Consider the following 54,395-nt stretch of genomic DNA (forward strand, 5'->3'; position numbering starts at 1 on the left):
CCCTCGCGGCCCGGCGAATATCGACATCCTTCTTCATCAGGCACGGACGCTGATCATGCTCGACATTCTCCAGGGCACGCCCCTTTGGGTGTACGCCGTTTATCTGTGGATCTGCTGGTACGGGATCAAGGCCATCCGCGGCAGCCGCGAGAACCAACGCTCGCTGATGATCCTGCCGGTGGTGCTGGTGATCTGGTCACTGATGTCCATTGAACACTCGACACTCTCGATCGGCACCTGGCTGGGCGGTGCGGCCGTGGGCAGTCTGTTGGCAATGGCACTGTTCACCGCCAAGGGTGCAAGCCTCGATGGCGGCACGCTGGTGCTGCCCGGCACCTGGAAAATCCTGCTGATCTCCCAACTGTTCTTCGCCGTGAAGTATTACCTCGGTTACCAGCAGGCCGTTCATCCTTTGCTGTCGAGCACAGCGCCGATGCTGGCCCTGGCGGGCGGGGCAGCGGGTTTTACCGTTGGGCTGTTTTGCGGGCGGGCGATCAAGCTGCGGCGGGCGTTGGCGTCATTCAGCCGCGATGAGGGCATTGTGCTGCCTTGACCTGATCCCCCTCCCCGCTGAAAATGCGCGACGCTTTTCCCGTCTCCCCGTTTACTGAAGTAGTGAAATTTCAATGTCTGATTCCCGTACCGAAGAATCCGTAGTCGCCTTGCAATCCAAAGCTGAATACGAAAACGCCATCAATCTTTCACAGCACGTGCCGGCGGCCAAGACCATCAGCGAGATGGTGCTGGACGCGTTCCACACCTCCAAGGAAAGCGACCAGATCCGCGAACTGCGCGTGGCCATCCGCCAGGCCCATGACGCTTTCGACGACGACAAGGCCTACGACCTGATGGGCGAGCTCAAGCAGCTCAAGGACGCCGAAGCCGCCGACAACGCCGCCCTCGAAGACCTCAACACCAAGTTCTCCATCAGCCGCATCCTGTCCAGCTTCAAGGACGACCCGCAGTTCCAGGAGCTGGTCTACGGCCTGGCCCTCAAGGTGCTGAACCAGACCCACCAGGCCATCAGCAACCCGAGCGCCGGCAAAGGCAAGGCTTCCCGCCCGAAGAAGGAAGCGGAAGTGTTCGCCATCAGCAAGGACGGCATCAGCGTCACCCTGCCGATGCGTTCGCCGCGCTCCAAGCCGAACGTCGACCGCGAGGCGTTTGAGTTCCTCGGTTTCAGCTTTGTGGGTGAAGGTGACGAGGCGGAACTGGAAGTTGAAACCTTTGTGGATAACTCGGGCGCCGAGCAGCCACTGACGCGTAAAAGCATCATCACCGCGCTGCAGCAGCAGACCGCGTTTGAGGGCTACAGCATCGCCCAGCAGTAACTCGATCTGAATGTGGGAGCGGGCTTGTGTGGGAGCTGGCTTGCCTGCGATAGCATCACCTCGTTGCACCTGACACTGCGAGGTGCCTGCATCGCGGGCAAGCCCAGCTCCCACATTGACCCTGCGCCACCGCAAATTCAGCCTACGACCTGAGCCGCAAACACCTCGCGAAACCGCTGCATCTCCTCAGCGTTGCCCACGGTGACCCGCACCCACTGCGGCCAGTTTTTCCACACGCGCCCAATCTTCACGCCCTGTTCGCCCAGCCGCTCGATGACCTGCTCCGCCGGACGGCGCACGTCAATCATGAAGCAGTTGCTGTGAGACACCGTGCAGGTGAATCCCCGGTTTTTGAGCCAGGCCACTGTCTCATCCCGCAACCGTGTATTCAGCGCCTTGCGCGCAGGCACCAGCTGCGCATCCGCGAGGCTCGCACGGCCGGCGAGCAAGCTGGCCGCGGCCGGCACGTTATCCCCGCCAAACACCGCCAGTTGTTCCAGCAACGCCGGATGACCGATGGCCAGCCCCAGGCGCGCGCCGGCCAGGCCGTAAATTTTCGAGAATGTACGCAGCACCAGCAAGTCGTCATGGTCCTTGACCCAGGCCACGCAACTGGGCGCATCGCTGAAGTCGATGTAGGCCTCGTCCACCAGCAAAATGCTGCCTTTGGGTTTGTTCGCCAGGGCCTGCTCAATGGCCTTGGCCGGCGTGAGGGTGCCGGTGGGATTGTTCGGGTTGCAGAGGTAGATCAGGCCGGGCTGGCGGTCAACGGCGAGCATCGCGGGAAGGTCGTGGGCATGGTCGGCGGCAAGGTCCACTTCATGCACCCTGGCCTTGCGTGACTCGGCGGCCTGGCGCGGCACTTCGTAGGAAGGCGTGGCCATCACCAGGCTGCGGGTTTCGCTGGTAAACGCCAGCACCGCGTAACGCAACGCGGCCATGGAGCCGGCGAACACCGCCACCTGTTCGTCGGAAATCCCCTGCTGCTGGGCAAATTGTTCGACCAGCGCGTACATGTCCGGATACGGGTAGCGCCCCGAAACGGCAATGCCGCGCTGCATCGCCTGCCGCGCGGCCGGCGATGGGCCGTAGGGGCTTTCGTTGTAGTTGAGCAGTACCTCGGACGACGCAGCGGCAGGGCTTGCCTCTGCCCAGTCCAGGCGCCCCAGCAACGGCAAGGCCGCGCCCAGTGCGATCAGGGAACGACGACTCACGTTGACCATGAAGACCTCTGTCGGCTCGCAGCTTCAGGTGCGGGATTCGCCCCCGTTCCTACAATGGGGTATGACGAGGAAAACATCCGGTAATTTACCCGGCCAACAAAAAGCCCCGCGCTTCATACCGAAGGCGGGGCTTTTGCGTTTCTACCTACTTGGAATGAAAGCGCCGGTTCAGCGCAATCCGCTTGGCCTCCACTTCCCGCAGGTGTTTGTGATGCCGCCGCCACAGCAACAGCACGATGATCAGCACCAACACCACCAAACCACCGCCCCACAGCAGGTACGGCATGGCGGTGATCAACAATGGCGCATCCCCACCCCGACGCAGGCTGGTCACTTCTGCGGAACTGACGCTCAGCGCCGGGTTGCCGAAGGTGTGCAGGCTGTAGTTGGCAATGGCGGCGATTTGCGCGTCGTTCAGGTCGCCGCCCAGGGCCGGCATGCTTACGGCGCCGTCGGCCCCTTTGCGGTCGATGCCCGCGATGATCGCCATCACCAGGTTGTTGGCCTGGTTGCCGTTGAGCGCGGTGTTGAGGCTCAGGGACGGGTAGAACTTGTCTGCACTGCCCTGGCCATCGCGGCCATGGCAGCTGGAGCAGGCCGAGTTGTAGAGGCGCGCGCCATCCATGCCGGTGGCATCGGCCAGTGAGGCCTGGTCGCCCTGGCCGGTTTCCAGGGTGCTCATGTCCACCGGCGTGACTTTACGCACCACCCGCTCGGTCTGCCCGGGATCGCGGATCGGCGGCACGGTGTGCAGGTAGGCAGCCATGGCATGCAGGTCGCTGTCGCTGAGGTAGCGGAAGCTGTTTTCCACCGCTTCGGCCATGCCGCCTGCGGCCTGGGCCTTGTCGGCGAGGTGGCCGTTTTTCAGGAAGTTGACCAGGTCGTCGTCGCTCCAGTCCCCCACGCCGCTGACCTTGTCGGAGGTGATGTTGGGCGCAACCCAGCCTCCCAGTTTCGCACCGCCCAGGTACTGGCTGTTGTCCTCGGCCATCAAGGCGTTACGCGGGGTGTGGCAGGCGCCGCAGTGGGCGAGGTTGTCCACCAGGTACTGGCCACGGCGGGTCTGTTCGGTGGCGCCAGGCTTGGGCACAAAACCCTGGCTGTCGAGGAACACCAGGTTCCAGCCGAACATCAGTTGGCGGATGTTGAACGGGAACGCCAGGTGGGTTTCCGGCACCGGCTGGTCCACGGCTTTGACGCCCTGTTGCAGGTACACGTACAAGGCGTGGATGTCGTCATCGCTCATGCCCTGGTACGAGGTGTAAGGCATCGCCGGGTACAGGTGCTGGCCCTTGGCATTGATGCCTTTGCGCAAGGCGTCGGCCAGTTGCTGCTCGGTGTAGCCGCCAATGCCGTAGGCCTTGGACGGGGTGATGTTGCTCGAGATGATCTTGCCCATGGGCGAGTCGATCACATACCCACCGGCCAGCGGCGCGCCGCCGTTTTCAGCCGTACGGTGACAGGCTTCGCAGTCGCCGGCACGGGCCACATAGGCGCCTTTCTGGATCAGCGCGGCGGTGTCTTCAGCGGCAAACACCGGCAACGCGGTGAGCAGCAAGGCCAGCAACGGCAATTTAAGCAATCCCATGGCCTAGACCTCCCGCGCAATGATGTCGGCCATACGGATACTCAGCGCCACGCCGGCCAGGGTCGGGTTGATGGTGCCGGAGGCCGGGATCACCCCGGTGGTGGCGAGGAACAGGTTGGCGTGGTCGTGGGTGCGGCACTCGTGGTTGACCACCGAGTCCTTGGGGTTGGCGCCCATGATCACGGTGCCCATCAGGTGGTCGCGGTTCTGGTAGCCGGTGTTGTCTTCCACCACCGTGCCGCCCATCAGTTGCACGAAGTGCGCATAGTCTTCGGTGACGCCGGCCTTGGCCGCCTTCACGTAATCGCCCACCTCGTAGTTGACCACCAGCATCGGGATGCCCAGGGCGTCCTTGCGGGTACGGCTCGGGCGCACGGTGTTGGTCGCCAGCGGCAGGGTTTCATACACGGTGGACACGTCGACCCAACGCGCCGCATCGTGGCGGATGCGCTCGTCCAGCTCCTTGCCGTACACGCCCTGGGCGATCAGCCGCTTGGCCACGGCGATGTTGGGCACGTTGTTGGAGATCGAGTGTTTGACCGAAGCCCGTTCCTTGCGGAACTCACCGTCACGGCGGTTGAAAATCCCGCCCTGCTGCACCGCCCCGCGCCCCGGCCACAACGGTTCGTCGGCGATAAATTGCAGGCCCTGGCCGGTGTGGTCCATCAGGTTGCGACCGACCTGGTCGGAGGAGTTGGCCACCTCGGAAATCAGCAGCAACTTGGGGGTTTCCAGGCCATGGGCGGCGACGATGAAGTACTTGGCGGTGAGCCGCACATCGGCGCCGGTAGAGCTGCGGTAATGGATCGCGACGATCTTGCCGTCCGCGCCTTTTTCCAGCTTGTAGGCGGTGGCGTCGGTGATCAGCTTGGCGCCGGCCTGTTCGGCGTGGCGGGCGTGCACATCGCCGCTGTACATCGCGCCGATGGGGCACACCGGCATGCAGTTGTTGTTGCCGCTGCATGCCGGGCGCCCGTCGTAGGGTTCGGTGGCGCGGCCGTTGGGCTCATGGATAAAGTGATACCCGGCCGGGGCCATGCGTTCGCGCAGGCGCTGGAACAGGTAGGTATCGCCTTCCGGCGCCATCGGATAGGGGCTTGAGCGCGGCGGGAAAGCGCCGCCGCCCTGCCCGCTCTGGTCCTGGGTGTCGCTGCCGCAGACACCGAGGGCAATTTCCGCGCGCACGTAATAGGGTTCCAGCTCGCTGTATTCCAGCGGCCAGTCGCGACCTACGCCGTACAGGGTCTTGAGCTTCATATCGTTGGGCAAGTAACGCCAGCACGCCGCCGCCCAGTGCCAGGTGGTGCCGCCCACCAGTTTCAACATGCCGGGGCGGAACTCGAAAGAACCGGTGTTCTCGATGTATTGCTCATCATAAGAATGATGGGCCCACGGCTCATTCGGATACGGTGAGTTGTAATTGCCCTTGTTCGACGAATTACGGAAGTTCTCGACTATCTTCCAGCGAGGAATATGTTCACCCGCTTCCAGAATAATCACCGACTTGCCGTGTTTGGCCAATTCAAATGCTGCGTTACTGCCTAATGCGCCGGAGCCAACCACAATGACATCGGCGTCAAAATCCTGATTCATAAAAGTGCCTTGTCTTAGTCGTTGGCCAGCGTGGCCGGAGGATTAACCCAGTAATTGGTTTTTCCCCGGGAGTACGTCGGGATCACCGTGGCATCCGCGGTCGGCGCGTAGGCCAGGGCGCCGGTGAAGGTCACCAGCCGCGTGCCGTCGGTGGCGCGCAGGGACACCGGCGTGCCGGTGTAGCCCAGGTACCAGGCCGAGACGATTTTCTGCGTCGTGTCCTTGACCACCGGGTCGCGGTAGAACGGGCTGCCGGACAACTGGCTGACGCTGCGCAGGTGATGCTGGCCAACCTTGCTCCACAAGGCTTTGATCTTCTCGGGGAACGCAGGGTCGTTCTGCGTGCACTGGGCCAGGATGCGCAAGGACAAGGCGGCATCCACACTCGTGCGTTCGAGGAGGAACATCGACAATTGGCGGAACGATTCAATGTCGTCAGTGGCGGCGCTGCTGACGTTCTGCGCCAGCGCAACACCGGCCCACAGCGGGGCGAACAGGCCGGCACCGGTCAAGGCTGCGCCTGAATAAAGGAGTTTTCTTCGGGTTATCACGGGATATCTCCTCATGAGTCGAACAACTATTAGCGCATCGGCCAAGTTCGACTTCACTGCAAAAGGCTGAGTACTTCGTTCACGGAGGTTGAACGGACTTTAAGAGCCCTTTTTATAACTGCCAGGAGAACGCCAAGCTGTCGTGCAGCTTGTTAATTATGGATATGAGCAATAGCGCGACCGTCTATAACAGCCGCTTAAACACCGTACAGCAATTGATCCCGTAATAACATGAAACATCCGTTTGGATGTTTGCTCAGTTATGCAGGTAACTCGCCAGGGGATATTTCGCGCACAAGGTTTGGGCCTGTAAATACAGGGATTTCAGTACGGCAGCGTCGAGGGTGTACTTGTGCTCGCCCAAGGGCGTGACCGCGTCGAGTACCCGGCACACCAGGTCGACCACCTCGCGGCATCCCTCGGCATCGATGTGGCGTTGCGCCAGGGAAACGCTGCCGATGCACAAGCCGTTGGCGACGAACGACGGGCGCGTCTCCCCCGGCGCGCGATGTTTGTCCACGAGGATGCCGCATTCCTCCAGCGCCGCCTGGGCGATGGCGCCGGTGATGCCCCCGCGCAAGCGAATCAGCACCGAGTGGTTTTCACTGCGCCCGCCCACCACCTCGTAGTCTCCCGCCTGAAATGCACTGGCGAGTTCATCAGCGGTGGTGCGAACCCGTGCCATCCAGGCGTCGAATTCCGCCGACATGGCGTAGCCGAACGCCGCCGCTTTCGCCGCAATCATGTTGAAAGCCGGCGCGCCCTGCATCCGTGGGAACACCGCCTGGTCGAGCAGGCGACTGAAGGTGGTCTTCAGGCCGGGCACCTTGGTTTCGGCATCCCGGCCCGAAAGAATCAGGCCGCCACGAGGGCCACCCAGCTGCCGGTGGGTGCACAGCGTGGTGACGTGGGCCAGGTCGATCGGGCTTGGATGGCGCCCGGTGGCGACCAGGCCGGCGATGGTCGAGATGTCCGCCAGCAGGATCGACCCGGCTTCGTCGGCAATGGCGCGCAACCGTTCGAAATCAATGAAGTGTGAATAGGCCGTCGCACCGCAGATGATCACCCGCGGGCGATGGGCCAGGGCCAGGGTGCGTACCTCTTCGTAGTCGATCACGCCCTTGGACGTGGTGCCGTATCTGAGTGCTTTGTAGTACGCGCCGGTGAACGCCACTGGGCTGCCATGGCTCAAGTGCCCGCCGTGATCCGTGGCCATGCCGAGCACGGTGTCTCCCGGCTCCAGCAAAGCAGCCAGCACCTGGTAATGGGCGGTTGATGCCGAGTGTGATTGCACACCGGCGTACTGCGCACCGAACAGCTGACAGGCGCGGCGAACAGCCAGGGATTCGACCCGGTCGGCATTCTCGCAGCCGGCGTGATGACGCCAGCCAAGGGCACCCTCGGCGGTCACGTTGACCAGCACCGAGGCGGACGCCGCCAGGATATGCGGCTTCACCGCGCAGGACGAAGCAGACAGTGACAGGGTTTGGTGTTGGCGCGTGACCTCCGCATCCAGCAGCCCTGCCAGCTCCGCGTCTTCTGCCCGCAAATCCGCCAACCCTCGTTGCAACAGGCCGGCGTGGTGGGTAAGTGGCTGCGTGTTGACTGTCATAGTCCTGTGTTCCTTCCCTGAAAATCACGAACGCCTTTCCGTTGGGCGCAGGGCAATTAAGCAGAAAAATGAACATTTTCCAAATTAAATGATTCTTTTTGGCCGGGTACAGGGGGACAAGGCCCATGTGCCGGGGCTGAATGCTGGCCAATCGCCAAAAAACTGATCACGGTCTTTATTCTTGTAGCGGGCGCGTGCAACACTTCGCGCCGCGGCGAAGCACGCAACCCCGGCCAAAATGGACGCTCGGGGTAAAACATAGGGAAGTGGTGGGCATTTGATCCATAGAAAAGAACGCACCGAGTATTTGAAGAGCAATATCAAATACCTGATCAAAAGCCGCGGAGAGACGCAGCTGTCGCTGTGCAACGCGGCCGGCCTGACCAGAACCACGATCTACAACATCCTGGAAGGCAAGGTCGTCAACGTACAGCAGTCCACCATCCGCAAGATCTCGGATTTCTTTGGCGTCTCCTATGAAGAAATCGAGACCCTCGACTTTGAAGAAAAAGAGATCATCGACAGCAGTATTTCCCCCCAGGGAAACATGAACCCCGCTGCCGTGCCGATCATCAAGCAAAGCCAGGTCATGGCCAACATGGACAAGCGCATTGGCGAACTCGCCACGCTGTACCCGCTGACCTACTACTTCGGCACCTCCTACAACTTGATCGCTGTTCTACTGGAACATGAAATCAGCGGCGTCAACGAGCCCGGGGATTTGTTGATCGTGCAGAAAGGCTCGTCGAGCGACGACAAGGAAAAGTTGGTGTACGACTGCGTCAGCAAACAACTATTCATCACGGATGAAGCGTGTGTGAGCTCGGATCGTATCTGTGTGGTGGGAGATATCATCGAGGAGCGCTTCAATGACCACGTATGAACACGAAGTCGAGAACAGCAAATACAAACTGCTGGGGTTCGAAAATGACAAGAGCCTGGCGGTGATCATGGTGATCGCCACGGGCAAGATCATTCGGGTAAAGCTGAGCGAAGTGCTGAACAGCGAAATCATGGACAATTTAAACAAAATGGAAGTCAAGAACATGTACAAGAAGTTCTATTCACAGGGCGGGGCGCTCACCGCGTACGAGCTCAACGACCGCAATGAGAACTCATGGATGATTTATATCATCCTGAACCTGCTGCTCTTCACGTTCTATATCTTTACCAGCATCGCCGCGACCAAACCGATTTACCTGGAGTCGCTGGGCATTATCGTCACCCCCGGCACGTTTCTGTACCCGCTGACATTCCTGATCGTGGACTTGCTCAACGAGCAGTTCGGCCTCCGGCTGGCGCGAAGGGCGATCCTGTTTGCGTTTGCCAGCAACGCGATGATCATCATCCTGCTCTACGGCTCGACCTTCCTCCCCGGCTTGCCCGGCTGGAAGCTCGACGGGCCTTACAACGACGTGATCATCCAGGTGTCGTCGGTGTTGATCGCCTCCTCGGTCTCGTTCCTGGTGTCGGAGAACATAAACTCGTACCTGCTGTGCAAGATCAAGGAGCTGACCAACTCCAGGTACCTGTTCCTGCGGATTTTCCTGAGTACGTTTTTCGCAGTGATTATCGACAGTTTCCTGTTCTGCTTCATCGCGTTCTACGGTGCGATGCAGACCAGCGACATCCTGAACATGATCTACGTGCAGATCGCGATCAAAGTCTGCTTTGCCTTCTTCAATATCCTGCCGGCCTACGGTGCCCGCTCGTTGTTCAAGCGCTACATCACAGGCGATAACCAGGCTGCGCAGCAAGCCAACTGATCGATGAACGTTCCCGTGCTCAGCACGGGAACGCTCCGCATCAACCCAGCTTGCCTTTCAGGCTCTGCATGACGGCAGCCTTGTTTTCCAGGTAGTCGTTCAGGCCCCGCGCACGAAGGTTGCAGGCATCGCAATTGCCACAACCGGTGCCGATAATGCCGTTGTAGCAGGTCAGGGTCTGGTTGCGGATCAGGTCCAGCTGGTGGTGATAGTCCGCCAGGGCCCAGGTCTCGGCCTTGTTCAGCCACATCAGCGGCGTCTCCAGGCGCACATCGTATTCCATGCCCAATTGCAGCGCTTTATTCAGCGCCTTGACGAACTCGTCCCGGCAATCCGGGTAGCCCGAGAAGTCGGTTTCACACACGCCGGTGATCACGGTTTCTGCCTTGACCTGATAGGCGTAGATCGCCGCCAGGGTCAAAAACAGAATGTTCCGGCCTGGTACGAAGGTGCTTGGCAAACTTTCGCCCGAGCTGTTCACCGTAGGCACCGGGATGTTGTCGCGGGTCAGGCTGCTGATGGCCAACTCGTTCAACAGCGACACATCCATCACCTTGTGAACGGTGGCGCCCAATTGCTTGGCGAGCTTCTGTGCAACTTCAATTTCCGCCACATGCCGCTGGCCATAATCGAAGGTAATGCAGTGCACCTCGTCATACAGCGGCAGTGCCTGGATCAGGCAGGTTGTCGAGTCCTGCCCACCACTGAAGACGATAACGGCTTTTTTACTCATCATTCTGCTTCCTGCATTTATCACATGTGTAGGAGCAAGGGGGACGCCTAGTTCTTGCTCGCGAAAAACGTCAATGATAACGCAGCGTATCTGGTTTAACGCGGCGCCCTCTGGTTTTTCGCGAGCAAGCTCGCTCCTACAAAAAAGCCCCGCGCTTCTCACGAAGGCGGGGCTTTTTTTACTTCATCCACTCAGTGGGCGTACGTCAGCAGCAACTCTTTCGGCACCTGGAAATCCAGGGACATCATCACGCTCAAGGCGGTGATGGTGAAGATCGAGAAGACGAACAGCTTGCGTGCCCAGACGGTGTCATCCACCGCCTTGTAGCCGGTCCAGGCCATGTACAACCAGTACATGCCCATGGCGGCGGCGACGGCGAGGTAGCTCATGCCGGCGTAGCCACTGAAGGTCAACATCAAGGTCGCCACGAGGAAGGCCAGGATGTAGAGCAGGATGTGTTTCTTGGCGACCTTGATGCCACGCTTGACCGGCAGGACCGGAATCGAGGCAGCCAGGTAGTCATTGAAGCGGAAGATCGCGATGGCATAGGAGTGCGGCATCTGCCACAGGCTGAACATCACCAGCAGCACCAGCGCGGCCATGTCGAAGCTATTGGTCACAGCCACATAACCAATCACCGGCGGCATCGCCCCCGACAGACTGCCCACCAGCGTGCCGTGAACCGACTTGCGCTTGAGGTACAGGCTGTAGAAGCCGACGTAGATGACAAAGCCGATCACGGCAAACAGCGCCGCCAGCGGGTTGGCCACCTTGTACAACAACACTACGCCGGCGATACCCAGGATGGTTGCGAAGATCAGTGCCAGTTTCAGGGAGATGAGGCCCTGCACCAGCACACGATTCTTGGTGCGTTCCATCTTGATGTCGATATCGCGGTCGATGCAGTTGTTGAATACACAACCGGAAGCTACCACCAGGGACGTGCCGATCATCGCAGCCAGGAAAATGGCCAGATCGACATGCCCCTTGGAGGCCAGGAAGAAACCGCCTGCCACAGAAAGCACGTTACCGAAAATGATCCCCGGTTTGGTGATTTGGATAAAGTGCTTAAGCGACATCGGGTCTTACCTCACTTCGCCATCATGAACGTATGGATGCTGAACATGATCCATACCGACAGGCCAACCAGCAGGAGGATCACCAAGCCTGCGAACACGAACGCAATCACGTTATCGCGCTGAGCCTTGGAGCGGTCCAGGTGCAGGAAGTACACCAGGTGAACCAGCACCTGAATCACCGCGAACGCCAGGACGATCATCAAGGTGATCGACTTCGGCAAGGTTGGGTACATCACCAGGCCGAACGGGATCAGCGTCAGGATGACCGACAGGATGAAGCCGATGGCGTACGACTTGACGCTGCCGTGGCTGTCATCGTGGCTGTCATGGGAATGTGCATTAGCCATTACAGAGTCCCCATCAGGTAGACAACGGTGAAGACGCAGATCCAGACCACGTCCAGGAAGTGCCAGAACAGGCTCAGGCAGCTCAGGCGAGTCTTGTTGGTGTTGGTCAGGCCATGTTTGTTGACCTGATACATCATGGTCGCCATCCAGATCAGACCGGCGGATACGTGCAGACCGTGGGTGCCTACCAGCGTGAAGAACGCCGACAGGAAGCCGCTACGGTGCGGGCCGTAACCTTCGGAGATCAGCAGGTGGAACTCGTTGACCTCCATGCCGATGAAGCCCAGGCCGAACAGGAAGGTCAGTGCCAACCAGCTCAGGACGCCTTTCTTGCTGCCCTTGTAGAAGGCCAGCATGGCGAAGCCGTAGGTGATCGAGCTGAACAACAGCAAGGCGGTTTCGCCGAGCACGTAAGGCAGTTCGAAGATGTCGTGGCCCGACGGGCCACCCGCTACGTTGTTTACCAGTACCGCGTACACCGCGAAGATCGACGCAAACAAGATGCAGTCGGTCATCAGGTAGAGCCAGAAACCGAATACGGTCATTGGCCCCGAGTCGTGGTGATGGTCATCGTGCCCATGGTCATCGACATGGGCGTGTCCAGCATTGGTCACTAAGTTCGACATGGTTTAAGCCTGTTCCAACGAGGTTTCAACACGGTTGGCCGGGATCTTCTTCTCGGCAACCAGGCGAGCGTGTTGCTCGGCTTCGATGCGTTCGATCACGTCGACCGGCACCATGTAGCCTTGGTCATCACGGGCAGCGTGAACGATGAAGTAGCCGATGGTGCCCACCAGGCTCACGATGGCCAGCCACCAGATGTGCCAGATCATTGCGAAACCGAATACGGTCAACAGCGCACCCATCACAACGCCGGTAGCGGTGTTGTTAGGCATGTGGATCGGTTCGTAACGCGCAGGCTTCTGGTACGCAGTACCGTCTTCCTTGGCTTCGGTGAACGGATCGATGCTGTCAGCCTTAGGCAGTACGGCAAAGTTGTAGAACGGCGGTGGCGACGAGGTCGACCATTCCAGGGTGTGTGCATTCCATGGGTCGCCGGATTCGCACATGTTCTGCTTGCGATCACGCACGCTGACATACAGCTGGATCAGCTGGCAGGCGATGCCCACGGCAATCATCACTGCACCGACCATGGCGACGTACAGGTACGGCACCCACTCAGGGTTGGTCGTGGCGTTCAGACGACGGGTCATGCCCATGAAGCCCAAAGCGTAGAGCGGCATGAACGCGACGAAGAAGCCCGAGATCCAGAACCAGAATGCAGCCTTGCCCCAGCCTTCGTGCAGCTTGAAGCCGAACGCTTTCGGGAAGTAGAAGCTGAAGCCTGCGATGTAGCCGAATACTGCGCCGCCGATGATCACGTTGTGGAAGTGAGCAATTACGAACAGGCTGTTGTGCAGTACGAAGTCAGCACCCGGGATGGCCAGCAGTACGCCGGTCATGCCGCCGATCGCGAAGGTCACCATGAAGCCCAGGGTCCACAGAACCTGGCTGGTGATACGCAGACGACCGTGATAGATGGTGAATAGCCAGTTAAATAGCTTCACCCCCGTCGGGATGGAAATCAGCATCGTCGCCAGTCCGAAGAACGCGTTGACGCTGGCCCCCGAACCCATGGTGAAGAAGTGGTGCAGCCAAACCATGAAGCCCAGTACCGAGATCGCGCCCGAGGCGTAGATCATCGAGTGGTGACCGAACAGGCGCTTGCCCGAGAAGGTCGAGATCACTTCAGAGAAGATACCGAACGCTGGCAGGATCAGGATGTACACCTCAGGGTGACCCCATGCCCAGAACAGGTTCACGTACATCATTGGATTGCCACCAAGTTCGTTGGTGAAAATGTGGAAATCCAGGTAACGGTCAAGCGACAGCAACGCCATGGTTGCAGCCAGGATCGGGAACGATGCAACGATCAGTACGTTGGCCCAGGTGCAGGTCCAAGTGAAGATCGGCATGTCCATCAGCTTCATGCCAGGGGCGCGCATTTTCAAGACGGTGGCCAGGAAGTTGACCCCCGTCAATGTCGTCCCGAGTCCTGATAACTGTAGCGCCCAGATGTAGTAATCCACACCCACGCCCGGACTGTAGGCCAGGCCCGACAGCGGCGGATACGCAACCCAACCGGTCTTGGCGAATTCGCCGACGCCCAGGGACAGGTTGATCAGCACCACGCCGGATACCAGCAGCCAGAAGCTCAAGGAGTTCAGGAACGGGAACGCAACGTCACGCGCACCGATCTGCAGCGGCAAGGCAAGGTTCATCAGGCCGGTGAAGAAAGGCATCGCCATGAAGATGATCATGATCACACCGTGGGCGGTGAAGATCTGGTCATAGTGTTCAGGAGGCAGGTAGCCAGGCGAACCCTCGGTGGCCATGGCCAACTGGGTACGCATCATGATGGCGTCGGCAAAACCACGCAGCAGCATGACCATGGCAACGATGACGTACATGACGCCGATTTTCTTGTGGTCGACCGAAGTCAGCCACTCGGTCCACAGGTAGGTCCACTTTTTGAAGTAAGTGATACCTGCAAACAGTGCCAGACCACCCAGCGCGATCATGGCGATGGTCACCATCACGATCGGCTCGTGGAACGGGACCGCATCCCAACTTAATTTACCAAACATCGTTTACTCCTCTGCCCCAGCAGTTGAATGCGCGCCCGTGTCAGAACCTTCAACCGCGGCCACTTCTTTCTTCTCGTGCTCGATCGGCTTGCCTGGCTTCATACCTTCGTACTTGTCGACGATTTTCTGAAACAGGTCCGGCTCGTACGTGGAGTACAGGGCGACAGGGTTGTTTTGGCTCGGTTTGGCAAGAGCGTCGTATTCAGCTTGATCAAGCTGTTTAGGTGCGGCCTTGACTTCGGCTACCCAGGCGTTGAAATCTTCCTGGCTTGTCGAGATCGCTTTGAATTTCATGCCGGTGAAGCCAGCACCGCTGTAGTTGGCGGAGATGCCTTCCATTTCAGCTTTCTCGTTCGCAATCAGGTGCAGACGGGTCTGCATGCCTGCCATCGCGTAGATCTGGCCGCCCAGCGCAGGGATGAAGAACGAGTTCATCACGGCATCGGAGGTGATCCGGAAGTTCAGCGGGGTGTTCTCCGGGAACCGGATCTGGTTCACAGTGGCGATACCCAGGTCCGGGTAGATGAACAGCCACTTCCAGTCCAGCGCGACCACTTCGATGTTGATCGGCTTGACGTCGGAGTCCAGCGGACGGTACGGGTCCAGCTCGTGGGTCGACTTATAGGTGATGTAACCCAGGGCGATGATGATGAGGATCGGAACCAGCCACACCGCGATTTCAATCTTGGTGGAGTGCGACCACTTCGGCGCGTAGGTGGCGCTGGTGTTCGACGCGCGGTATTTCCAGGCGAAGGCGAACGTCATGATGATCACGGGCACTACAACCAACAGCATCAGCAGAGTGGCGGTGATAATCAGGTTTCGTTGATCCAGACCGACCTGACCTTTGGGGTCGAGCAAGGTCCACTTGCAGCCTCCCAGCATTAACAGCATGCCGAGCAGCGGCAAAAAGCCTAGTAATCGGGGGTACCTGTTTTTACTCATCTCACGACCTCTAAAGCAGCTTGCGCAATGCAGTTGGGTTTTGATCGCCAACACTTCACCCTGCCAAGGGTTGGCATTTCTCTTCGATTGAATAAGGGCCTGCCCGTCGCACCTTGCGCGAATCGACACGTCCCGGGCTAGCGGTGAGTTCTTATTCGAATTCGTTGGTCAAAGGCCTTGTTACAGACCAATTCCATTTGGTGCGGATAGTTGAAAGGCTGCCGGCACCTGGGGTCGCATGAAACGTTACATCCGCTTCTCGACCGCCCTAGTTTGCTCAGGGGTGAGCAGCACCGGACATTCAGTGCGGGCGATTGTAGTTAGCTAGCGATGTATAAACCATGTCTTATCCAGAAATAATTTTTATCGTTTCCAGCAATAATCCTTCACCATTATTGCAAAGGTCCGCGATCGTATCGCGTTTGATTCTCGACAAAAACCACAAAAAATGCCGTGTTATTGGGCAATCTGCCACATCCCCTACGGGCTGTAAGGGCATCAAAAACGGATCCAAGTGCCCTGAAAACAAGGCATTCGTACGTCAGCCAATGTCGCCGACCTCGCGCCACTCGCGGCGTCGCCCAGACCACGAACTGACAGCCATAAAACGCCGCTTCTTGCAAATTTACGCCGCGTTTACGGGCGTCAGAAACGTCCCGCGACAGTGTCCGTGTGACAACATGTCGCATGCTGCGCGCACCCAAACTTGCCCCGCGTCACGGTCCCTTCACAAAATGCCTACAAACAAAAACGCCCCGGCCTTCTTTATAGGAAGGCCGGGGCGTTGACGGGCTACAGCTTAGGCTTTGCCCTGGCGATTACGGTAGATGCCCAGTGGCACCAGGATCACCGTGAGCACAAAGGCCACCAGCGCCCACTGGGCCAGGGACAGGCCAAGCACGGGCGGGTACGGCGTCTCGCAGAAGCCGTCGACCTGGAACCCCAGCGGAAACACCGAAGCCAGCGGCAGGCCATCGACAATCGGTTGCAGCACATCGATGCCGCAGCTGACCTTCGGAAAGAACTGGATGTACACGTGATAGCCGGCAGCGGCGACGCCACCCAGGGCACTGAGGGTCACCAGCGCTTCAAATACCGTGACACTGCGGGTGGTGCGCATGGCGGCACCGATGAAGGCGAAGATCGCGATCAGCAGCAAGGCATAACGTTGCAGGATGCACAGCGGGCATGGCGCCTCGCCCAACACCACCTGCATGTACAGCGCCCCGCCGATCAGCGCCAGGCAAATGATGCCCAGCAGTACCAGAAAGCGTCGCTCCCTGCCCAAACGCAATTCGTCGATCATCCCCGTTTCCCTTTAGCCAATTGTGGTTGTGCCAATGGCCGCAAGTTTACACGCGGACGGTGAAAGTTGAGCAGTTGGCGTGAGGAGGTTTAAACAGGGAGGGTTAACAGCGGATTAATCGGGGAAATGTTGTGACTGTACTGACGCCATCGCGGGCAAGCCCGGCTCCCACATTTGACTGAGTTGCCCAAGCAAACACTGTCCCATGTGGGAGCCGGGCTTGCCCGCGATGGAGCCGACCCGGTGTATCGATTAAATCCTATTCCAGCGCCGACGCCGGCCCAAAGAACTCATACCGGCTCTGCTTCTCCGGCACACCCAGGGCCTTCAGGTGGCGCTTGATCGCCGCCATAAAGCCTTTAGGCCCCAGGAAGTACGCATCCACATCGCGCTCCTCGGGCAACCACGCCGCCAGTTGCTCCTGGCTCAGCATGCCCACCTTGTCCGCCGCGGGGCTCACGCCATCATCTTCGGCGTAGCAATAGAAGCGCTTGAGTTGCGGATGCTGCGCAGCCAGGCCATCTACCCACTCGCGGAACGCATGCACCCCGCCGTTGCGCGCGCAGTGGATAAAGTGAATCGGCCGCTCAGTGGCCAGGGCCGCCTCAAGCATCGGCAGGGTTGGCGTGATACCCACGCCGCCGCTGATCAACACCAATGGCTTGTCGCTGGCCGCCAGGGTGAACTCACCCGATGGCGGGAACAGGTCGATGGTCGCGCCTACCGGGAACTGGTCATGCAGGTAGTTGGACACCCGGCCACCGGTTTCGCGCTTGACGCTGATGCGGTACTGGCCCGAATCGCCACGCGCCGACAGGGAATAGTTGCGGCGCACTTCCTCGCCCTCCAGCACCAGTTTCATGCCGATGTACTGGCCAGGCTCGGCGGCCAGGATCGGGCCGTTATCCACAGGCGCAAAGTAAAACGAGATGATTTCCGCGCTCTCCTCCACCCGCTTGACCAGGGTGAACGCGCGCGCACCGCGCCAGCCACCCGGTGCCTCTGCCTTCTCTTTATAGATAGCCGCCTCGGCACCGATCAGGATGTCGGCCAGTTGGCCATAGGCGGCGCCCCAGGCGCTCATCACTTCAGGGGTGGCGATTTCGCTGCCCAGCACTTCGGAAATCGCCCGCAGCAGGCAGGTACCTACAATCGGGTAGTGCTCCGGCAGGATTTGCAGGGCCACGTGTTTGTTGATGATCTTGGCCACCAGATCGCCCAACTGGTCCAACTGGTCGATATGGCGGGCGTACATCAGCACGCCATTGGCCAGGGCCCGGGGCTGGTCGCCACTGGCCTGGTGGGCCTGGTTGAACAGCGGGCGAACTTCGGGGTACTCGGACAGCATCATGCGGTAGAAATGGGTGATCAGGGCTTCGCCGCCGCTTTCCAGCAGGGGCACGGTGGATTTGACGATGGCACGGTCTTGGGCACTAAGCATGGGAGACTCCTGGGTCTTCTTACTGAATACCCTTTACTACTCAGTATTCATGCCAACTAATAAATCCATATAAATCAGTATCTTGAGAATAATATAGTCAATATGACTCCCTACACTTTATAGTCACTATGACTACAAGGAGTCATTATGACTACAAAGCCGCTGCTCACCACCCTGCTGCCACTGGTCGCCGACCTGTCCCGCGAGTTGCCCGAAGGAGAGCGCTATCGACGCCTGCTCCAGGCCATGCGCGCCCTGCTGCCCTGCGATGCCGCCGCCCTGCTGCGCCTCGACGGCGAATGGCTGGTACCGCTGGCAGTGGATGGCTTGAGCACCGACACCCTCGGCCGGCGCTTCAAGGTCAGCGAGCACCCGCGCTTTGGCGTGCTGCTCAGCAGCCCCGGCCCGACCCGTTTTGACAGCGACAGCGACCTGCCCGACCCCTACGACGGTCTGGTGGACGGCCTGCACGGCCACCTGGAAGTCCACGACTGCATGGGCTGCCCGCTGTTTGTCGACGACCAGCCCTGGGGCCTGCTGACCCTCGACGCCCTCGACACCGAGCGTTTCGAGCGGGTGGAACTGGACGCCCTGCAAGCCTTCGCCAGCCTCGCGGCTGCGACGGTGAACGTCGCTGAACGCATCGAACGCCTGGCCCTGCGCGCCGAGGACGAACACCAGCGGGCCGAAATCTACCGTCAGGCCAGCGGCCAGCAGCACAAGGAAATGATCGGCCAGAGCAAGACCCACAAACGCCTGGTGGAAGAAATCAACCTGGTGGGCGGCAGCGACCTGACGGTGTTGATCACCGGCGAGACCGGCGTAGGCAAGGAACTGGTGGCCCAGGCGATCCATGCCGCATCAAACCGTGCGGAGAAACCGCTGATCAGCCTCAACTGCGCCGCGCTGCCGGAAACCCTGGTGGAAAGTGAGCTGTTCGGCCATGTGCGCGGGGCGTTTACCGGCGCGCTGAATGAACGCCGGGGCAAGTTCGAACTGGCGAATGGCGGCACGCTGTTCCTGGATGAAGTGGGCGAGTTGTCCCTTACCGTGCAGGCCAAGCTGCTGCGGGTGCTGCAAAGCGGCCAGTTGCAGCGCCTGGGGTCCGACAAGGAACATCAGGTGGATGTACGCCTGATCGCCGCCACCAACCGGGATTTGGCCGAAGAAGTACGCAACGGTCGCTATCGTGCGGACTTCTACCACCGTTTGAGCGTGTATCCGCTGCAAGTGCCCGCCCTGCGGGAGCGCGGCCGCGATGTGCTGTTGCTGGCGGGGTTTTTCCTTGAGCAGAACCGCTCACGCATGGGCCTGGGCAGTTTGCGCCTGACCAGCGATGCCCAGGCGGCGCTGCTGGCGTACGCCTGGCCGGGGAATGTGCGCGAGCTGGAACACTTGATCGGCCGCAGCGCATTGAAAGCGTTGGGCAACTGCCGGGAACGGCCGAAGATTCTCAGCCTGGACGCGGCAGACCTGGACTTGCCGAACGTCAACGCCCCGCCGATCGCAGAGCAGCCCGCCGACGTGCCGGACATCACCGGCGACCTGCGCCTGGCCACCGAGAACTACCAGCGCCAGGTCATCAGTGCCTGCCTTGAACGCCACCAGCACAACTGGGCCAGCGCCGCCCGCGAGCTGGGCCTGGACCGGGCCAACCTGGGGCGGATGGCCAAGCGCCTCGGCCTGAAGGAGTGAACGGTGATTCCCAGGCAAAGGCGATCAACTGTGGGAGCTGGCTTGCCTGCGATGCAGGCACCTCGGTCCTTCAGTCGCACCGAGGTGATGCTATCGCGGGCAAGCCCGGCTCCCACACAAGCTCACCCCATAGTCAGACTTGCTTCGCCTTGTAGATTGGACTGATCGGCGCGCTAGCCTTGGGCTTGCGAAACACCAACACATTCCCCAGCATCACCAGCACCAGCCCGGCCAACGCCGGTGCGGTCCACTGATAGCCTTCGGCAAAGGCCGAGACGTTCAGCGCCACCACCGGGAACAGCACGGTGCAATACGCCGCCCGCTCCGGCCCCATGCGCCCGACCAGGGTCAGGTAGGCGGTAAAGCCAATCACCGAACCCGGAATAACCAGGTACAGCAACGAACCGATGTAGCGGCTGTTCCATTCCATATCGAACGGAATGCCCTGCACCGCGCAGTACATCGCCAGCATCGAGGCGCCATAGGCCATGCCCCAGGCGTTGGTGGTCAGCGGCTTAAGACCGGCCTTCTGTTGCAGGCTCGACAGCATGTTGCCCGCCGAGAAGCACATGGTTCCGAGCAACGCCAGGCCAAGGCCGAGCAAGGTTTGCGGGCTGGCGGTGTGACCCACCAGTTCCGGCCAGAACAACAGCCCCAGGCCGAGCAAGCCAAGGCCACCGCCCATCAACACATTGCGCGCAACCTTCTGGCCGAAGAACACCCTGGCGTTGAGCGCGTTCCACAAGGTGGCCGTGGAGAACACCACCGCCACCAGGCCGCTGGGGATCCACTGGCTGGCCGTCAGGAAGCACATGAAGTTGACGCAGAACAGGCACAGGCCCTGGGCCAGGCAGATCAAATGCCCGCGGCGGTTCATCACCTGCAGCTTGCGGCTGAGCAGCAACATCACGAACAGCACCAGCGCCGCCAGGCCGAAGCGATAGACGATGGACACTGGAATCGCCACCACCCCCAGCTGCCATTTGAGGGCGATCCAGGTGGTGCCCCAGATCAGCACGGTGAGTAAATACAGGAATAGATTCATGACGGGCTCCTTGGGGTTGAGCCACAGTTTCGCCCCGGGTGGCGCCAAGTCTCTTGCACATTCTTGCGCTTTTGTCGGCTGCCGGGATCACAGCCGTCGCCGCTGGGAGTAGGATGCAAACCGTCAGAGAGTACGAATATGCCGCCACTGGAAACCCTGCAAGTCTTTCAATCCCTCAACCGCTCGCCCAACGCTCGCCTCGAGCTGTGCGCCGAGCTCGGTGACGGCTTGTCTGCAGCCTTGTGGAGCAACCACCACGACGCCCAGGATTACCAGGCCCCCGACCACCACACCCTGTCCTGCTACATCGGCGGCGGCACCGGCACCTTTCGCCGCGACCAGCCCGGCACCAAGGGCGGCCCGGACAAGCTGTGCATCCTGCCGGCCGAGCATCAGTCGGCCTGGGTGATCAACGGCGAGATCCGCCTGGCCCACGTGTATTTCAGCCCGGAGCAATTCGCCCTGGGCTGCGTGACCTTGCTGGACCGCGAGCCGCGGGAGCTGTTGTTGCGTGAGAGCACGTTTCTCGACGATGCCCAGCAGGCCCGGCGCTTTCACCAGTTGATCCGCCTGAACTGGAAAGAGCCCGGCGAACGCTTGCTGACCAGCAGCCTGGCCCATGAAATGCTCAGCCATACCTTGCTCAGCCAGGTGGGGATGCGTGAAGGGCTACGCCTGAAAGGTGGACTCGCCGCCCACCAGCGCCGGCAATTGGTGGAGTACATCGACCAGCAACTGGCCGAGCCGGTCAGCCTGGGGCAGTTGGCGGGGTTGTGTGCGTTGTCCGAGTACCACTTTGCGCGGATGTTTCGCGAGAGTTTTGGCTTGCCGCCCCACCAGTACCTGCTGGCGCGGCGACTGGCCCGCGCCCGGGAGCTGTTGCGGGGCGGGTCGTTGCCTCTGGGCGAGATCGCCCTGGCATGCGGGTTTTCCAGTGCCAGCCACTTTACCAACCGGTTCCGCCAGGCGATGGGGGCGACGCCTGGGGAGTACCGGCAGGCGTTCCTGCCTTGAACCCGTCAGGGAATGGAGATTTGAGAATGTGGGAGCTGGCTTGCCTGCGATGCAGGCGACTCGGTACATCAGTAACACCGAGGTGATTCCATCGCAGGCAAGCCAGCTCCCACATTTTGATCCTCAGTGCTCATTTGATCTTCAGTGCTCAATAGTCCGTGCTGTTGGCCAGCGCCGTGGCTAATCGGTTTTCCAGTGCCTTGATGCGTGCACCTTCGACCACGTAGTTATTGCTCACCATCGCAAACACCAACTTGCGCCCACTGGCATCGGTGACATAACCGGTCAACGACGACACGCCACTCATGGAGCCGGTCTTGCCGTGCAGGTTGTTCTCGGCCGCCGTGCCCCGCAGGCGATAGCGCAGGCTGCCGCCCGCCATGCGCTGCGCATTACCGGCAATCGGCAAGGCGTTGTACCAGGCGTTGAACCAGGGCTGTTTGCTGGCGGCCAGCAGCAAGTCTGTCAGGTTCTGCGACGACACCAGGTTGCGCCGGGACAACCCCGAACCGTCCACCTGGTTCAACGTCGCTGTATCAATCCCCTGGCGCGTGAGGAACCCCGCCACCGCCGCCACACCCGCCTGAGCCGTCCCGGCATTGGCGGTCTTGCGGCCCATGGCCTTGAGCAACGCTTCAGACATGTTGTTGTTGGAGAGCTTGAGCAGCGGCGTGATCAACTCCTGCAGCGGCGCCGACTCATGCACCGCCAACACCGTTGCCGCCACGGGAGCCACGCCCCCAATCACGCGGCGCCCTTGCACGGTAATCCCCTGCTGCGCCAACGCCTGCTCAAACAGATTGGCGACCAGTTGCGTCGGCTCCCACACACTGATCAGTTGCGGACTCTGCCTCCCCGGCGCCAGCGCGCCACTGAGGCGCAACAGGTTGGTACCGTGCTGGCGGTTGATCCCATAGCTGTTGCCCGCCCCGCTGACGGCGCGGTTGCTGATCTGCACGTAGTCGGTAGCCGGGCTGATATCCACCGTCACCGGGCGCCCCGCCACTGCCGGCGCCTTGGCCGTGACCAGCAGGGAGCCCGCATCAAAATCCGTATTGGGCGACACCGTCAGCGCCGAAATCTGCGCGCCGTAATAGGTGCTTTCGTCGTCCTGGGACCAGTCGACGCCCAGCCGCTCGGCGTCGAAAAAGCTGTCATCGAACACCAGGTCGCCTTGTACCTGCTTGATGCCCTGCTGCGCCAGGCTGGCGGCCAACGCCTGGTAATCCGCCCACTGGACCGTCGGGTCGCCCAGGCCGCGCAGGTAAAGGTTGCCGTTAAGCACCGCGCCCTGGCGCAGGCCGTCACTCAACAGTTGCGTGGAAAACCGATACTGCGGCCCCAGCACATCCATCGCCGCCGCGGTGGTCAGCAACTTGAGGCTGGAGGCCGGGGTCAGCCGCGTGCGCGGGTCGTGCTGGTAGAGCGTGCTGCCGCTGCGGGCATCGCGCACCATCAGCGACACACTGGCGCCGTGCAGCGCCGGGTCGGCCAGCAGTTGGTCGAGGCTGGCGCTGGTGGAAGTTTTCGGCGCCGTGGCGCAACCGCCCAGCAACAAGCTCAAGCCCAGCAGCAGCCCGCCGGCGTGTGTCCATCGTCCCAACCGCATAAACCTGGTAGTCCTTGAATTTCGAGAGTGCGCAGCTTGTGGAATTCCTCCCGGTCAATCAAGGCCCGTAGGTCGTTACGGAAAACGTATTGGCATGAAACAGCGGGTCGGGCTTGGCCTCGGTCTTGGTCGGTGCCGGTTGGGTAAAGTCCATGGCCGGCAGGAATACCCGCTGACTCGCCGGGTCGAATGCCATGTTGTAGGCCATCGGCAAGGTGCTGACACTGGCGCGCACGGCGTAGTGATCGGCATCCTGTTGATCCACCAGTGTCAGGTTGGCATCGACGCCACTGGGAATCAGCAAGCGCCGGTGCTGATCGTCGTAGGCCAGGGCGTTGACGTCGCGGGTGATCGGCAGCTTCGCCTTTACTTCACCGGTTTTCCGGTCGGCAACGATCAACACCGGCGACTCACCGCGACAGGCCACGAACAGTCGCTGGCGCGTCACGTCCTGGGCCAGGGCGCTGGGCTTGGGGCAATCGGCGAACTGCCAGGTATCGAGCAGCGCAAAGGTACTGGCCGAATAACGGGCGACCTTGCCTTCATCACGCATCGGCAGGAAGAAGCTGCCATCGCCCTTGACCAGCAGCGGGTCGATCTTCTTCACCGCCAGCTCATGGGCGCCGGTGATTCGCTCCTGTTTCGGGTCGAATTCAAACAGCGTCGAACGGTCCGCCCGGCGCCCGCTGACGATAATCACCTTGCCGGTCGACGGCTCGTACACCGCGCTGTTGAGGTTGCTTTGCGCCACCGGGATGCGCTTGAGAGACTTGAGTGTGGATAACTGCAGCACACTCAGACTGCCGTCGGTGTTGAGTACGAATACCCGGTCCACTTCAGGCACAAACACCACGCCATTGGCGCCTTCGGACTGCGCCACGGTCTTGACCAGGCGCTGGCGCTTCACGTCGAACACGCTCAAGCCGTTTTCCCGGCGAGCCAGGAACAGATAGGGCCGGGTCGGGTCCAGCCCGACGAAGCCCCAGCTGTGGCCGGACCCGGGCAAGGTCACCCGGTGTTCGCGATGGTAGGCGGCGTCATCAGCCGATGCCGCCCCGCTGATCAACAGTGCTGCCAGTAGCCAGTGCTTCATCAGAACTCCAGGGTGCTGGAGACGGACACTTGACGGGCATCGCCAATGGAGACGAATTGGGTGTTCACCGCGGAGGTGTAATAGGTGCGGTCAAACAGGTTCTTCACGTTGAGCTGGAACTTGACCTTCTGCCCGTCGACCTTGGTGTCATAGGTGGCAAACGCATCGGCCACGGTGTAACCCGGCAGGTCGAAACTGTTGGCCGCATCGCCCGAGCGCTCGCCGACATAACGTGCACCGGCACCGACCCGTAATTGGTCACCGCCAAGGATGCTGCCGAAGTCATACACCGCCGACAGCGAGCCGGTATTTTTCGCGACGTTTTGCAGGCGGTTGCCCTTCAGCTCCGGGTCTTCGGTGACGACCGCATCGGTGTAGGCATAGCTGCCGATCACACTCCACTTGTCCGTCAGCTGACCGCTGGCATCCAGTTCCAGGCCACGGGAGCGCACCTTGCCGGCGACGCTGTAGACCGAGGTCAGACCATCGCCCACCTGCACCAGCACGTTGCGTTTTTCGATGTTGAACAGGGCGGCGCTGGCGGTGATGCGGCCCGGTATATCGAGCTTGGTGCCCAACTCCCAGGACTTCGACTGCTCCGGCTCAAGGCTGCCATCCAGTATCGTTTTGTTGGCCAGTGGCGCGATGGTGGAGTTGGGTTTGAACGACTCGGTGTAGCTGCCGTAGAACGAAAGTTCGTCGGTATAGCGGTACACCAGGCCGACGCGGGGCACCCACTTCTGGCCATTGCCGTTGGTGTTGGCGGTGAACGGGATGCCCTTGCCAGCATATTGGTCGTACATCTGATAACGCGCGCCACCTACCAGAATCCACTGGTCGGTGAGGTGGATCGCGTCCTGCATAAACAGCGAGTCGCTGCGCAGCAGGTCGGTCTGGTTGCTGTCCGGGGCGCTGACGGTGGTGCCTGCCACTTCGTAGCCATAGACCGGATCGTTGTAGTTGAACGTGCCACGGGGCGACTGGCGGATCAGGTCGGCGCGGTAGATCTTGCGGTACTCGTCATCCAGGCCGAAGGTCAGGTCGTGCTGCATGCCAGCGACGTTGACCTTGCCTTCAAGACTGGCGGTGGCGAAGCGGTCGGTGGTCAGCGCGCCCTGGGTGCCGTCCATGCTGCGGGTCAGGGTGCCGTTGGTGTTGACCTTGACCACACGCACCTGGCTGGCGTCGTAGGTCTCGCGGTTCCAGCTGTAGCCGAAGTGGGCTTTCCAGTCGTCGTTCAGGTCGTGATCGGCTTCGAAGCGGTACAGGTCGGAGCGGCCTTCCATATTGTTGAAGGGCTCATCGAGACGGCGAGTCGACGGGATATTCAGCGGGTGGTTGGTCTTGGGGTCGATGGCGGTGCCACGGTCAAACGGCGAGAGAAACTCCCGATGCTCATAGGCAAACAACAGCTTGGTGCTGTCGCCATACCAGGCCAGCGACGGCGCAATCAGGCTCTCGCGGTGGGTGCCGTAGTTGCGCCAGTAGTCTTCGTCTTCATGGTCGACAATCAAACGGTACGCCAACCCGCTGTCACCGATGGGGCCGGTGGTGTCGAGGTTGCCGCCGCTGCCGTTCTTGCCGTCACCAAAGGTCGAGCCGCGCACGGTCAGCGAGGTGGACTGGATCAGCTCGGGTTTCTTGCTGACGATATTCACCACGCCGCCCGGGTCCTGGATGCCGTACAGCAACGACGACGGACCCTTGAGCACTTCGACGCGCTCGGCGGTGGAGTTCAGTGCCCGGCCCTGCACCAGCGGCATACCGTCCTGCATGATCGAACCGTTACGGTTGTCGCCAAAACCGCGCAGCATCACCGCGTCCTGGGTGCTGCCCAGGGTGTTGGCCTGGGTAATGCCGCTGATGTTGGTCAGGGCGTCGTCGAGGTTGCGCGGCTGTTGATCGCGCATCACCTGGGCCGGCACCACGTTGACGGTTTGCGGGGTTTCCAGCAGCAGGCCGTGGGAACGCATGACCGAGCTGGTAGGCGGCGGCTGATAACTGGTGGTATCCGAGGCCTGGGCGGCGCCGTTGATGGTGGTGGCGCCGAGGTTCAGCGCGCCTTCGGTGGGCAGCGGCTCCAGGGCCAGGGTGCGGGCGTCGATCTGGCGGAAGGTAAAGCCGGAATTGCCCAGCAAGCGCTGCATGGCCTGGGTCGCGCTCATCTGCCCGCTGACGGCCGGGGCCTTGATGGCGTAGGGCGCTTCGTCGGTGTAGACCACGCTGATACCGGTCACCCGGGTGAAGTCGCTCAAGGCCTGGGGCAGCGGCTTGGCGGCCAGGGCAAAGTTGAACACCGTGCTCTGTTGCTGCGCCTCAGCCGCCTGCGCCACGCCCAAGGGCAGCAGTGCCAGCCCCGAAACCGCCAATACCGAGGCTCCCAGCCACTGTTTAACCGAACCCGCCGACGTTGCCCTGGACTTCATGCTTGAGAACCCGTGTGTAAAAACGCTGTTAATGCGAATTAATCGCAGTTTCAAGCACTACACGGATGGCCGACAGGTTTACCTCACACCGATTTGAAAATAATTTCAGTCACGCCGCCTGGATCCGAAATCCGAAGCGCGGGAAGTGCACATGCACGGTGCCGCCACGTTCGTCGGTACGGCGCAGAATCAGCTCCTCGCGGCCGGCAAACAGCAGCTCGCCAGCCACCGGATCGGTGCCGTAGTCGGTGGCGCTGATGGTCACTTGCTGGCCGGGCTTGAAGCCGTTCGGGTCTTCGAAGATTTCTTCCGGCAGGTTGGCGGGCTTGGCGTTGCGCGCAACTTCCAGGGCCTGCTCGGCGCTCATCTGGCTCGACGTGCCATGGCCGAAACCCAACACCCGGCCCAACCAGGCGGCTACAGCGGGATAGGCTTCCACCAGCGGCAAGGTAACCGGCGACCCCATGAGGAACCACAGCGGGTGGGCCAGGGCGAAGTCGGCAATCGACGGTTCGCCAAACAGGAAGTCGCCCTGCTGGTGCTGCAACTGCTGGTTGATACGGCCGATGATCACCGGCCATTGATGCTTGGCCTGATCCAGTTGCACACGGGTTGCCGTACCACCGCTGAATAACTTGCTGCGGTCGGCCACCAGCACCTGGATCATTTCCGGCGGCACTTTGGCGAACTTCACCGCCAGGGACTCCGGCTGGAACACCAGGCTCACCGCATGAGCGAACACCGTCGAATCCGCCCAGGCGGCGAAGCTTTGGCTGACCAGCTCCAGGCCCTGGGGAAACAGGGCCGGCGCGGCCTTTTCCTGCTCCAGGCGGCGGGCGATCTGCGCGGTGTCGCAGTAGATATCGGCGCCGACCTGCAGCACCGGGGTCTTGCGATAGCCACCGGTGAGGGCGGTCAAGTCAGGCTTGGGCATCACCGGCGAGATATGCACCGAACGCCAGGACAGCCCTTTGAATCCCAGCAGCAGGCGGGCTTTTTCAGCAAACGGGGATTGCGGGTAGTGGTGTAGGATCAACTCAGACATGCCAGGCTCCGCTCAATGAGTGAGCGTCCAGCTTAGCCTGCAAACCCGGCGAAGGCGCGCATGGGAACCTATCAGTCAAATTGATGGGCCGATCGCCGCCAGGCACTCCTTGGCGCTTTTCTTCAGCTTCTTGATCAGCCGTTCCTGGCGCAATGCCTCGGCCTTGCTGGTGCATGCTTCGGTGTACACCAGCGCCACCGCCGGGCTCGAAAGGAAAAACCGTGCGCCCTTGCCACTCTGGTGAGAGGCAAAGCGGCGCACCGGGTCATTGCTGATACCGCAATAGAGCGAGCCATTGGCGGCGCGCACCAGGTACACAAACCAGGGCTTGGTTTCGGAGGGAGTCGTCACGGATCAATTCGGCAAACCAAAGGAGCGCCAATCTTATCAACGACTGGCCTGGAACGCCTTCAACCCTTTCAGCGCCTGGGCGCGCACGGCGTTTTTCACCAGCGGTGTCCAGCCCAGCAACAGGCCTTTGGTACCCAGGGCCTGGCGCGACCAGCGCCACAGGTCGAAATGATCGTGGTGCTCGCAGATCTTGCCGTCGCGAAACACAAAGCGCGCCTGGATGTCGTTGACCACGGTATTGCCGGTGGCGCTGAACAGGTAGGTCGCCACCCAGTGCGCGCCGCCGGTGATTTCGTCGCTGCGCACACTGTCGAAGGTCAGGGAAAAATCCTTGGCCCGGGTCGTGAGCATGCGCCACATGTCGCCGGCATCACGCCCGCGCAACTCGCCGAACGCCGGGTCGCTGAACACCACGTCGTCGGTGTAGCAGGCACTCATGGCCTCGGCATCAAGACGCTGGAAGGCACTGTAGAACTCGGTGATCAGGGCGTTATGGGCATCGCTCATGGGCTGGTTCCGCAAAAGGGGTTGGATGGCCGGTACGATAATCCCCAAGGCCCGGGAACACTACTGGCATTAACGCCAGGAATATGCCATCCCACACATCAGGGAACCATCCCACTGCTGCGAGCATAGGCGAACAGGTCCACATCGGTGGAGATACACAGGCGGTTCATGGCCGTGCTTTTCTGTTTGCTGATGGTGGAGATGCTGCGATTGAGCCGGGCGGCAATCTGGCTGACGGTCATGCCGCTGGCCAGCATCCGCACCACCTCGCGCTCCTTGCCGGACAACTTCGGCGTTTGCGACTGGTCGCCAGTACCGGCCAGGTCCAACTGCAGACGCAGGTTTTCACTGACAAAGGTCTTGCCCTCGCTGATGGCCTTGATGGCCATGGGCAGTTCCTTGGCCGAAGCGCTCTTGGCGACAATAGCCCGGGCGCCCTGGGCGAAGGAGGCACGCAAGGTGGCAACATTGGCAAACATCGTCACCAGGATTACCGGCACATCGGGGTACTGGCGCTGCAGCAGGCCCAGCAACACATAGCCGTCGGCCTGTTGATTGCCCGGCATGGCAAAGTCCGTCACCAGCACATCGCAGGGCATGGCATTCAACAGCTTGAGCAGCTCGTCCGGCCCGTTGGCCTCTCCCACCACCTTGCACCGGCCATTGGCCTCTATCACCACTCGCTGACCAACTCGAACGATCGGATGGTCGTCAGCAATAATTACGCGAAGCATAGAAATCCAGACTGATGGCAAATTGATTTAAAAAAATACCCCCGTCCGGCCCGGGCAACAACCGCTGCCCCAACGTCGGTTTTCACCCCGGCCCAGTGTCTTTTAGAGGATGGACTTAACCCTACAAAATAAAAGGAATACACCTACAAAAAAAAGCTACAAACCTTGGTAATACGCCCTACGGATTCAGCTCATTCGTCATAAATCTGTCAAATACCGCAGATAAGCCATCACGTCCTTTTCAAACTGTTGAAGCTCCCGTTGGTTGAGCGCAATGCCGTGATCGCGCACTTGCTCGATCAGTTTCACGGCGCGGGTATCGAGATCGACGCCCCCCAGAAACACCAGGCCACCCACCAGTCGGTGCAGGCACTCGATCGCGGCAGCCCGGTCCAGCAAATGGCAGGCGCGGGCCAGCCCGGCAAAATCCGCATCCGCTTCAGCGCGCAAGCTGTGCAACATCTGGTTGACCATCTGCTCATCGCCGAAGGTGGCGATCAGGTCGGCGCGGGTTGGCCAAGGGGATTGCACCGGCGGCGAGTGCGGGTCGACACCCACGCCGGGCGGCGGCAACCATTGCTCCAGCACGCTACGCAATTGATCAAGGGTCAACGGCTTGGGCAGCCAGGCATCCATGCCCGCCTCCTCGCAACGCCGAAAATCATCCGGGCCAGGGTTGGCGGTCAGGGCAATGATCGGCACGCGCCGGCAACCGCCTGCGCGTTCACGCCGCCTGATCTCCCGTGCCATGCGGTAGCCATCCATCACCGGCATCCGGCAGTCACTGATCACCAGGTCGAAATGGCTCAGGACACAGGCGTTCAACGCCAACTGCCCATTGCAGACCACCTCGTGAAGCAGCCCGAACTTCTGCAAAAACAAGCTCATCAATGTGCGGTAGGTGGGGTGGTCTTCAACCACCAATACCTTCAAATGCTGCCAGTGCGCGGGGGAACGACTCCCGGATACGGGATCCCTTGGCCTCATGGCCACCTCTATATCGGTGCATAGCAGGAGAATCTATCCATACGGATACATACATAGCTATACAAGAACTACGAGAAGACAAACTTTCCTACATCCGCAATCACCTATTCCGACCGGATAAAAATCGCTTTCTTCTGGCCCTTCCGATTCTCGTATTTGTTGTATTTCCCCCCTCCCACCCGACCGCTAAATTGCGCCCCAGCCCAAACGGGCAACCCGCCACCTCATCCGGCGGGCAACTATCCGTACTGACCCAACGCCCAGCGCGCCGGCCTTCCCGCCGCCGCAATGACGCGCCTGTGTCAGTTGACCGAGACCTGGAAACACACCATGAACAAGCACCTGATCGCCCTGGCCAGCACCCTGTTGATCGCCGGCACTTCCTCCGCTTACGCGGCAAGCACGGTCGACCTCGCCGTCAAGGGCATCATCACCCCGAATGCCTGCACCCCGACCCTGTCCGGCGGTGGCGTGATCGACCACGGCAAGATGTCGGCCAAGGACCTGAACGCGACCGCGATCACCCCACTGCCAGCCGCCTCGCTGCAAATGACCATGACCTGTGACGCGCAGATCGCGTTCGCCCTCAAGGCCACCGACAACCGACAGGGCTCCGGGAACGGCAGCTATTTCGGCATGGGCCTCATCAATGGCAACCAAAAACTCGGCAGCTACAGCCTGGAGCTGACCACCCCGCTGGCCGACACCGAGGCCGTGCAGAGCATCGCGTCCTTCGACGGCGGCACCACCTGGGAGCCCTACACCAACTTCGAGAACGGCCTGCTGCTGTCCGTGGCCACGATGGCCGACAGCAGCACCCCACGCCCCACCCAATCACTGGTCGCCAACATCAGCTACAGCGGCTACATCAACCGCACCGACGGGCTGGACCTGAGCAACGAAGTCAACATCGACGGCTCCGCCACCATCGAAGTGATGTACCTGTAACCCGCCCAACGTCATTGCCACTGCAACCAAAGGTTTAGCCCGCTTATGAATTCCTCGACCGTTGTCTTTCTCGCCACCCTGCTGCTTGCGCCCACGGCGCTGGCAATCAGCAAAACCGAACTCACCGTTCAAGGCATCATCACGCCCAGTGCCTGCGACCCCGTGGTCTCCAGTGGAGGTGTGGTGGACTACGGAAAGATGACGGCCAAGGAGCTCAACCCGGAGCAGCCCACTTCATTGCCGCCACAGTTCTTGCGACTGAGCATCCAGTGCGAAGGCCCAACCATGCTCGCACTCGACACCATTGATAACCGTGCCGGTTCGTCCATCAATCAATACCGGCACGGCCTGGGCATGACGCCCAGCAACGAAAAACTCGGGAGCGTCTCCTTTCACCTGCGCAATCCGGTCGCTGACGGCGCCCCAGTCAGAACACTCAACTCCACGGACGGCGGCGCCAGTTGGGTCCCCTCCAGCATGCTGAGTTTCTTCACCCTGACGGCCATCGCCGCCGCAGGTACCAGCACCACTCCGATCGCCATCACCCGGTTTGACGCCGACATGCAGCTGTACACCGCGATCGATGGCACCGACCGCCTGACCGTGCTCGATGAAATCCCCATGGACGGTCATGCAACCTTGCAAATGAAGTACCTGTAAGCCCCTTTTCCCAAAGGAATGTGCAACACATGAACACAACCCGAAACGCCCTGGCAGCGCTGGTGCTGCTGGGCACGAGCGCATCCGCCATGGCAGCGTCCACGGTGGAGCTGATCGTCAAAGGCGTAATCACCCCCAATGCCTGCGAGCCGAGCCTGTCGGGCAACGGCGTGGTGGATTACGGAAAGATCTCGGCCAAGGACCTCAACCTCACCACCTACACCGAATTGCCCAAAACCACCTTGCAGCTGCAAATCACCTGCGACGGCAAGACCCTGTACGCCGTCAAAGGCACCGACAATCGGGTAGGTTCCTCGCCCTACACATTCATTTATGGCCTGGGCCTGATCAACGGTAACCAGAAGTTGGGGGGCTATGGATTACGCCTCAACAGCGCCACGGCTGATAGCGTCGCCACCACCCCGCTGCAGTCCCAGGACAACGGAACTACCTGGATGAGCCTGTATGAGGACTCCGACATAGGCCCAACGGATCTGGCGGCGTTTGGTGACCGGTCCACCGGCGTGTGGTTGCCCATCCCGATCCAGCAACTGATCACCAACCTGGAAGTCAACGCGTTCATCGTCCGCGCGGACAGCCTGGATTTGAGCGACGAACACCCAATCGACGGCTCCGCCACCTTCGAAGTCAAGTACCTGTAAGCCCACCGATGTACATGCCATGGACCGGCGCCCCTGGGACCTCGCCTCTGACTGCGAGGTTCGTTACCTGCACCGAGAAGCGAACGATGAACGGATACCTACGCCTTAGCGCGGCGCTGTTAGTGCTCAACACCAGCTCCACTGTTTTGGCCAGTACCGCCAGCGACATGACCGTCTCCGGCCTCGTCACCCCCAGTTCATGCACCGTCGGTTTGTCCGGCAGCGGCCTGATCGACCACGGCAAAATCCCGGTCCACCGCCTGAACCCCGATACGCCAACGACATTGCCCAGCGAGTGGCTGGATGTGGATATCAACTGCAGTGGGCCGATGCTGTTTGCCTTGATCGGCATGGACAGCCGGGCCGACTCATCGCCTACGCCCGACACCGACTACGGCCTGGGGAAAAACCCCCATGCCACCAGCGAACACCTGGGCTGGGTCGGCCTGGCGTTCGAAAGCGCCCAGGGCGACGGCCAGGCCATGCAGGCGCTGGTGTCAAAAAACCAGGGCAGCAACTGGGTGCCGCAGTCCGAAATTCACCCCAAGACCCTGATGGGTTTTGCCCGGCCCGGCCGGCCGTTTCCCGAACCCATCGTCAGCCTGACCACGCGCATCCGCGCAGACACCACCATCCAGCCAGCGAACCGCCTCAGCCTAAAGCAGGAGGTGCCCCTCGACGGCTCACTGGTGCTGGATTTGCGTTACCTGTAATCAGCCTTTTAGGAACTGCGTCATGAAGACTTACCCAACCTTGAGCCGCGTGCTCGCCAGCCTGGCCATGGGCTGCTTGCTGAGCGCCCGGGCACACGCCGACGGCATGGTGCCCGACACCTCGGTGGTGATTGTCAACGAGGCCGACGGTGAAGCTTCAGTGTCGGTGACCAACACCGACGGCAAGCTCGCCCTGTTGCACGTCACCCTTGAAGACGTACCGGAAGACACCGAACCGCTGCTGTTTGTCACCCCGCCCCTGGCCCGGGTCGAAGCCGACAAGAGTCAATTGGTGCGCTTCATTTTGCAGAACCGCGAACCGCTGCAGACCCAACGCCTGAAGCGGGTGATTTTCGAAGGCATGCCCAAGGACCGCGCCGCAGTGCCCAGCGGGCATGCGCGGGTGGGCGTGACGGTGCGCCAGAACCTGCCGGTGATCATCCACCCCAAGGGCCTGGCGCCCAACCGTACGCCATGGACAGGCCTGGCCTGGTCACTGGGCAACGGCCACCTGAAGGTGGCGAACGACACCAAATACGTGGTGCGCATGGCCCAGGAACTGCACCTGCTGCCGGGCAACGGCAAGGCCGTGCTGCCGCGCACCTACATCCTGCCCGGCGAGACCCTGAGCATCAAAGCACCGCCCGGCCCTGCGAGTTCGGTGCGGATGCAGCCGGCGACCGTCTACGGCTTTGCCGTCGCCGCCTTTGAAGCGCCCGTCATCGCAGAAAACGCCCAATAACGAAGTGACAGCCCAGTGACCGTCACCGGGAAGCCCGCCCACCGCAGGCTTCCATAACTTGAGTGCCTTACGTGAACACAGTCACCACTGACCCGGCTGGCGAAGCCGTGCCCGGTTTTCCTCATCGTCTTTTCGGCAGGCGGCTGGCCTGCGCCGCCCTGCCGCTGGCCAATGCACTGCTGTTGAGCCCCGCCTGGGCCGAGGGTTCGCCATCGGGCCAGGCGTTTGACCCGCAAACCCTGCACCAACGCGGCATCGATCCGGAACTGGCCTACCTGCTGCTGGACGCGCCGAGCTACACCAGTGGCCGGCACGCCGTAAGCCTGACGGTCAACGGCCAGCGCCGGGGTCGGGTCGACGCGCAGTTCGACCGCCAGGGCGCGCTGTGCTTCGACCGTGCCTTGCTCGACGCCGGCGACCTGGTGGTGCCGGCACCGCTGGGCGACAGCGGCTGCCATGACTTTCTCGGCGAATACCCGCAAACCATGGTGGAGCAGGATCCGGCCAGCCTGAGCATCACCCTGGTGGTGCCCACCGAGTCCCTGCGCCCTCGGCAACGGGAGCTGTCGGGCTATGAAACCGGCGGTTTTGCCGGGCTGCTCAACTATGACGTGAGTGGGCTGTACAACCGTTATGGCGATGATGCCAGCCGGTTCGGCTCGGCCAACACCGAGGTGGGGTTCAATGCCGGCGACTGGATCGTACGCAGCCGCCAGGTGCAGACCTGGCAGGATTCCCGTTCGAGCAGCACGCACCTGGAAGCGTACGCCCAGCGTACCTTTGCCGAACAACAAGCCGTGTTGCAGGCCGGGCAGATCAACCTCTATAACCCGGTACTGGCCTCGGCGCAGATCACCGGGGCGCAGGTGTTCACCGAACAGGCGCTGCAAGACCAGGCACAGGGCGCAACCATCAACGGCATCGCCAACAGCCCGGCGCAGGTCGAGGTGCGGCAGAACGGTGCGCTGATCCATTCCACGGTGGTGCCCGCAGGCCCGTTCTCGTTGACCGATGTGCGGCGCTTGAACGCCCGCTCCGACGTCGAGGTGACCGTCAAGGAAAGCACCGGCGAGGAGCGCCGCTTCACCGTACCGGCGGTCATGCTCGGCATTGGCTTGCCCGCGCCGGGGTATTCAGTGGGCGCCGGGCGGGTGCGCAATATTGGCAACACCCGCGGCGAGGATCCGTGGGTGGTCAGCACCGGATGGACCGGCCCATTGAGCCCCCGGCTCAGCCTGAGTGCCGGTGCGCTGATGGCCGAGGATTATCGTGCGACGGGCGCCAGCCTGGGGCTGCTGCCATGGCCGAACGGCCAGTTGCAACTGGCGACCCAACTCGCCGATACCCAGACCCACCCGCACGAACGCGGGGTACAGACCGACCTGTCACTGTCCCAGCGCCTGGGGCAGCAATGGTCGATCACCGCTGGCACGTCCCATCGCACCGAGGGCTACCGGGAACTGCAGGACACCGCCTATGAACCTCGGGACAACGACGCCCGTCGTTCGCGTTACCGTGACCAGCAAAGCCTGTCCTTGGGCTGGGCGCATCCCTGGCTCGGCGCCTTCAACGCCGGCATCTCGCGCACCAACACCTTCGACGGCCGGGACAGCAGCCGCGCCCTCGCCTCCTGGGGCACCAGTGTGCGCGGCGTGTCGCTGTCAGCCAGCGCCGAATGGCAAGTCAGTGGCCAACGCAACGATGAGAACGCGGTGTACCTGAGCCTCAGCGTGCCCCTGGGGGAAACCCGCCGGGGCCGGGCCTGGGTGCGCAACTCCGGCGGCGAACACCGCATCGGGCTGGGGGTGAGCGAACAGGTCGATGATCAATTGAGTTACCGGGTCAGCGCCGAACACGACAGCCGCGATCACCAGGTGGAATCGACCCTGGGCGTTTCCTACCTGCCGCGCTACGCCCAACTGGACCTCAACTACAGCCGCTCGGACGCCGAACGCTCCAGTTACCAGGGCGGCATCCGGGGCGGGATCGTCGCTCACAGTGACGGCGTGACCTTCTCGCCGTACCCGGTGCGCGACACCTTCGCCCTGGTGTCCGTGGGCGACATGCCCGGGATCAAACTCAGCACCCCAAGCGGCCCGGTCTGGACCGATGGCCAGGGCCAGGCGGTGGTCTCGCAGGTGGCCGCCTATGGCCGCAGCCCGGTGGAAGTGCAAACCCGCTCGTTGCCGCGCAACGCCGACATCAGCAATGGCCTGGCGGTGATTTCGGCCGGGCGCGGCGCGGTGGACCGCGTCGAGTTCGGCGTGGCCATGACCCGTCGCGCCCTGCTGACGGTGACCACCGACCACGGCGCGCCCCTGCCCCGCGGCGCCACGGTGAGCACCGCCGACGGCGAGTTCGTGACCCTGGTGCAGGAAGGCAGCCAGGTCTTTTTGCCCAACGTGCTGGACCCGCGTCGCTTGTGGGTCAAGGCACCCGGCACCCAACGCTGTGAGCTGAACTTTGCGCTGCCGGAAAAAGCCGACCCGCAGGTGTATTTCGAAACCGCCCCTGCCCGATGCCTGGCGCCATGAGGAACTCTGTGATGAACCGACTATTGCTGGCAGCCCTGGCCCTCGGCGCCCTGCCCGTGGCCCAGGCCGAAGATTGCCGTCTGAACCTCAGCGAGTCACGCCTGGATTTCGGCGTGATGAACCGCACGATCCACCGTGCACCGAGCGCTGAAACCCTACTGGGGGAGCGGCGCCTGAGTTTGACGATCAACTGCCCGCAACCCAGCGACATGAGCCTGTTTTACCGGGCATTGGCCGGCCACGGCGAGCGGTTTCGCTTTACCGACCGAGGCAGCTACGAGGTGCAGGTGAGCGACGCGGTGCTGGATGGCCAGGCCGTGGAATTGGGCCTGATTGCTGGCCAGGGCCAGGCGCCAGGCACGCGGGCCAACGTCCTCGCCTGGCGCCCGGACCAGGGCATCGTGCCGTTACGCGATGGCGTGCCAGCAACCGGCAGCGCGTTTTCCGTGCAACTACTGGTCAATGCCTGGGCCCAGGCCGATGCCACTCTGGTACGCGATGCCGTGACCTGGGAGACCTCCGGGCTGTTCGACGCAGTGGGCACCGGCCAGGCGCGGGAGTTGACCCTGCAAGCCGGCTTCGCCCCGGCCGCCTGCACCGCCAACTTGTCCAACGGCGGCATCGTCGATTTTGGCCGCATGTGGGCCAAGAGCCTGAACGCCGACAAGGAAAACGCCCTGGCTTCACGCAGCCTGATGCTGGGCATCGGTTGCGACGGGCCGACGCGTTTTACCCTGCGCATGCAAGACAACCGCAACGGCACCGCCACCGGCGGCACCGACGAAACCGCCTACGGCCTGGGGGTGGACAACAGCCGCAATAACATCGGCCGTTACTACCTCTACTTCGACCCCTTCGACCTGCAGGCCGACACCCTGCCCCAGGTGTACCGCACCGACTCCACCACCAACGGCGTGGCCTGGAGCAGCTCCAGCGCCTACCCGATTCCCATCGGCAGCAACAGCCTGCTGGGGTTCACCGACACACCCGGCAGCCACGCAGGCCCCACGGCGATCCAGAACCTGAACGGGCAGATCAGCGTCAGGGCCATTCTGGCACCGATGAACACTCTGGACCTGAGCACCGAAGTACTGCTCGACGGCTCGGGCACGATTGAAATTCTCTACCTCTAACCACCCGCAAAGGACACTGTGATGAACACACGCCTGCTTTCCCTCGCCTCTCTTTCACTGCTGGCCTTCAGCACTGCGACGTTCGCGGCCTCCCGCACCGAGTTTGCAGTCACCGGGTTGATCACCCCCAGCGCCTGCACCCCGGGGCTGTCGAGCGCCGGGGTGATCGATTACGGCAAGATTTCCCAGCAAGACCTGAACAGCGACACCGGCACCCGCCTGCCGATCCAGAACCTGAACGTGAACATCAGTTGCAACGGCCCCATCCGTTTCGCCCTGCGCATGCACGACAATCGCGACGGTTCGGCCAACGTCAACAGCGAGATCTACTACGGACTGGGGCTGGATAAAAGCGGCAACAAGATCGGCCTGTACTACCTGAGCTTCGACCCGGCGCAAACCATGACCGACAGCCTGGCCCAGGTGTATGGCACCGAATCCACCACTGGCGGCGTGGCCTGGCGCAGCGCCAACAGCAACCCGATCGACATCGGCGCCCGCAGCTACCTGGGGTTTACCGACACCGTCGGCAGTACGAGCGGGCCAGCGGCGATTCAAAATCTGATCAGCATCGTCAAGGTACAGACGGTGATCGCCGCCAAGCGCAACCTGGACCTCAGCAGCGAGGTCTACATGGACGGCTCCAGCACCCTGGAAGTGCTCTACCTCTAAACCTTCTCGCTGGTCACCGCCACATACCGCGCGCGCCCGGCGCCCAGGCCGGCCACGATGGCGCCCAGGCCGATCACCGCGAAAATCCAGCCGGTGGCGCCCCAGCCACCCGTCCAGTCGTGTACCAGGCCGACTGCAAACGGCCCCATGGACGCCAGGGTATAACCGATACCCTGGGCCATGCTCGACAGGTTGGCCGCCACATGGGAATCCCGCGAGCGCAGCACAATCAGGGTCAGCGCCAGGCTGAACGTACCGCCCTGGCCCAGGCCCAGCAGAATCGCCCAGCCCCACAAACCGTCCAGCGGCGCATACAGGCAACCGAACAGGCCGCCCAGCGTCAGCACCATCACCACCACGATGGCCAGACGCTGATCCTTGCCGCGTGTCGCCAGCCACGGCGCGGCCAGGGAACTGGCCAGTTGCACGATCACCGAGCCGGAGAGCACCAGGCCGGCCTGGGTGGCGGTCAGGCCACGGCCGATGAGAATCGACGGCAACCAGCCAAACACGATGTAGGCCAGGGACGATTGCAGGCCCATGTACAAGGTCACCTGCCAGGCCAGCGGATCACGCAATAAACCCTTCACCCGATAAGCCACATGATGCGCGCCATGCTTCTGGCCGACCTGCGGCAGCCAAAACAGCGCGGCGACCAACGCCGGGAGAATCCAGAAGCCCAGGCCGATGTTCCAGCTGTCGCCGAAGTAATGACTCAGCGGCACCGTGGAACCCGCCGCCAGCGCCGCGCCCAGGCACAGGGCCATGGTGTACACGCCGGTCATGGTGCCCGCCTGTTTGGCGAAGTCGCGCTTGACGATGCCCGGCAGCAGCACACCGATGATGCCGATACTCGCACCGGCCAACAGGCTGCCGGCGAACAGCCCGACTTCACCGAAAGAACTGCGCAGGATAATGCCGCCCGCCAGGGTCAACAGGATCCCCAGTACCACCCGCTCGGCGCCAAAACGTCGGGCCAGGATCGGTGCCAACGGCGCAAACAGGCCCAGGCAAAGCACGGGCAAGGTGGTCAGCAGGCCGGCCTTTGCCGCCGACAAACCGAGGCTGCTGGAAACTTCCGCCAACAGCGGCGACATGCTCGACAGCGCCGGACGCAGGTTCAACGCCACCAGAATCAGGCCCAGCAGCAACAGCCACGGGCGACTCACCGCCGGCGGGCTGTGCTGCACCTCGTCGTCATCGGCTTCAGCGTCGATCAGCAGTTCTTCAAGGGCATTTTCTGAACGGGGCATGAGGTTCTCGGGTTCAAGGTTCATTGATCAACTGCCGGGACAGGGCCTTGGCGCGTTCCGGGTCCTGCTGCTCTACGGCATCGAGCAAGGCGCCGTGCAAATCGAACACCGCTTGCCGGCGGGGCTGGATGTTCAGGGTCTGGCGCAGTTGCGCGCCGACGATACTGGAGAAGTACTGGTACAGCTCGCTCAAGGCCGGGTTGTGGGCGGCGTTCACCAGGCGTTTGTGGAACACCAGGTCGCAGCTGATGTAGTGCTCCAGGTCGCCGTGGTAATGCTCGGCGCTAGTTTTCAATGCTTCGCGCAAGGCGACCAGGTCGGCATCGGTTCGCCGTAACGCTGCCAGGCCGCTGGCCTCGACTTCAAGAATCTGCCGTGTCTCCTGGGCCTGGGCCAGGGTGCAATGGGACAAGGCTTTCATCGCGCCCAACGGGTCGGTCATGGAGCGCAGGTAGCTGCCGTCGCCCTGGCGGATCTCGATCAACCCGGAAAACGCCAACACCCGCATGGCTTCACGCACGGTGTTGCGGCTTATGCCCAGCTCGGCAGACAACTCGGGCTCGGTGGGCAGGCGCTCGCCGATGGCCCATACGCCTTGGGTGATGCGTTGGCGCAACTGGTCCAGAGCCTGGTCGACGAGGGAGCGTTTTATCAGGGGTGCGATGTCTGTCATGGATTTCGTCCTTTCATCCAATCATAGGATGAATTTTCCTACATGGTAGTCAGACTTGCCTACAAGGGCAACGCACTAGGGTTGATTGGGTAACAAAAGGAGCGGGATTTACGATTGATAAAATTACCCTTAGAGGGTAATTTCGGCTTCAGGTGTCTTATGGAAAAGTACACACCTCATTACGATTTGGCGGTGATAAAGGCGGATGTCAGGCGGCTTGGGAAGAAAGCATTTACCAATACCGCAGGAAGGACCGGCCAGGATATGGGCCTGACTATTGAAGAGATGCAGGCAGTCATTTTCGAACTGCAAACCAAGCTGTTGTACAAATCGATGACCACCTATGAAGACCATCGAGTGTGGCAGGACGTGTACCACACGAACTCACAAGATCTGGAGATTTATATAAAGGTGACGTACCGCCCTGCCGGCGGCCCACCCGTAATCTCCTTCAAGGAGAAAAACCCATGAAAACCCAGCAATGTTTCAGCTGCGGCGCGCGTGAGGGCATGACACATTTCGAAGGGCGCGGCGAAACCATGAGCGTCAAGGGCATGGAGCGCCGTGTCGATAATCTTTCTGGTTGGGAGTGCCAGAAGTGCGGAGAAATCGAATGGGATCCCGAAAGTTCGGAGCGCCACGGGCAAGCCGGCGATGAACTGGTTATCGCCGCCCGGCAAATGATCGGCGTCGAGATGAAGCGTATCCGTCGCAAACTACACCTTACGCAAAAAGAAACCGTGCAACTGCTGTCCGGTGGCGGGCACAACGCATTTTCGCGTTACGAGCGCGGCGAGATTCTTCCGCCCAAGGCATTGATGCTGCTGATGCGCCTCCTGGATCGTTACCCGCATTTGCTCGCTGACGCAAAGGCCCTGGCCGAAGGTGCCGATCTGCGAGGAGCGTTTAAATATACCGAGCACAAGGAGCATGAAAGTCTTACGGTGGCCTGAACCGCAAAAAACCCGGCACAAGGCCGGGTTTATTTTTAAGCGTTACTCCCGCATCAATGCAAAATCTGGCTCAAGAACAACTTGGTCCGATCATTCTGCGGGTTGTCGAAGAAGTCATTCGGCGCTGCCTGCTCCACGATCTCGCCCTTGTCCATGAAGATCACGCGGTTGGCCACGGTGCGGGCAAAGCCCATTTCGTGGGTCACGCAGAGCATGGTCATGCCGTCTTCGGCCAGGCCGATCATGGTGTCGAGAACTTCCTTCACCATCTCCGGGTCGAGTGCCGAAGTCGGCTCATCGAACAGCATGATTTTCGGTTTCATGCACAGCGCACGGGCAATCGCCACGCGCTGTTGCTGGCCGCCGGACAGTTGCCCCGGAAACTTGTGGGCCTGCTCCGGAATACGCACGCGCTCAAGGTAATGCATGGCGATTTCCTCGGCCTTGCGCTTGGGCATCTTGCGTACCCACATCGGAGCCAGCGTGCAGTTCTGCAGGATGGTCAGGTGCGGGAACAGGTTGAAGTGCTGGAACACCATGCCGACTTCGCGGCGGATCGCTTCGATCTGCTTGAGGTCGTTGGTCAGTTCCACGCCATCGACCACGATGCGGCCCTGCTGGTGCTCTTCCAGGCGGTTGAGGCAGCGGATGGTGGTGGACTTGCCGGAACCCGACGGGCCGCACAGCACGATACGTTCGCCCTGCTTGACGTTCAGGTTGATGTCTTTCAACACGTGGAACTGGCCGTACCACTTGTTGACGCCCTGCATCTGAATAATGCCTTCAGGGCTCACAGGCTGTTTGATCGCTTCACTCATCACAAAACTCCTAACGCTTGTGGCCTGTGTCCAGCTTGTGTTCCAAATGAATGGAATAGCGGGACATACCAAAACAGAAAATCCAGAACACCAGGGCGGCGAACACGTAGCCTTCAGTGGCCATGCCCAACCATTTCGGGTCGGCGGCGGCTTGCTTGACGCTGTTGAGCAGGTCGAACAGGCCGATGATGATCACGAGACTGGTGTCCTTGAACAACGCGATAAACGTGTTGACGATGCCCGGGATCACCATCTTCAGGGCTTGCGGCAGAATCACCAGGCCCATGCTGCGCCAGTAGCCCAGGCCCATCGCGGCGGCAGCTTCGTACTGCCCCTTGGGAATCGCCTGCAAGCCACCGCGCACCACTTCAGCCACATAGGCCGACTGGAACAGGATCACGCCGATCAACGCCCGCAGCAGCTTGTCGATGCCCATGCCTTCCGGCAGGAACAGCGGCAACATCACCGACGACATGAACAGCACCGTGATCAACGGCACACCACGCCAGAATTCGATGAAGGTCACGCAGACCACACGAATGGCGGGCATGTTCGAACGCCGCCCCAGCGCCAGCACAATGCCCAGCGGCAAGGCGCCGGCGATGCCGACGGTGGCGATCACCAGGGTCAGCATCAAGCCGCCCCATTGGCTGGTCGCCACGTTGGTCATGCCGAAGATCCCGCCGTGGAGCAGGAAGTAGGCAACGATCGGGTACACCACCAAAAAGCTCAGGCCGTAGACCGCCTTGCGCGTAAAGCGCGAGATGAACAGCGGCGCCACGCCCACGATGGCCAGCCACACGGTCAGGTCCACGCGCCAGCGCAGGTCGCCTGGGTAGTAGCCGTACATGAACTGCCCGAAGCGCTGTTGGATAAACACCCAGCACGCGCCTTCCTTGGTGCAGTCGGCACGGGTGGTGCCGACCCAGTTCGCATCGAGAATCGCCCAGTGCAGGATCGGCGGCACGACCAGGTAGATCAGGTAAAACGCCAACAGCGTCAGCAGGGTGTTGAGCCAGCTGGAAAACAGGTTGGCGCGCATCCATGCCATCGGCCCGAACACTTTGCTCGGTGGCGGCATATCAGGTTTGAAAGTATGCGTACTCATGCAGGTTTCCTCACCGCTCGATCAGCGCAATGCGCTTGTTGTACCAGTTCATCAGCAGGGAAATGCTGATGCTGATCGCCAGGTACACGCTCATGGTGATGGCAATAACCTCGATAGCCTGACCGGTCTGGTTGAGCACCGTGCCGGCAAACAGCGAAACCATTTCCGGGTAACCGATACCGGCGGCCAGTGACGAGTTTTTCGCCAGGTTCAGGTATTGGCTGGTCAGCGGCGGGATGATCACGCGCAGGGCCTGCGGAATGATCACTTTGCGCAGGGTCGGACCGTTGCGCAGCCCGAGGGAACGCGCGGCTTCGGTCTGGCCGTGGCTGACGGACTTGATGCCTGAACGCACGATCTCGGCGATAAATGCCGCGGTGTACACGGTCAGGGCCAGGGTCAGCGCCAGCAGCTCGGGAATCAGTACCCAGCCGCCCACAAAGTTGAAGCCTTGCAGCTTGGGCATTTCCCAGTGCAGCGGCGCGCCGAACACCAGGGCGCACAGCGCAGGGATCACCACCAACAGTGCCAGGCCGGCCCAGAACTTGTGGAAGGGAACGCCAGTGGCTTCAAAGCGTTTGTTGGCCCAGCGGGCCATCAGCACAATGGCAACGATTGCCACCACTACGCTGATCACGAACGGCCAGAATCCGTCCGCCGCCAACGCGGCAGGCATATTCAGGCCACGGCTGCTGACAAAGAATGTGTCACCGAAGTTATGGCTGTTGCGCGGCCCCGGCATCGTCAGGAAGACCGCGAAGTACCAGAACAGGATTTGCAGCAGCGGCGGAATGTTGCGGAACACTTCCACATACACGGTCGCCAGCTTGTTGATCATCCAGTTGGGTGACAAACGCGCCACACCGATGATGAACCCGAGGATGGTCGCCAGGACCACGCCGATCACGGTCACCAGCAAAGTGTTAAGCAGACCGATCACAAAGACCCGGGCATAGCTGTCCGATTCGGTGTAGTCGATCAGGTGCTGAGCGATGCCGAAGCCGGCACTGCGCTCAAGAAAGTCGAAACCCGAGGTGATGCCCCGGTGTTGAAGGTTGGTTTGCGTGTTGTTGAACAGGTACCAGCCCAACGAGACCACCGCCACAATCGTGATGATCTGGAATAGCCACGCACGCACTTTTGGATCACTGAAGCTGAGCTTCTGTTTTGGTGCGCCGATTTGATTTTGCATTAAGTGCCCCAGGAATAATGGAACAGAACATCACCCGGCGGTTGGCCCACCGGGTGACAGAACCATCAGCTATCAGCGCACAGGTGGTGCGTATTGAATGCCACCGTTGGTCCACAGTGCGTTCAGGCCACGATCGATTTCCAGGGGAGTGCTTTTGCCGAGGTTTTTCTCGAACACTTCGCCGTAGTTACCGACTTGCTTGACGATCTGTACGACCCAGTCTTTCTTCACTTTCAGGTCTTTGCCGTATTCGCCGTCAGCACCCAGCAGACGGGCAACGTCCGGGTTCTTGGTGGACTTGGCTTCAGCTTCGACGTTTTTGGAGGTGATACCGGCTTCTTCAGCGTTGAGCATGGCGTAGCCAACCCAGCGCACGATGGCCAGCCACTCGTCATCGCCGTTACGCACGACAGGGCCCAGTGGTTCTTTGGAAATGGTTTCCGGCAACACCACGTAGTCCTTCGGCGAGGCCAGCTTGCTGCGCTGTGCGTAGAGCTGCGACTTGTCGGAGGTCAGCACGTCGCAACGCCCGGATTCCAGCGACTTGGCGCTTTCATCGGAGGTGTCGAACGTGATCGGGGTGTACTTCAGGTTGTTGGCGCGGAAGTAGTCGGAAACGTTCAGCTCAGTGGTGGTACCGGCCTGGATGCAGATGGTTGCACCGTCCAGTTCCTTGGCACTTTTAACACCCAGCTTGTTGTTCACCAGGAAGCCAACACCGTCGTAGTAGGTGATGAAGCCCGGGAATTTCAGGCCCATGCCGGCATCGCGGGAGCTGGTCATGGTGGTGTTGCGCGACAGGATGTCGACTTCGCCAGACTGAAGCGCGGTGAAACGCTCCTTGGCATTCAACTGGCTGAATTTGACCTTGGTTGCGTCGCCGAATACGGCAGCAGCAACAGCACGGCACACGTCAGCGTCGATCCCGAGGATCTTGCCGCTGGCATCCGGCACCGAGAAGCCCGGCAGACCGTCGCTCACGCCACACTGCACAAAGCCTTTCTTCTGCACGGCATCCAGAGTGGCGCCAGCCTGGGCGAAACCACTGACACCCAGTACGGTAGCCGCGGTCACGATGGCCAGGGTGGATTTCAATACCTTCATTCAAACCTCCAGTTTTGCTCTTGTTGTGTCGGAGCTCGAACCCCACCGCACCCTTATGAGGCGACATCGACCCGTGTTGGCTTTTTTTGGGGTCAAACAGCATGAGGTTTTTGCTTTAAGTCCAGTTGCTATCCCACAGGCGTCAGTCACTGATAGTGTTACCGCCTGGGGTGAGCCTTGACATCGGGTTTCACATAGCAAGCCCCGTACCAGACTGGCGGCTGAGTCGTTTCAGCCCACGGTCAAGAGCAAAAGATTCAACCTTGCGACATTCTCTTAACAGATCAACCTGTCGCGCACCGTTCCGACGCACTCAATCGGAGCGCACGCACATATATGGAGCAGACATGACCGACCCCTTGATTCTTCAGCCCGCCAAGCCCGCAGACGCCTGCGTAATCTGGTTGCATGGCCTGGGTGCCGATCGCTACGACTTCCTGCCGGTGGCCGAAGCCCTACAGGAAAAACTCCTGTCGACACGCTTTGTGCTGCCCCAGGCGCCGACACGCCCGGTAACCATTAATGGCGGCTACGAGATGCCCAGCTGGTACGACATCAAGGCCATGAGCCCGGCGCGCTCCATCAGCCTTGAAGAGCTGGAAGACTCGGCAAAAATGGTCACTGACCTGATCAAGGAACAAAAAAGCAGCGGAATAGACGCTTCGCGGATTTTCCTCGCCGGCTTTTCCCAGGGCGGCGCCGTGGTGTTCCACACCGCCTTCCTGAAATGGCAGGGCGCCCTGGGTGGCGTAATTGCCCTCTCCACCTATGCGCCGACCTTTGGCGACGAGCTTGAATTGTCGGCCAGCCAGCAACGGATTCCGGTGCTGTGCCTGCATGGCCAATACGACGACGTGGTACAGAACGCCATGGGCCGCAGCGCCTATGAGCATTTGAAGACCCGCGGTGTCACCGTTGCATGGCAGGAATACCCAATGGGCCACGAAGTGTTACCCCAGGAGATACACGATATTGGCACCTGGTTGGCCGCCCGCCTGGGCTGAAAACCACACATTCTGTAGCCGTATGACCAACGCACTACGCCGCGCCCGATTCTTGCATTACACTGGCCGGCGTACATTCCTTAACCAATTGATGAGATGACCGTGCTCAAAGCACTCAAGAAGATGTTCGGTAAAAGCGAGGCTGAGCAGCTCGCGCCAGGTTCCAGTGCCCCCGCCCACGCCCAAGGCAACCGCAATGACGGTCAGCAGCCTGGCCGGACCGCACCTGTAGCCTCGCCAAAAAAAGAGCCGGTGACCACACCCGCCACGGTTAACGTCGCTGAAGAACCGCCCGCCGAGAAACCACGCCCGGAAAAACCGCGCCGCGAACGCGCGCCAAAACCTGTGGTTATCCCCTGGAAACTGGAAGACTTCGTTGTCGAACCCCAGGAAGGCAAAACCCGCTTTCATGATTTCAAGCTCGCCCCGGAACTGATGCACGCCATCCAGGACCTGGGCTTCCCGTACTGCACGCCGATCCAGGCGCAAGTGCTGGGCTTCACCCTCGCCGGCAAAGACGCCATCGGCCGCGCCCAGACCGGCACCGGCAAGACCGCAGCCTTCCTGATCTCGATCATCACCCAGTTGCTGCAGACCCCGCCGCCCAAAGAGCGCTACATGGGTGAGCCGCGCGCACTGATCATCGCCCCGACCCGGGAGCTGGTGGTACAGATCGCCAAGGATGCCGCCGACCTGACCAAATACACCGGCCTCAACGTGATGACGTTTGTCGGTGGCATGGACTTCGACAAGCAGCTCAAGCACCTGGAAGCGCGTCACTGCGACATCCTGGTGGCCACGCCGGGCCGCTTGCTGGACTTCAACCAGCGCGGCGACGTGCACCTGGACATGGTCGAAGTGATGGTGCTGGACGAAGCCGACCGCATGCTCGACATGGGTTTTATCCCGCAAGTGCGTCAGATCATTCGCCAGACCCCGCCGAAAAACGAGCGCCAGACCCTGCTGTTCTCCGCGACCTTCACCGAAGACGTGATGAACCTCGCCAAGCAGTGGACCACCGACCCGTCCATCGTCGAGATCGAGGCACTGAACGTTGCCAGCGAGAACGTCGAGCAGCACATCTACGCGGTGGCCGGTGCCGACAAATACAAGCTGCTCTACAACCTGGTCAACGACAACGGTTGGGAGCGGGTCATGGTGTTTGCCAACCGCAAGGACGAAGTGCGGCGCATCGAAGAACGCCTGGTGCGTGATGGCGTAAATGCCGCGCAACTGTCGGGCGATGTGCCGCAGCATAAGCGTATCAAGACGTTGGAAGGCTTTCGCGAAGGCAAGATTCGCGTGCTGGTGGCTACCGACGTGGCCGGGCGCGGGATTCACATCGACGGCATCAGCCACGTGATCAACTTCACCCTGCCGGAAGTGCCGGACGACTATGTGCACCGTATTGGCCGCACCGGCCGTGCGGGCGCGGCGGGCGTGTCCATCAGCTTTGCCGGGGAAGACGATTCGTATCAGTTGCCGTCGATCGAAACCTTGCTGGGCCGCAAGATCAGCTGCGAGACGCCACCGACGCATTTGTTGCGTCCTGTAGAGCGCAAACGGCCTTAAGCTGGAATGCGGTAAAAATGTGGGAGCGGGCTTGCTCGCGAATGCAGTGGATCAGTCAATATATCCAGAGACTGACACACCGCATTCGCGAGCAAGCCCGCTCCCACATTTGGTTTCAGCGCTTTCAAATTCAAGGAGGAACACATGAACCAGGCCGACTACATCATCATCGGCGGTGGCATCGCTGGCGCATCCGCCGGTTACTGGCTGTCACAACATGCCCGCGTCATCGTCCTGGAGCGCGAGTCGATGCCGGGCTACCACTCCACCGGCCGCTCCGCCGCCCTGTACATCGCCGCCTACGGCACGCCACAGGTCCGCGCCCTCACCCTCGGCAGCCGCGCCTTTTTCGATCACCCGCCCGCAGGCTTTGCCGAACACCCACTGCTCACGCCTCGGGGCGAACTGGTGGTGGACTTGATCGGCGATCCCGATGAATTGCAGCGCCAATACCTGAGCGCCAAGGCCCTGGTGCCCGACACGCGTCTGCTCGACGTCGATGAGTCGATGGCCATGATGCCGATCCTGCGTCGGGAAAAGGTCCATGGCGGGATCTACGACCCCACCGTCTGCGACATCGACACCGACGCGCTGTATCAGGGCTACCTGCGTGGCATTCGGCGCAATGGCGGTGAAATCCACCTCGACAGCGACGTGCAGAAACTGATCCGCGACGCTCAGGGCCTATGGCAAGTGCGCACGGCACAACAACACTTCAGCGCCCCGGTGATCATCAATGCCGCCGGCGCCTGGGCCGACCACATCGGCCAGTTGGCCGGTGCACAGAAAATCGGCCTGCAACCCAAGCGTCGCAGTGCGTTCGTGTTCGCCGCGCCTGCCGAACTGAACATCCATGCATGGCCGGAACTGGCTGCCCTCGACGGTTCGTTCTATATGAAACCCGACGCCGGCATGTTCCTCGGCTCCCCCGCCAATGCCGACCCGGTAGAGCCCCACGATGTGCAACCGGAAGAACTGGACATTGCCACGGGCATTTATCACATCGAAGAAGCCACCACCCTGAGCATCCGCCGGCCTGCGCGGACCTGGGCCGGGTTGCGCAGTTTTGTCGGCGATGGGGATCTGGTCTGCGGCTTCGATCCACAGGTGGAGGGATTGTTCTGGATTGCGGCCCAGGGCGGCTACGGGATCCAGACCTCACCGGCGATGGGCCAGGCCAGTGCGGCACTGGTGCGCGGGAAGCCTTTGCCGCAGGCATTGGCGGCGTTCGGGTTGACCGAGGCGATGCTGTCGCCGCACCGGCTGCACGCTTCGACCTGACCTCTGTGGTGAGGGAGCTTGCTGTGGCGAGGGAGCTTGCTCCCGCTGGAGTGCGCAGCGCTCCCAAGATTTTGGGGCCGCTACGCAGCCCAGCGGGAGCAAGCTCCCTCGCCACAGCAAGCCCCTCGCCACACGCGCCGTTATTTCCAGCGTTCAGCGGCCGCGTGATCGCTGTCGCGCCCTTCCACCCAGCGGGGCCCTTCACTGGTGTTTTCCTTTTTCCAGAACGGCGCCCGGGTTTTCAGATAGTCCATCACAAACGCACAGGCATCGAACGCCGCCTGGCGATGGGCACTGGCTGCCGCAACAAACACAATCGGCTCGCCCGGCTCCAACGCGCCGATACGGTGCAGCACCTCCAGCTTGAGCAATGGCCAGCGCTGTTCGGCTTCCTCGGTGATCTTGGCCAGGGCTTTTTCGGTCATGCCGGGGTAGTGCTCCAGGAACATCCCCGCCACCTCGCGGCCGTCGTTGAAGTCGCGAACATAGCCGACAAAGCTCACCACGGCGCCCACGCCTACGTTGTCGGCGTGCATCGCGTTGACTTCGGCGCCCGGATCAAATGCCCCGGCCTGCACTCGAATCGCCATGGTCAGCCCCCGGTCACAGGCGGGAAGAACGCGACCTCGTCGCCAGCTTGCACAGGCTGGTCGAGCGTGCATATTTCCTGGTTGCGGGCGCACATCAGGCTGGCTTCATTGAGCACTTCAAAACCTGGGTCAGCCGCCAGCGCCAGACGCACGGCGTCGACGGTGGCGAAGTCGCCTTCCACCTCCAACGAGTCAAAGCCCACCGCTTCGCTGTAGCGCGCAAAAAACAGTACGTTGATGCTCATTGTTCATCCGCCTTGAAATGCCCACTTTTGCCGCCGAGCTTTTCCAGCAGGCGAATGTTTTCGATGGTCATGCCGCGATCCACGGCCTTGCACATGTCGTAGATCGTCAGGGCCGCCACGCTGGCCGCCGTCAGGGCTTCCATCTCGACGCCGGTCTGGCCGGAGAGTTTGCAGCGGGCGACGATGTGCACCGCGTCCAGGCCGTCGGCGCTGAGCTCAACCTTGACCCCGGTGAGCATCAACGGGTGGCACAGCGGGATCAGATCACTGGTTTTTTTCGCCGCCTGGATCCCGGCGATGCGGGCCACGGCAAACACGTCGCCCTTGGGGTGGGCGCCGTCGACAATCATTTTCAGGGTTTCGGGCAACATGCGCACCCGCGCTTCGGCCACGGCTTCACGGAACGTCACGGCTTTTTCAGTGACGTCGACCATGTGGGCGCGACCTTGGGAATCGAGATGAGTCAGCACAGGGATACTCCTGATCAGGAGCCCCGATTGTAAACCCAACGCAGATCAAATGTGGGAGCCGGGCTTGCCCGCGATGCAGGCACCTCGGTTTTTCAGGAGCACCGCAGCGATGCAATCGCGGGCAAGCCCGACTCCCACAGGGGTTTCAGGTGAGCCGGGCGATGAAGTCATCGCCCGGAATCGGTTACAGGTGAGATTCGGCGTATTCGGCCAGAATCGAACGAGGAACACCCTGCAGGGCGATGTGCACGCCGTTCGGGAAGTCCTTGAAGCGTTCCGTCAGGTAAGTCAGCCCGGAGCTGGTCGCGGACAGGTAAGGGGTGTCGATCTGTGCCAGGTTGCCCAGGCACACCACTTTGGAACCGGCGCCGGCACGAGTGATGATGGTTTTCATCTGGTGCGGCGTGAGGTTCTGGCATTCATCGATCAAAATCAGGCTTTGCTGGAAGCTGCGACCCCGTATGTAGTTGAGGGATTTGAACTGCAACGGCACTTTGCTGAGGATGTAGTCGACGCTGCCATGGGTGTTTTCGTCATCCATGTGCAAGGCTTCGAGGTTGTCGGTGATTGCCCCCAGCCACGGCTCCATTTTTTCCGCTTCGGTGCCAGGCAGGAAGCCAATCTCCTGGTCCAGGCCCTGCACGCTGCGGGTAGCGATGATGCGGCGATAGCGCTTGGTCACCATGGTCTGTTCGATGGCGGCAGCCAGGGCGAGGATGGTTTTCCCCGAGCCTGCGGCGCCGGTCAGGTTGACCAGGTGGATGTCCGGATCAAGCAAGGCGTACAGCGCCAGGCTCTGGTAGATATCACGCGGTTTCAGGCCCCAGGCTTCCTGGTGCAACAGGGGTTCCTGATGCAGGTCGAGGATCAGCAGCTTGTCGACCTGGATCTCTTTGATCCAGCCCACGAAGCCCTGTTCGTCGATGATGAATTCATTGATGTGAACGGCCGGCAGGTTGTCGATCAGTTGTACCTGGTGCCAGGTGCGGCCATGGTCCTGACGGGTTTCGACCTTGCTGACGAGGTCCCAGAAGGAGCCGGTCACGGTGTGATAACCGCGCGACAGCATCGACACGTCGTCGACCAACTGGTCAGTACTGTAGTCCTCGGCAGCGATCCCACACGCTCGTGCCTTGAGGCGCATATTGATGTCTTTGGTCACCAGCACCAGGCGCAAGTCCTTGTCACGCGCGTGCAGGTCGATCAATTGGTTGATGATTTTGTTGTCGTTCAGATTCTCCGGCAGCAGGCTGTTGGGCTCGCTGCGCTTGCTCATCAGAATCGACAGCAAGCCCTTGGGCCCGCTTTTGCCACGCTGGATCGGTACGCCCACCTCGACGTCATCGGGGGAGGCTTCGCCGAGGGTCTTGTCGATCAGGCGGATGGCCTGGCGGCATTCGGCGGCAACGCTGTGGTGCCCGCTTTTGAGTTTGTCGAGCTCCTCAAGCACGATCATCGGGATGGCGACGTGGTGTTCTTCGAAGTTAAGCAGTGCGTTTGGATCGTGAATCAGTACGTTGGTATCAAGCACATAAAGGATTGGCTGGTCGGAAGAAGGGTTACGTCCATGATCATCCATACTCGGTCACCTTTGTGGGAGCCAGTCGACGCAATACCGCGACAGTGCTGCGCCTCGATTCGACCGTCGAACGCACTTGAGGGGCGTCAAGTGCGGTGCACACAAGAGGTGTCTTGGAAGACGCCACCTGTGTTGCAGGTTTCGGCTGTCTGTCTTCGTAATACCGCAAAACACATGACAGGAAAAAGCACTTTGACGCTTTTTTGAAGTTTATTTTTCAGGATGACGAATAGCACTAGGCGAGCCGGCATTGCACCGTTAAAGTCGGAAGTCCGCCTGTATCGAAATATCTCCCAAATTCCCCCCCAAAAAACCTCAGCCCCAACAGGGCCGGGCTCTTCGTGCTTTTTCAGCGAAACGCTTCGCGGCAATCCTGCCAGCCGAGTCCACTTTCTGCCGTAGCGTGTAAAAGCCAGGGTAATGCGATGCGCGCCTTGTCCTGAGTGTCGTGGAACAGGATTATCCCTCGCCGCCACAGCAGCATCAGCGTGAGCACGCGGTTGGCCGATTCATCGGCCTTGAGCTTGCCGGCTTCGTCTTCTGAATCGATGTCCCACAATGCCACTTGCAGCCCCTGGGACTGGAAGAAACCCTGGCTGTCGGAACGGCGCTGGCCATAGGGCGGGCGGAACAGCGGCGCGTAGTTTTCGGGCATCAGGTTCTGGGCCAGGGAGGCGCTGCGGGTGATGGACGACTGCCAGTCGACCCAGTGGCTATGAGAGCGGTACTGCCAGCCCTGGATGCCGACGCACTGGCCCTGGTACAGCGCCTGCACATCGGTGACCGAGCTTTTCTCGACGCGGGTTTGCAGGCTGTTGCCGAGCACGAAGAAAAGGCCGTGCAGTTTCTGTTTGCGCAGATAGTCGGCCAGCCAGTCGGTGTTGCCGCTGACGGGGGACGGGCCGCTGTCGAAGGTCAGCAGGAACATCCGGTCGTTGAGTTCGTCGCCGTTGCGTTCGTGGTCGCCGAAGCGCGCGATTTCGCTGCTGATCTGCGGGAACAGGGCGGCCTTGCGTAACTGTTCATCCAGGTAGCGTTCGTGGAATGCGCGGCTGGGGCCGGCCCAGCCTATATAGAAGGAGCTGTCGCTTACCTCGAACTTGGCGGCTTGTTCGCGCAGGTCGTCCATGTTTTCCACCAGGTAGCAGAAAGAGGCGTCCTGTTCGCAGCTTTGCTGGGCGAAGGTGTAGTTTTCCAATAGTCGTTGCCACAGTTGGCGGCGCAGGTCGTTGATCGAGGCCTGGTTGATGATCTTCAGGCCCAGGCGTTGTTTGAGGGCGGGTTCGTCGAGGGCTTCGCTGGCCAGCAGGGTGTGGGCGAACATCAGGATTTCAGCGCGTGAGGCGACGTCGAACAGGGCGGGGCTGCTGAGGCGTTCGGGCCAAACGCCGCGGTCCAGGGTGGCGACATCCACCGGGGCGGCTTGGGCGCCCAGGCAGATGAGCCAGGCTGACAGTAAAAGCGCAATTCGCACGAAGGGTCTCCCTTTCCAGAGTCGTCGGGCACTATAGCCGATCGCGTGGGGGGGCTATTGGGTTGGTGTGTATATCCGTTGTTTAGGTCACGGCTACTTATGGTTCCGCTCTTACAGCGGCTCACTTTTGAACAGCGCAAAAGTAAGCAAAACGCTCTTGCCCCACCACTCGGCACCTCGCTAATGCTCGGTGTGCCCTCAGCTCCGGCATTACTCCGCGGGCCGCCGCGACGGGGCGTCCCTGCCCCGTCGCGGCTAAACCGGCGTCCTGCCGGTTTACCCGCTCCGTACTACCTGCGTTCGGCCAGCGTGGTTTAACGGGGCGCCTAAGATCAAGATCAAAAGA

52 protein-coding genes are annotated in these 54,395 nt (G+C 61.1%); 19 read left to right on the plus strand and 33 right to left on the minus strand.

What is annotated here, in order from left to right; translation table 11 throughout:
• Window positions 1-55 precede the first annotated feature (55 nt).
• Both HX875_RS00215 and HX875_RS00220 read left to right on the plus strand, forming a co-directional pair.
• Entirely contained in the window at window positions 56-553 is a 498-nt protein-coding gene (locus HX875_RS00215; RefSeq protein WP_177040717.1) for a hypothetical protein, read from the plus strand.
• Between the two features lie 73 nt (window positions 554-626).
• Complete coding sequence (locus HX875_RS00220) at window positions 627-1,331, plus strand: hypothetical protein (protein WP_177040719.1); 705 nt, start codon at window positions 627-629, stop codon at window positions 1,329-1,331.
• A 137-nt stretch (window positions 1,332-1,468) separates the two neighbouring features.
• Here HX875_RS00220 and ptaA read toward each other — a convergent pair whose 3' ends face one another.
• From ptaA to glyA, 5 genes are all read right to left on the minus strand, one after another.
• Window positions 1,469-2,554, minus strand: coding sequence for a pyoverdine biosynthesis transaminase PtaA (gene ptaA, locus HX875_RS00225; RefSeq protein WP_177040721.1), 1,086 nt, complete (start codon window positions 2,552-2,554; stop codon window positions 1,469-1,471).
• 145 nt (window positions 2,555-2,699) lie between these two features.
• Complete coding sequence (locus HX875_RS00230) at window positions 2,700-4,142, minus strand: c-type cytochrome (RefSeq protein ID WP_177040722.1); 1,443 nt, start codon at window positions 4,140-4,142, stop codon at window positions 2,700-2,702.
• Window positions 4,143-4,145: 3 nt separating this feature from the next.
• On the minus strand, window positions 4,146-5,735 hold the full coding sequence (locus HX875_RS00235; RefSeq protein ID WP_177040724.1) for a GMC family oxidoreductase: 1,590 nt from the start codon (window positions 5,733-5,735) through the stop codon (window positions 4,146-4,148).
• 14 nt (window positions 5,736-5,749) lie between these two features.
• Window positions 5,750-6,286: a sugar dehydrogenase complex small subunit gene (locus HX875_RS00240; RefSeq protein WP_177040726.1), complete on the minus strand. Its 537-nt coding sequence runs from the start codon at window positions 6,284-6,286 to the stop codon at window positions 5,750-5,752.
• Window positions 6,287-6,542: 256 nt separating this feature from the next.
• Entirely contained in the window at window positions 6,543-7,898 is a 1,356-nt protein-coding gene (gene glyA / locus HX875_RS00245) for a serine hydroxymethyltransferase (RefSeq protein WP_177040728.1), read from the minus strand.
• Window positions 7,899-8,175: 277 nt separating this feature from the next.
• Between glyA and HX875_RS00250 the strand changes: the two genes are divergently transcribed.
• A complete protein-coding gene (locus HX875_RS00250; RefSeq protein ID WP_177040730.1) occupies window positions 8,176-8,781 on the plus strand; it encodes a helix-turn-helix transcriptional regulator in 606 nt (201 codons plus the stop codon).
• Window positions 8,768-9,664, plus strand: coding sequence for a queuosine precursor transporter (locus HX875_RS00255; protein WP_177040732.1), 897 nt, complete (start codon window positions 8,768-8,770; stop codon window positions 9,662-9,664). The genes HX875_RS00250 and HX875_RS00255 overlap by 14 nt, the downstream gene beginning before the upstream one ends.
• Before the next feature lie 40 nt (window positions 9,665-9,704).
• Here HX875_RS00255 and queC read toward each other — a convergent pair whose 3' ends face one another.
• The 8 genes from queC to hmpA form a co-directional block, all read right to left on the minus strand.
• Window positions 9,705-10,397 (minus strand): 7-cyano-7-deazaguanine synthase QueC, encoded by a 693-nt coding sequence (gene queC, locus HX875_RS00260; protein ID WP_177040734.1) that lies wholly within the window; start codon window positions 10,395-10,397, stop codon window positions 9,705-9,707.
• A gap of 191 nt (window positions 10,398-10,588) precedes the next feature.
• Window positions 10,589-11,476 (minus strand): heme o synthase, encoded by an 888-nt coding sequence (cyoE, locus tag HX875_RS00265; RefSeq protein WP_003216376.1) that lies wholly within the window; start codon window positions 11,474-11,476, stop codon window positions 10,589-10,591.
• 11 nt (window positions 11,477-11,487) lie between these two features.
• Complete coding sequence (gene cyoD / locus HX875_RS00270) at window positions 11,488-11,823, minus strand: cytochrome o ubiquinol oxidase subunit IV (protein ID WP_003216374.1); 336 nt, start codon at window positions 11,821-11,823, stop codon at window positions 11,488-11,490.
• Window positions 11,823-12,449, minus strand: coding sequence for a cytochrome o ubiquinol oxidase subunit III (locus HX875_RS00275; RefSeq protein WP_177040736.1), 627 nt, complete (start codon window positions 12,447-12,449; stop codon window positions 11,823-11,825). Before HX875_RS00275 ends, cyoD begins: the two co-directional genes overlap by 1 nt.
• 3 nt (window positions 12,450-12,452) lie before the next feature.
• Entirely contained in the window at window positions 12,453-14,471 is a 2,019-nt protein-coding gene (cyoB, locus tag HX875_RS00280; RefSeq protein WP_177040737.1) for a cytochrome o ubiquinol oxidase subunit I, read from the minus strand.
• A gap of 3 nt (window positions 14,472-14,474) precedes the next feature.
• Entirely contained in the window at window positions 14,475-15,416 is a 942-nt protein-coding gene (cyoA, locus tag HX875_RS00285; protein ID WP_177040739.1) for a ubiquinol oxidase subunit II, read from the minus strand.
• Window positions 15,417-16,215: 799 nt separating this feature from the next.
• Window positions 16,216-16,722 carry a disulfide bond formation protein B gene (locus tag HX875_RS00290; RefSeq protein WP_008435621.1) on the minus strand — a complete coding sequence of 169 codons (507 nt, stop codon included), beginning with the start codon at window positions 16,720-16,722 and terminating at the stop codon, window positions 16,216-16,218.
• A gap of 259 nt (window positions 16,723-16,981) precedes the next feature.
• On the minus strand, window positions 16,982-18,163 hold the full coding sequence (gene hmpA, locus HX875_RS00295) for an NO-inducible flavohemoprotein (RefSeq protein ID WP_177040741.1): 1,182 nt from the start codon (window positions 18,161-18,163) through the stop codon (window positions 16,982-16,984).
• A 147-nt stretch (window positions 18,164-18,310) separates the two neighbouring features.
• On the opposite strand from hmpA, the gene norR reads away from it, so the two are divergent.
• Window positions 18,311-19,858 carry a nitric oxide reductase transcriptional regulator NorR gene (gene norR / locus HX875_RS00300; protein ID WP_177040743.1) on the plus strand — a complete coding sequence of 516 codons (1,548 nt, stop codon included), beginning with the start codon at window positions 18,311-18,313 and terminating at the stop codon, window positions 19,856-19,858.
• A 133-nt stretch (window positions 19,859-19,991) separates the two neighbouring features.
• On the opposite strand, the gene HX875_RS00305 is transcribed toward norR, so the two are convergent.
• Window positions 19,992-20,903: a DMT family transporter gene (locus HX875_RS00305; RefSeq protein WP_177040745.1), complete on the minus strand. Its 912-nt coding sequence runs from the start codon at window positions 20,901-20,903 to the stop codon at window positions 19,992-19,994.
• Window positions 20,904-21,041: 138 nt separating this feature from the next.
• On the opposite strand from HX875_RS00305, the gene HX875_RS00310 reads away from it, so the two are divergent.
• Window positions 21,042-21,917, plus strand: coding sequence for a helix-turn-helix domain-containing protein (locus tag HX875_RS00310; protein WP_177040747.1), 876 nt, complete (start codon window positions 21,042-21,044; stop codon window positions 21,915-21,917).
• Between the two features lie 148 nt (window positions 21,918-22,065).
• On the opposite strand, the gene dacB is transcribed toward HX875_RS00310, so the two are convergent.
• From dacB to HX875_RS00350, 8 genes are all read right to left on the minus strand, one after another.
• Complete coding sequence (gene dacB / locus HX875_RS00315) at window positions 22,066-23,526, minus strand: D-alanyl-D-alanine carboxypeptidase/D-alanyl-D-alanine endopeptidase (protein WP_177040749.1); 1,461 nt, start codon at window positions 23,524-23,526, stop codon at window positions 22,066-22,068.
• Window positions 23,527-23,584: 58 nt separating this feature from the next.
• Window positions 23,585-24,619, minus strand: a complete 1,035-nt coding sequence (locus tag HX875_RS00320) for a YncE family protein (protein ID WP_177040752.1) — start codon at window positions 24,617-24,619, stop codon at window positions 23,585-23,587.
• Entirely contained in the window at window positions 24,619-27,045 is a 2,427-nt protein-coding gene (locus tag HX875_RS00325) for a TonB-dependent siderophore receptor (RefSeq protein WP_177040754.1), read from the minus strand. Before HX875_RS00325 ends, HX875_RS00320 begins: the two co-directional genes overlap by 1 nt.
• 109 nt (window positions 27,046-27,154) lie before the next feature.
• Complete coding sequence (locus HX875_RS00330) at window positions 27,155-28,090, minus strand: glutathione S-transferase family protein (protein WP_177040755.1); 936 nt, start codon at window positions 28,088-28,090, stop codon at window positions 27,155-27,157.
• 75 nt (window positions 28,091-28,165) lie between these two features.
• Window positions 28,166-28,441 (minus strand): GIY-YIG nuclease family protein, encoded by a 276-nt coding sequence (locus HX875_RS00335; protein WP_177040757.1) that lies wholly within the window; start codon window positions 28,439-28,441, stop codon window positions 28,166-28,168.
• Between the two features lie 36 nt (window positions 28,442-28,477).
• Window positions 28,478-28,948 (minus strand): nuclear transport factor 2 family protein, encoded by a 471-nt coding sequence (locus HX875_RS00340; protein ID WP_177040759.1) that lies wholly within the window; start codon window positions 28,946-28,948, stop codon window positions 28,478-28,480.
• Window positions 28,949-29,046: 98 nt separating this feature from the next.
• Window positions 29,047-29,682, minus strand: coding sequence for a response regulator transcription factor (locus HX875_RS00345; protein ID WP_177040761.1), 636 nt, complete (start codon window positions 29,680-29,682; stop codon window positions 29,047-29,049).
• A 198-nt stretch (window positions 29,683-29,880) separates the two neighbouring features.
• On the minus strand, window positions 29,881-30,669 hold the full coding sequence (locus HX875_RS00350) for a response regulator (protein ID WP_177040763.1): 789 nt from the start codon (window positions 30,667-30,669) through the stop codon (window positions 29,881-29,883).
• 330 nt (window positions 30,670-30,999) lie between these two features.
• Between HX875_RS00350 and HX875_RS00355 the strand changes: the two genes are divergently transcribed.
• From HX875_RS00355 to HX875_RS00390, 8 genes are all read left to right on the plus strand, one after another.
• Complete coding sequence (locus tag HX875_RS00355) at window positions 31,000-31,617, plus strand: DUF1120 domain-containing protein (protein ID WP_177040765.1); 618 nt, start codon at window positions 31,000-31,002, stop codon at window positions 31,615-31,617.
• 45 nt (window positions 31,618-31,662) lie between these two features.
• Window positions 31,663-32,277 carry a DUF1120 domain-containing protein gene (locus tag HX875_RS00360; protein WP_177040767.1) on the plus strand — a complete coding sequence of 205 codons (615 nt, stop codon included), beginning with the start codon at window positions 31,663-31,665 and terminating at the stop codon, window positions 32,275-32,277.
• A 29-nt stretch (window positions 32,278-32,306) separates the two neighbouring features.
• On the plus strand, window positions 32,307-32,939 hold the full coding sequence (locus HX875_RS00365) for a DUF1120 domain-containing protein (RefSeq protein ID WP_177040769.1): 633 nt from the start codon (window positions 32,307-32,309) through the stop codon (window positions 32,937-32,939).
• A gap of 86 nt (window positions 32,940-33,025) precedes the next feature.
• Complete coding sequence (locus HX875_RS00370) at window positions 33,026-33,652, plus strand: DUF1120 domain-containing protein (RefSeq protein ID WP_177040771.1); 627 nt, start codon at window positions 33,026-33,028, stop codon at window positions 33,650-33,652.
• Window positions 33,653-33,674: 22 nt separating this feature from the next.
• Window positions 33,675-34,394, plus strand: a complete 720-nt coding sequence (locus HX875_RS00375; protein WP_177040773.1) for a fimbria/pilus chaperone family protein — start codon at window positions 33,675-33,677, stop codon at window positions 34,392-34,394.
• A gap of 71 nt (window positions 34,395-34,465) precedes the next feature.
• Window positions 34,466-36,928, plus strand: a complete 2,463-nt coding sequence (locus HX875_RS00380) for a fimbria/pilus outer membrane usher protein (protein ID WP_177040775.1) — start codon at window positions 34,466-34,468, stop codon at window positions 36,926-36,928.
• Between the two features lie 11 nt (window positions 36,929-36,939).
• A complete protein-coding gene (locus HX875_RS00385) occupies window positions 36,940-38,061 on the plus strand; it encodes a DUF1120 domain-containing protein (protein ID WP_177040777.1) in 1,122 nt (373 codons plus the stop codon).
• Window positions 38,062-38,082: 21 nt separating this feature from the next.
• Complete coding sequence (locus HX875_RS00390) at window positions 38,083-38,733, plus strand: DUF1120 domain-containing protein (RefSeq protein WP_177040779.1); 651 nt, start codon at window positions 38,083-38,085, stop codon at window positions 38,731-38,733.
• On the opposite strand, the gene HX875_RS00395 is transcribed toward HX875_RS00390, so the two are convergent.
• Together HX875_RS00395 and HX875_RS00400 are read right to left on the minus strand one after the other, a co-directional pair.
• Entirely contained in the window at window positions 38,730-40,010 is a 1,281-nt protein-coding gene (locus HX875_RS00395) for a CynX/NimT family MFS transporter (protein ID WP_177040781.1), read from the minus strand. The genes HX875_RS00390 and HX875_RS00395 overlap by 4 nt on opposite strands.
• Complete coding sequence (locus tag HX875_RS00400) at window positions 40,000-40,659, minus strand: FadR/GntR family transcriptional regulator (protein ID WP_177040784.1); 660 nt, start codon at window positions 40,657-40,659, stop codon at window positions 40,000-40,002. Before HX875_RS00400 ends, HX875_RS00395 begins: the two co-directional genes overlap by 11 nt.
• A 159-nt stretch (window positions 40,660-40,818) precedes the next feature.
• Here HX875_RS00400 and HX875_RS00405 point away from each other — a divergent pair, with 159 nt between their 5' ends.
• Window positions 40,819-41,130, plus strand: coding sequence for a type II toxin-antitoxin system MqsR family toxin (locus HX875_RS00405; protein ID WP_177040787.1), 312 nt, complete (start codon window positions 40,819-40,821; stop codon window positions 41,128-41,130).
• Window positions 41,127-41,612 (plus strand): type II TA system antitoxin MqsA family protein, encoded by a 486-nt coding sequence (locus HX875_RS00410; protein WP_177040788.1) that lies wholly within the window; start codon window positions 41,127-41,129, stop codon window positions 41,610-41,612. The genes HX875_RS00405 and HX875_RS00410 overlap by 4 nt, the downstream gene beginning before the upstream one ends.
• A gap of 53 nt (window positions 41,613-41,665) precedes the next feature.
• On the opposite strand, the gene HX875_RS00415 is transcribed toward HX875_RS00410, so the two are convergent.
• The 4 genes from HX875_RS00415 to HX875_RS00430 all read right to left on the minus strand — a co-directional run bounded on the left by HX875_RS00415 (window position 41,666) and on the right by HX875_RS00430 (window position 45,834).
• Entirely contained in the window at window positions 41,666-42,430 is a 765-nt protein-coding gene (locus HX875_RS00415) for an amino acid ABC transporter ATP-binding protein (protein ID WP_003171943.1), read from the minus strand.
• A gap of 10 nt (window positions 42,431-42,440) precedes the next feature.
• Window positions 42,441-43,538, minus strand: a complete 1,098-nt coding sequence (locus tag HX875_RS00420; RefSeq protein ID WP_177040790.1) for an amino acid ABC transporter permease — start codon at window positions 43,536-43,538, stop codon at window positions 42,441-42,443.
• A 10-nt stretch (window positions 43,539-43,548) separates the two neighbouring features.
• Window positions 43,549-44,730 (minus strand): amino acid ABC transporter permease, encoded by a 1,182-nt coding sequence (locus HX875_RS00425; protein WP_177040792.1) that lies wholly within the window; start codon window positions 44,728-44,730, stop codon window positions 43,549-43,551.
• Between the two features lie 72 nt (window positions 44,731-44,802).
• Window positions 44,803-45,834, minus strand: a complete 1,032-nt coding sequence (locus HX875_RS00430; RefSeq protein WP_003216321.1) for an amino acid ABC transporter substrate-binding protein — start codon at window positions 45,832-45,834, stop codon at window positions 44,803-44,805.
• Window positions 45,835-46,181: 347 nt separating this feature from the next.
• On the opposite strand from HX875_RS00430, the gene HX875_RS00435 reads away from it, so the two are divergent.
• The 3 genes from HX875_RS00435 (at window position 46,182) to HX875_RS00445 (ending at window position 49,691) form a co-directional block, all read left to right on the plus strand.
• Window positions 46,182-46,838, plus strand: a complete 657-nt coding sequence (locus HX875_RS00435; RefSeq protein WP_177040794.1) for an alpha/beta hydrolase — start codon at window positions 46,182-46,184, stop codon at window positions 46,836-46,838.
• Window positions 46,839-46,934: 96 nt separating this feature from the next.
• Window positions 46,935-48,410: an ATP-dependent RNA helicase RhlB gene (gene rhlB / locus HX875_RS00440; protein ID WP_177040796.1), complete on the plus strand. Its 1,476-nt coding sequence runs from the start codon at window positions 46,935-46,937 to the stop codon at window positions 48,408-48,410.
• Window positions 48,411-48,554: 144 nt separating this feature from the next.
• Window positions 48,555-49,691, plus strand: a complete 1,137-nt coding sequence (locus HX875_RS00445; protein WP_177040798.1) for an NAD(P)/FAD-dependent oxidoreductase — start codon at window positions 48,555-48,557, stop codon at window positions 49,689-49,691.
• Window positions 49,692-49,831: 140 nt separating this feature from the next.
• On the opposite strand, the gene moaE is transcribed toward HX875_RS00445, so the two are convergent.
• The 5 genes from moaE to HX875_RS00470 form a co-directional block, all read right to left on the minus strand.
• Window positions 49,832-50,281, minus strand: a complete 450-nt coding sequence (gene moaE, locus HX875_RS00450) for a molybdopterin synthase catalytic subunit MoaE (RefSeq protein ID WP_177040800.1) — start codon at window positions 50,279-50,281, stop codon at window positions 49,832-49,834.
• A gap of 2 nt (window positions 50,282-50,283) precedes the next feature.
• Window positions 50,284-50,526, minus strand: a complete 243-nt coding sequence (gene moaD / locus HX875_RS00455) for a molybdopterin converting factor subunit 1 (protein WP_177040801.1) — start codon at window positions 50,524-50,526, stop codon at window positions 50,284-50,286.
• Window positions 50,523-50,996 (minus strand): cyclic pyranopterin monophosphate synthase MoaC, encoded by a 474-nt coding sequence (moaC, locus tag HX875_RS00460; protein WP_177040804.1) that lies wholly within the window; start codon window positions 50,994-50,996, stop codon window positions 50,523-50,525. The genes moaD and moaC overlap by 4 nt, the downstream gene beginning before the upstream one ends.
• Before the next feature lie 184 nt (window positions 50,997-51,180).
• Window positions 51,181-52,575 (minus strand): PhoH family protein, encoded by a 1,395-nt coding sequence (locus HX875_RS00465; RefSeq protein WP_017135209.1) that lies wholly within the window; start codon window positions 52,573-52,575, stop codon window positions 51,181-51,183.
• 349 nt (window positions 52,576-52,924) lie between these two features.
• Window positions 52,925-54,049 (minus strand): polysaccharide deacetylase family protein, encoded by a 1,125-nt coding sequence (locus tag HX875_RS00470; RefSeq protein WP_177040806.1) that lies wholly within the window; start codon window positions 54,047-54,049, stop codon window positions 52,925-52,927.
• Window positions 54,050-54,395: the final 346 nt, after the last annotated feature.

Origin of the sequence: Pseudomonas yamanorum (assembly GCF_013386765.1) — a bacterium.
Lineage (GTDB): Bacteria > Pseudomonadota > Gammaproteobacteria > Pseudomonadales > Pseudomonadaceae > Aquipseudomonas > Aquipseudomonas yamanorum_A.

Coding starts and splice junctions, on each gene's coding strand:
- HX875_RS00375 (WP_177040773.1), top strand. CDS start 33,675: ATGAAGACTTACCCAACCTTGAGCCGCGTGCTCGCCAGCCTGGCCATG.
- HX875_RS00215 (WP_177040717.1), top strand. CDS start 56: ATGCTCGACATTCTCCAGGGCACGCCCCTTTGGGTGTACGCCGTTTAT.
- cyoE (WP_003216376.1), bottom strand. CDS start 11,476: ATGTCGCTTAAGCACTTTATCCAAATCACCAAACCGGGGATCATTTTC.
- HX875_RS00395 (WP_177040781.1), bottom strand. CDS start 40,010: ATGAACCTTGAACCCGAGAACCTCATGCCCCGTTCAGAAAATGCCCTT.
- HX875_RS00305 (WP_177040745.1), bottom strand. CDS start 20,903: ATGAATCTATTCCTGTATTTACTCACCGTGCTGATCTGGGGCACCACC.
- HX875_RS00350 (WP_177040763.1), bottom strand. CDS start 30,669: ATGAGGCCAAGGGATCCCGTATCCGGGAGTCGTTCCCCCGCGCACTGG.
- rhlB (WP_177040796.1), top strand. CDS start 46,935: ATGACCGTGCTCAAAGCACTCAAGAAGATGTTCGGTAAAAGCGAGGCT.
- cyoB (WP_177040737.1), bottom strand. CDS start 14,471: ATGTTTGGTAAATTAAGTTGGGATGCGGTCCCGTTCCACGAGCCGATC.
- moaD (WP_177040801.1), bottom strand. CDS start 50,526: ATGAGCATCAACGTACTGTTTTTTGCGCGCTACAGCGAAGCGGTGGGC.
- cyoD (WP_003216374.1), bottom strand. CDS start 11,823: ATGGCTAATGCACATTCCCATGACAGCCACGATGACAGCCACGGCAGC.
- HX875_RS00365 (WP_177040769.1), top strand. CDS start 32,307: ATGAACACAACCCGAAACGCCCTGGCAGCGCTGGTGCTGCTGGGCACG.
- HX875_RS00235 (WP_177040724.1), bottom strand. CDS start 5,735: ATGAATCAGGATTTTGACGCCGATGTCATTGTGGTTGGCTCCGGCGCA.
- HX875_RS00405 (WP_177040787.1), top strand. CDS start 40,819: ATGGAAAAGTACACACCTCATTACGATTTGGCGGTGATAAAGGCGGAT.
- HX875_RS00340 (WP_177040759.1), bottom strand. CDS start 28,948: ATGAGCGATGCCCATAACGCCCTGATCACCGAGTTCTACAGTGCCTTC.
- HX875_RS00400 (WP_177040784.1), bottom strand. CDS start 40,659: ATGACAGACATCGCACCCCTGATAAAACGCTCCCTCGTCGACCAGGCT.
- HX875_RS00345 (WP_177040761.1), bottom strand. CDS start 29,682: ATGCTTCGCGTAATTATTGCTGACGACCATCCGATCGTTCGAGTTGGT.
- HX875_RS00275 (WP_177040736.1), bottom strand. CDS start 12,449: ATGTCGAACTTAGTGACCAATGCTGGACACGCCCATGTCGATGACCAT.
- HX875_RS00330 (WP_177040755.1), bottom strand. CDS start 28,090: ATGTCTGAGTTGATCCTACACCACTACCCGCAATCCCCGTTTGCTGAA.
- HX875_RS00320 (WP_177040752.1), bottom strand. CDS start 24,619: ATGAAGCACTGGCTACTGGCAGCACTGTTGATCAGCGGGGCGGCATCG.
- HX875_RS00465 (WP_017135209.1), bottom strand. CDS start 52,575: ATGGATGATCATGGACGTAACCCTTCTTCCGACCAGCCAATCCTTTAT.
- moaE (WP_177040800.1), bottom strand. CDS start 50,281: ATGGCGATTCGAGTGCAGGCCGGGGCATTTGATCCGGGCGCCGAAGTC.
- HX875_RS00255 (WP_177040732.1), top strand. CDS start 8,768: ATGACCACGTATGAACACGAAGTCGAGAACAGCAAATACAAACTGCTG.
- queC (WP_177040734.1), bottom strand. CDS start 10,397: ATGAGTAAAAAAGCCGTTATCGTCTTCAGTGGTGGGCAGGACTCGACA.
- HX875_RS00370 (WP_177040771.1), top strand. CDS start 33,026: ATGAACGGATACCTACGCCTTAGCGCGGCGCTGTTAGTGCTCAACACC.
- dacB (WP_177040749.1), bottom strand. CDS start 23,526: ATGCGGTTGGGACGATGGACACACGCCGGCGGGCTGCTGCTGGGCTTG.
- HX875_RS00385 (WP_177040777.1), top strand. CDS start 36,940: ATGAACCGACTATTGCTGGCAGCCCTGGCCCTCGGCGCCCTGCCCGTG.
- hmpA (WP_177040741.1), bottom strand. CDS start 18,163: ATGCTTAGTGCCCAAGACCGTGCCATCGTCAAATCCACCGTGCCCCTG.
- HX875_RS00360 (WP_177040767.1), top strand. CDS start 31,663: ATGAATTCCTCGACCGTTGTCTTTCTCGCCACCCTGCTGCTTGCGCCC.
- norR (WP_177040743.1), top strand. CDS start 18,311: ATGACTACAAAGCCGCTGCTCACCACCCTGCTGCCACTGGTCGCCGAC.
- HX875_RS00220 (WP_177040719.1), top strand. CDS start 627: ATGTCTGATTCCCGTACCGAAGAATCCGTAGTCGCCTTGCAATCCAAA.
- HX875_RS00430 (WP_003216321.1), bottom strand. CDS start 45,834: ATGAAGGTATTGAAATCCACCCTGGCCATCGTGACCGCGGCTACCGTA.
- cyoA (WP_177040739.1), bottom strand. CDS start 15,416: ATGAGTAAAAACAGGTACCCCCGATTACTAGGCTTTTTGCCGCTGCTC.
- HX875_RS00435 (WP_177040794.1), top strand. CDS start 46,182: ATGACCGACCCCTTGATTCTTCAGCCCGCCAAGCCCGCAGACGCCTGC.
- ptaA (WP_177040721.1), bottom strand. CDS start 2,554: ATGGTCAACGTGAGTCGTCGTTCCCTGATCGCACTGGGCGCGGCCTTG.
- HX875_RS00390 (WP_177040779.1), top strand. CDS start 38,083: ATGAACACACGCCTGCTTTCCCTCGCCTCTCTTTCACTGCTGGCCTTC.
- HX875_RS00310 (WP_177040747.1), top strand. CDS start 21,042: ATGCCGCCACTGGAAACCCTGCAAGTCTTTCAATCCCTCAACCGCTCG.
- HX875_RS00425 (WP_177040792.1), bottom strand. CDS start 44,730: ATGCAAAATCAAATCGGCGCACCAAAACAGAAGCTCAGCTTCAGTGAT.
- HX875_RS00325 (WP_177040754.1), bottom strand. CDS start 27,045: ATGAAGTCCAGGGCAACGTCGGCGGGTTCGGTTAAACAGTGGCTGGGA.
- HX875_RS00230 (WP_177040722.1), bottom strand. CDS start 4,142: ATGGGATTGCTTAAATTGCCGTTGCTGGCCTTGCTGCTCACCGCGTTG.
- HX875_RS00420 (WP_177040790.1), bottom strand. CDS start 43,538: ATGAGTACGCATACTTTCAAACCTGATATGCCGCCACCGAGCAAAGTG.
- HX875_RS00415 (WP_003171943.1), bottom strand. CDS start 42,430: ATGAGTGAAGCGATCAAACAGCCTGTGAGCCCTGAAGGCATTATTCAG.
- glyA (WP_177040728.1), bottom strand. CDS start 7,898: ATGACAGTCAACACGCAGCCACTTACCCACCACGCCGGCCTGTTGCAA.
- HX875_RS00355 (WP_177040765.1), top strand. CDS start 31,000: ATGAACAAGCACCTGATCGCCCTGGCCAGCACCCTGTTGATCGCCGGC.
- HX875_RS00410 (WP_177040788.1), top strand. CDS start 41,127: ATGAAAACCCAGCAATGTTTCAGCTGCGGCGCGCGTGAGGGCATGACA.
- HX875_RS00445 (WP_177040798.1), top strand. CDS start 48,555: ATGAACCAGGCCGACTACATCATCATCGGCGGTGGCATCGCTGGCGCA.
- HX875_RS00290 (WP_008435621.1), bottom strand. CDS start 16,722: ATGATCGACGAATTGCGTTTGGGCAGGGAGCGACGCTTTCTGGTACTG.